The sequence below is a fragment of the Nocardia ninae NBRC 108245 genome (assembly GCF_007990755.1).
Lineage (GTDB): Bacteria > Actinomycetota > Actinomycetes > Mycobacteriales > Mycobacteriaceae > Nocardia > Nocardia ninae.
Map to the genome: position 1 here is coordinate 1 of NZ_BJXA01000076.1, position 43,876 is coordinate 43,876.

Sequence of the window (43,876 nt, forward strand, 5' to 3'; positions counted from 1 at the left end):
CTTCCGACGGCGCCGCGATCGAGATGCGCGACGGCGACGACGAGGATCTGGAGCGCGCCGCGGCGAACCTGGGCATCAACTTGTCCAGGAACGAAGCGGCCACCGTCGACGATCTGGCGAACTAGGCGGTCGGCCGGATGCCGTTCGCTGAGAACGGCATCCGGCCCCGCGTTCCACCAACTAGTGAACTTTTTGCTCGAATTCGACCCTTATAGGGGAAAGGAAGTTACGTGCTAGACGTCAACTTCTTCGATGAACTCCGGATCGGCCTGGCCACCGCGGACGACATCCGCCAGTGGTCTTTCGGCGAGGTGAAAAAGCCGGAGACCATCAACTACCGCACCCTCAAGCCGGAGAAGGACGGGCTCTTCTGCGAGAAGATCTTCGGTCCTACCCGGGACTGGGAGTGCTACTGCGGCAAGTACAAGCGTGTCCGCTTCAAGGGCATCATCTGTGAGCGCTGTGGCGTCGAGGTCACTCGCGCCAAGGTGCGTCGTGAGCGGATGGGCCACATCGAGCTGGCCGCACCGGTCACCCACATCTGGTACTTCAAGGGCGTGCCCTCGCGCCTCGGGTACCTGCTCGACCTGGCGCCGAAGGATCTGGAAAAGATCATCTACTTCGCCGCCTACGTCATCGTCGCGGTCGACGACGAGCTGCGCCACAACGAGCTCAGCACGCTCGAAGCCGAGATGGAGGTCGAGAAGAAGGCGGTCGCCGACCAGCGCGACGCCGACCTCGAGGCCCGTGCCCAGAAGCTCGAGGCCGACCTGGCCGAGCTCGAGGCCGAGGGTGCCAAGTCCGACGTCCGCCGCAAGGTCAAGGACGGCGGCGAGCGCGAGATGCGTCAGCTGCGCGACCGGTCCCAGCGTGAGCTGGATCGGCTCGACGAGATCTGGACCACCTTCACCAAGCTGGCGCCCAAGCAGCTCATCGTCGATGAGGTGCTCTACCGCGAGCTGATCGACCGCTACGGCGAATACTTCACCGGCGCCATGGGTGCGGAGTCCATCCAGAAGCTGATGGAGAACTTCGACATCGACGCCGAGGCGGAGAGCCTGCGGGAGACCATCCGCAGCGGTAAGGGCCAGAAGAAGCTGCGCGCGCTCAAGCGGCTCAAGGTCGTCGCGGCGTTCCAGACCAACGGCAACTCGCCGATGGGCATGGTGCTCGACGCCGTTCCGGTGATCCCGCCGGAGCTGCGCCCGATGGTTCAGCTCGACGGTGGCCGGTTCGCCACCTCCGACCTGAACGACCTGTACCGCCGCGTGATCAACCGCAACAACCGCCTCAAGCGACTGATCGACCTCGGCGCGCCCGAGATCATCGTCAACAACGAGAAGCGGATGCTGCAGGAGTCCGTGGACGCGCTGTTCGACAACGGCCGTCGCGGCCGCCCGGTCACCGGACCGGGTAACCGCCCGCTGAAGTCGCTGAGCGATCTGCTCAAGGGCAAGCAGGGTCGTTTCCGGCAGAACCTGCTGGGCAAGCGTGTCGACTACTCGGGCCGTTCGGTCATCGTGGTCGGCCCGCAGCTGAAGCTGCACCAGTGCGGTCTGCCCAAGCTGATGGCGCTCGAGCTGTTCAAGCCGTTCGTGATGAAGCGTCTGGTCGACCTGAACCACGCGCAGAACATCAAGTCCGCCAAGCGGATGGTCGAGCGTCAGCGTCCCCAGGTGTGGGATGTCCTCGAAGAGGTCATCGCCGAGCACCCGGTGTTGCTGAACCGCGCGCCCACCCTGCACCGTCTGGGCATCCAGGCGTTCGAGCCGCAGCTCGTCGAGGGTAAGGCGATCCAGCTGCACCCGCTCGTCTGTGAAGCGTTCAACGCCGACTTCGACGGTGACCAGATGGCCGTGCACCTTCCGCTGTCCGCGGAGGCGCAGGCCGAGGCCCGCATCCTGATGCTGTCCTCGAACAACATCCTGTCGCCTGCCTCCGGCCGACCGCTCGCCATGCCGCGTCTCGACATGGTGACCGGCCTGTACTACCTGACCCGCCTCGAAGAGGGCGCGAAGGGCGAGTACAAGGCCGCGGGCAAGGACAAGGCCGAGTTCGGCGTCTACTCCTCGCCTGCCGAGGCACAGATGGCGGTGGACCGCGGTGAGCTCACCGTGCGTTCGCTGATCAAGGTGCGCCTCATCCACCAGCGCCCGCCGAAGGACATCGAGGCGAAGCTGTTCCCGGAGGGCTGGAACCGCGGCGACGCGTGGATTGCCGAGACCACCCTTGGTCGCGTGCTGTTCAACGAGCTGCTGCCGGCGGACTACGCGTTCATCAACGAGCAGATGCCGAAGAAGCGTCAGGCGACGATCATCAACGATCTGGCCGAGCGCTACCCGATGATCGTGGTCGCGCAGACCGTCGACAAGCTGAAGGACGCGGGCTTCTACTGGGCCACCCGTTCCGGCGTGACGGTCTCGATGTCCGACGTGCTGGTGCCGCCGGAGAAGACCGAGATCATGGAGCGCTACGAGGCGCTTGCCGATCAGATCGAGAAGAAGTACCAGCGTGGTGCGCTCGATCACCAGGAGCGCAACAACGCCCTGGTCAAGATCTGGCAGGAAGCGACCGAAGAGGTCGGTACGGCACTGCGGGCGCACTACCCGCCGGACAACCCGATCATCACGATCGTCGAGTCGGGCGCCACGGGTAACTTCACCCAGACTCGTACCCTCGCCGGTATGAAGGGTCTGGTGACGAACCCGAAGGGTGAGTTCATCCCGCGCCCGATCAAGTCCTCGTTCCGTGAGGGCCTGACCGTGCTCGAGTACTTCATCAACACCCACGGTGCTCGTAAGGGTCTGGCCGATACCGCGCTGCGTACCGCCGACTCGGGTTACCTGACCCGTCGTCTGGTGGACGTCTCGCAGGACGTGATCGTGCGCGAGCACGATTGCGCCACCGAGCGCGGCATCATCGTGCACATCGCCGACAAGCAGGCGGATGGCTCGCTCATCCGCGACGCGCACGTGGAGACCTCCGCGTACGCTCGCACGCTCGCTTCGGACGCGGTGGACGCCAAGGGCAACCTGGTCATCGCGAAGGGCGCCGACCTCGGCGACCCGGCGATCGACGCGCTGCTCGGGGCAGGCATCACCGAGGTCCGGGTCCGCTCCGTGCTGACCTGCACCACCGGTACCGGTGTCTGTGCCACCTGCTACGGCCGCTCGATGGCCACCGGCAAGCTGGTCGACATCGGTGAGGCCGTCGGCATCGTCGCCGCGCAGTCCATCGGTGAGCCCGGCACCCAGCTGACCATGCGTACCTTCCACCAGGGTGGTGTCGCCGGCGATGACATCACCGGCGGTCTGCCCCGGGTGCAGGAGCTGTTCGAGGCCCGTGTGCCGAAGGGCAAGGCTCCGATCGCCGAGGTCAGTGGCCGGGTCCGGATGGAGGACGACGACCGCTTCTACAAGATCACCATCATCCCCGATGACGGTGGCGAAGAGGTTGTCTACGACAAGCTCTCGAAGCGGCAGCGTCTGCGTGTCTTCAAGCACGACGACGGCACCGAGCGTCTGCTCTCCGATGGTGACCACGTCGAGGTCGGCCAGCAGCTGCTGGAAGGCGCGGCGGATCCGCACGAGGTGCTGCGCATCATGGGTCCCCGTCAGGTGCAGATCCACCTGGTCCACGAGGTCCAGGAGGTCTACCGCTCGCAGGGTGTGTCGATCCACGACAAGCACATCGAGGTCATCGTGCGCCAGATGCTGCGTCGCGTGACGATCATCGACTCGGGTGCCACGGAGTTCCTGCCCGGTTCGCTCACCGAGCGTTCCGAGTTCGAGGCCTCCAACCGTCGCGTCGTCGCCGAGGGCAACGAGCCCGCGGCGGGTCGCCCGGTGCTGATGGGTATCACGAAGGCGTCGCTCGCGACGGATTCGTGGCTGTCGGCGGCGTCCTTCCAGGAGACCACTCGAGTGCTGACGGACGCGGCCATCAACTGCCGCTCCGACAAGCTCATCGGTCTCAAGGAGAACGTGATCATCGGCAAGCTGATCCCGGCCGGTACCGGTATCAACCGCTACCGCAACATCACGGTGCAGCCGACCGAAGAAGCCCGTGCCGCCGCGTACGCGGTGCCGTCCTACGACGACACCTACTACAGCCCGGACAGCTTCGGCCAGACCACCGGCGCCGCAGTCCCGCTCGACGACTACGGTTTCAGCGACTACCGCTAAACCCGGTACCGCAACACATCCGGCCCCCGCTCCCTTCCAGGAGCGGGGGCCGTTTGCGTTGGTAGGGAGTCTTCACGGTGTCGGAAGAGTGATGCGAAATTTACTTCGCGGGGAATATTTTCTGTAAGAATATTTTCAATTGAAGGGGTTTGGTCGGTGGATGGTGCGCTCGGGCGGCTGGGACCTGCTGAATCCTGTTCCGCCCGTTGCGAAAGCGAGTCGCTTCATGACCGACCACCAGATCTTCGATCTCGGTGATTTCACCACCCAGCACGGTGCCACGCTGCGTGGTGCCTTCCTGACGTACGCCACCTATGGTGAGCTCAACGTGGACAAGAGCAATGCCATCGTCTATCCGACGTGGTATTCGGGGCGACATTGGGACAACGAGTGGCTGATCGGTCCGGGGATGGCGCTGGATCCGGCGGAGTACTTCATCATCGTGCCGAACATGATCGGCAACGGCCTGTCCAGCTCGCCGAGCAACACGCTGCAACCCTATGACCGCGCCCGCTTCCCGGACATCACGGTGTACGACCAGGTGGCCGCGCAATACCGTTTGGTGACAGAGCGTTTCGGCATCGAGCGACTGGCCTTGGTGACCGGCTGGTCCATGGGCGCGGGCCAGACCTACCAGTGGGCGGTGAGCTATCCGGACATGGTGGAGCGGATCGCCCCGTTCTGCGGCTCCGCCCGGACCAGCGACCACAACAAGGTCTTCCTGGAGGGCGTCAAGGCGGCCCTGACCGCCGACTCGGCCTTCGCGGGCGGCTGGTACGGCGAACACTGGCCGACCACCGGATTGCGCGCCCTGGCAAGGGTTTACGCAGGCTGGGGTTTCTCGCAGGCCTTCTACTGGGAGAAGGAATACGAGAAGCTCGGCTACACCTCGCTCGAGGACTTCCTGATCGGCTTCTGGGAGGGCTTCTTCCTGGACGGCCGCGACCCGAACAACCTGCTCACCATGCTGTGGACCTGGCAGCACGGCGACGTCGGCCGCACGCCCGGCTTCGACGGCGACACCGAAGCCGCCCTCGCCTCGATCAAGGCCACCGCCCTGGTCATGCCTGCCGAGAAGGACCTCTACTTCCCGCCGGAGGACGAGGCCTGGGCCGTCGGTCACATGCGCAACGCCGAACTCCGGGTGATCCCGGGCATCTGGGGCCACTTCGCCGGCCACGGCAGCAACCCCGAAGACACCCGGTTCATCGACACCGCCCTAGCCGAGCTACTCGGAAAACCCGGTGGCCTGGCCTGATCCGGCCAGTGAACTATCCACTGGTGGTAGCGCTCGGCGTCCTGCTGCTGTTCGGCATCGTCGCGCTGGCGGTCTGGGACGACGTGCGAGACATGGATGAGGACGGTATCCGGCAGACCGACGAGGAGCGGATTGACATCAACTAACGTTTAGGTTGCACGCTGGTCACCGAAGCTCGAAGGAGTTCTGACCAGAGGAGTTGCTGTGCGCGCCGTAGTCCTGCATTCATTCGGCCCCCCGGAAAACCTGCGCTACGAGGAGGTTCCCGATCTGAAACCGGGTCCGGGCGAGGTGCGCATCGCCGTCCGGGCAGCCGGTGTGCACCTGATCGAGACGGCGATGCGGGCGGGCCTGGCGATCGGCCCACCGCTACCGGAGTTGCCCGCAATTTTCGGCGGCGAGGTCGCGGGTGTCGTCGACGCGATCGGGCCGGATGTGGACTTGTCCTGGCTCGACGCCGCAGTGGTGACGCCGCGCAGCACCTCCGGCGGTTACGCCGAGTGGGCGATCGCGGAGTTGGCTGCACTGCACCGGATTCCGGACGCTCTGGACCATTCGACCGCCGTCGCCATGATCGTCACCGGCACCACCACCGTCGAGGTCCTCGATATCGCCGCGCTGACGTCCGACGACCTGGTCCTGGTGAATTCGGCGGCAGGCGGGGTCGGCCGATTGATCGTCCAGCACGCCCGCAATATCGGCGCCAGGGTCATCGGCGCGGCCGGCGGAGCGGCCAAAGTCGCTGCGGTGGACGCACTGGGTGCCGACCTAGCTGTCGACTACAACGAGTCCGACTGGACCGACCAGATCCGGCAGGCGTTCTGCGACCGCGCGGTGACGGTAGTGCTCGACGGTGTGATGGGCGAGAAGGGCCGGGCGGCAGTGTCCTTGCTCGCCGAGGGCGGGCGGTACGTCACCTACGGAAACGCCTCCAGGGAGACCTTCGAACCGGACCCGGAGAAACTGCGGGAACAAGGCATTACGGTGATCGACGCGCTGTCGATCATGCTGAGCCAGCCCCGCGAGGTGCGCGGCGAGGAGTCCCGCGCGCTGGCCGCGGCCGCCGACGGCACCATGGTGCCGACCGTCCAGACCTTCCCGCTCGACCAAGCGGCGAAAGCACATGCCGCGTTGGAGAATCGGGCGACGACCGGCAAGGTGGTGCTGATTCCGTAATCCGCCCGGGATTCATGCGGACGTCACCGCCGCGTCGGCGAAGGCGGCCACAATGAGGTGTATGCGTCGAACATCTGTACTCGGAGTCGCGGCGATCCTGCTGGCCGGTCTGCTGAACGCGGGTGCGGCGTCGGCGGACGTGCCGCCGCGGCAATTCGATCTGCAGGCGCACCGCGGTGGCCTCGCCCTGGTGGTGGAGAACACCGTGGCCGCCTTCGCGAACGCGTTGGAACTCGGCGTGCGCACGCTGGAGCTGGACGTGCAGATCACCGAGGACGGCTACGCGGTGCTCACCCACGATCGGGACCCCAATCCGAACAAGTGCGTCGACACCGCCCCCGCCTTTCTCGGCGATCCCGAGTTCCCGTATGTGCCCGGCACCAGGTTCATTCGCGACCTGACGTTGGCGCAGGTGCGCACCATCGATTGCGGCTCACTGCGATTGGCGGCTTTCCCCGAACAGCGCACCGTGCCGGGCGCTCGAATGCCGTTGCTGTCGGAGGTTTTCGATCTCGTGCGTGCCTATCGCGCCGATGAGGTCATGCTGAACATCGAGACCAAGGTGGAGGCGGGCGCGCCGGAGCAAACCGCACCGCGGGAGCAGTTCGTGCAGGTGGTCGCGGCGGAAGTCCGGCGCGCGCACCTCGAAAACCAGGTCACCATCCAAAGTTTCGACTGGGGTGCCCTGATGCGGATGCGGGAGGTGGCGCCGGAACTGCCGATCGTCGCGTTGACCAACGGGCAGCAGTTCTTGCAGGCCGACCAACCCGGGGCGTCGCCATGGTTGGGCGGCCTCGACATCGATGACTTCCCCGGCTCGCTGCAGCGCAAGTTCGTCAGCGCCGCAGCGTCTTTCGGTGCCGATGCGGTCTCGCCGGTGCACGGCGACCCGCAGGACGGCAGCGTCGAGGACCCGGGCTATCGGCCGTTCACGACGCGTGAGCTGGTGCGGGCCGCGCACCGGCAGCAGATGCGAGTGGTGCCGTGGACGGTCGACGACCGCGCCACCATGATTGCGCTGATCGACCTCGACGTGGACGGCCTCATCACCAACCGCCCGGACCTGTTGCGCACCGTCCTCGCCGAACGCGGCTACCAGCTACCGAAGGCATATCCGCGCCCCTGACGGCACGGGAGTGAAACGTATCCAGGATCCCGTTGCACGCTTCGCGTGGACAACGCCCGCCCACCACGGTATGAAAATGGAACACGTTCCAGTTATGTAGTGGGAGATGCGATGGACAGCGCGGCCATGGGCGAGTTGGTAATGGCGGGGTTCCAGAAGCTGGGGTTCATCCAATTCACCGGGATCGAAGGAGTGGAGTTCGATGCCGGACGGAACGTGGTGCGGATGGCGCCGCGCGCCGAGCATCTCAACCACAACGGTGATCTGCACGCGGCGGTGCTGTTCGGCCTGGCCGAGACCGCGGCGATGGGCGCGTCGGTCTCGGGAATCGTGGACCTGATGGGCGAGACCTTCATCGTGGCCAGGGACGGGCGGATCGAATACCGGGCGCGCGCGAAAGGTGACGCCGGACCGTACCTCGCGACATCCGAGGTGTCCGGGGAGATTTTGCAGCAGGTGCGGGCGGACATCGCGGCCCGGACGCCGATCGAACTGGAAGTGCCGGTGAACATCACCGACAACACCGGAAAGTCGGTCGCCGCAGCGGCATTCACCGCCGTGATCCGGCCGCGGCGAAAATGATCCGGCCACGCCGGAAGTGATCCGGCGGGCGCGCCCCCGACTGCACGAGCGCGCCCGCCGCTCTCGGCTCAGCGCTCGCTGTCGAGCATCGCCATCTGCTCGGCGGCATACCGTGAACCGGCGATCTGCTCGGCGGGCACCGCGGCCTCGATGGTCGCCAACTCGTCCTCGGTCAGCGAAACATCCAGTGCGCCTACCGCTTCCGCCCAGCGCTCACGCCGCCGCGCACCGATGACCGGCACGATATCGTCGCCGCGGGTCAGCACCCACGCGATCGCCAGCTGGGCGACCGAAACATCCTTGGCCGCGGCGATTTCGGCGAGCGCATCGACCAGCTTCAGGTTCCGGCTGAGGTTCTCGCCCTGGAAGCGCGGGCTGTGCGCCCGGAAGTCGTTGGCGGCGAACGTGGTCCCCGCCTGTACCGAGCTGCTGAGCAGTCCGCGCGACAGCACACCGTAGGCGGTGACGCCGATGCCGAGCTCGCGGCACAGCGGCAGGATCTCGGCCTCGATACCGCGCGAGATCAGCGAGTACTCGATTTGCAGGTCCGCGATCGGATGCACGGCGGCGGCGCGCCGGATGGTGTCGGCGCCGACCTCGGACAGCCCGATGTGCCGGACATACCCCGCCGCGACGAGCTCGCCGATCGCACCGACCGTGTCCTCGATCGGAACGTTCGGATCGAGTCTGGCCGGACGGTAGACGTCGACATAGTCGACGCCGAGCCGCTGCAGGCTGTAGACGAGGAAGTTGCGCAAGGCCTCGGGCCGATTGTCCACACCACCCCAGGTACCGCCGGGACCGCGCAGCGCGCCGAACTTCACGCTCAGCACCACGTCCTCGCGCGGCCGCTCGGCGATGGCCTTGCCGATCAGTAGCTCGTTGTGTCCGGCACCGTAGAAATCGCCGGTATCGATGAGGTTCGCGCCCGCGTCGAGCGCGGCGTGGATGGTCGCGGTGGATTCGGCGTCGTCCGCGGCCCCGTACATGCCGGACATCCCCATCGCGCCGAGTCCGAGACGGCTGACGGAAGGCCCGGTCTTACCGAGCTGAACTGCGGGAATCTTCGATGTCGTCATGGGACCAGCCTGCGCTTCTTGCGGCGACCGCGGCAGAGATTGCTTATCGGGGGATCGCCGATCCCTGGCTGAGCGGCCCGACTCGAGGGACAGTGGAGCCATGGACCGCACCGAGCTCGCCGACTTCTTGCGCCGCCGTCGGGAGCAGCTGACACCCGCCGACGTGGGTTTGCCGCCCGGTGTCCGGCGTCGCACTCCCGGCCTGCGCCGGGACGAGGTAGCGCTGCTTGCGGGCATGTCCACGGACTACTACACCCGGTTGGAGCAGTCGCGTGGGCCGCGGCCGTCCATCCAGGTGCTCGCGTCGCTGGCACGCGCGCTGCGTTTCAGCAGCGACGAACGTGACTACCTCTACCACCTGTGCGACCAGTCGCCGCCGGGACGTGAGCTCACCGACAAGCACGTCGGCCCCGGGATGATGCACCTGCTCGCAAAGCTGGACGACACCGCCGCCACCGTGGTCACCGACCTCGGTGAGGTGCTCGTGCAGAACCGCATGCACACCCTGCTCATCGGCGATCACGGCACTCGTCGCGGGTGGGACCGCTTCTACGCCTACCGCTGGTTCACCGATATCGAGTCGCGCGCGACCTTCCCCGAGGAGGACTGGGATCGCTTGGGCCGCCAGCACGTCGCTGACCTGCGGGCCACGGCCGCGCGCAGGGCAGGCGATGCCGACGTCGCCGAGTTCATCGGCGTATTACGTTCCGCGAGCACCGAATTCGACCGTCTCTGGGACGAACACGAAGTAGCGGTGCGGCTTTCGGACACCAAGCGTATCCAGCACCCGCAGGTCGGCTTGATCGACACGATCTGCGAAACGCTGCTCACCCCGAACGCCGCTCAGCGCCTGCTGGTCTACCTACCCCGCCCCGGCACGGACGCCGCGGAGAAGCTGGATCTGCTGCGCGTCATCGGAACGCAGACCCTGGGCGGCATCGAGGATCCCGCGCAAAGCTGATCGGATCAGGGCGCCCCGGTGGCGTAGTCGAGCGCCGCGTCGATCGCGGGCTGACCGCCGCCCATGGCGAGGCCGGCCGCCGCGCCGATCGCGGCGCCGAGCACCGTGGTGATCGGCACCGTGATGAAGTCGAGCACGAAAAGTCCGAGCGGGAAGCCGAGCACGAAGCCGATCGCCGCGCCGATTCCTGCGCCCGCCAGCACAATCGGCATGGCCTTCTCGACCTCGGCGAAGAACCGTTCCTGGCTGCTGACATCGCGCAGCGGCGTCTGCGACATGTTGTCCGGAACGAGGGTGAGTCGGTGGCCCGACTCCTCGATGACCGGGTGCAGCGCCACTCGCTTGTCGCCGACGCGCAGCGCCATCGGGAGCGCGGCGACGACGTTGCCGTCGTGACCGGTCAGCGTGACGACCCGGCCGTCGTGGATCAGGTCGAAGCGACCGTCCTGAATGGTCGTCACCGCGGCGCGCCGATCCTCGGATGCCGCAACCTGATAGGCGATGTCGGCGAAGGATCCGCGCACATCGAGCGCGGTGTCGGGGGTGGTGGGATCCGCGTGCGTGGCGCTCGTGCCGATGACCGTGGCGACCAAGGCCAGCAGTGCCGTCGCGGCGATTCTGGAGACTCTCATCGTGCTCTTTCGGTAGCGCTGCCCCTGCGCAGTGTTTTCGTCGGCGACAGTATCAGGCGCGGCCGGGACGGCGGTTCGGACCGGCAGAACAGCTCGGTCGCAGCGCAACTCGGCTCAACGCTCGAGTTCGCCGCTCAACCTGCGCAGGTAGCCGGCGAACCGCTGCCGATCGAGATCGTCCCAGTCGGCGGTGAGTTCGGTGAAGACCTGGCGCTGCCAGTCGCGCGCGTCGGCGAGCAGGCGCTCACCGCTCGCGGTCAGCGCCAAGGACGTTCGGCGCCGATCGTGCTCGGACTCGGCGCGGGAGAGGTGGCCCGCCGCGGTGGCGTCGCGCACCATCCGGCTGGCGCCCGAATGATCAAGTCCGAGTTGATGTGCCACCGAGGTGATGGTGGCCTCGGCGCCCTGCTCGACGGTGGCGGCTACCGCCTCGACCACCTGGATGTGCTGAGCGTGCCGTAATTCCTCGGGTAAGTCCGCAGAGGTCCGGTTGATCCAGCGCCGGGACCAGAATCGAACCAGTCGAAACAACGCGGGTCCGCCGTCGGCGGCGGTCCCAGGCTTGGCGGTCGCCCGTCTGCTCATGGTGCCAGCCTAGCTGGCCCTCGCCAATAACATGCGTATCGCATGTATATTTGCATGCAGTTCGCATGTTTATCGGAGGTAGCCATGACCATCGTCTTGAATCACACGATCGTCCCCGCGAGGGACCGGCACGCCGCCGCAACGTTTTTCGCTGAGCTGTTCGGCTTGGCCGTCGGCCCGCCGAGCGGGCCTTTCGTGCCGGTCCAGGTCAACGCCGAACTCACCTTCGATTTCGACGACCGAGGGCGGGTCCAGCCGGGGCACTATGGATTCCTCGTCGACGACGAGACGTTCGACGCGGTGCTCGGGCGGCTGGCGCAGTGGCCCGCCGTCGATTACGGCTCAGCCCCGCAGCACGGGTGGAACCGGGCGATCAACCACCTCGGCGGCGGGCGGGGTGTCTACGTGCGCGCGCCCGATGGGCACAGCTACGAGCTGTTCACGGCGCTGCCATGAGCCGAATGTGAATCAGGTTCTGGCCGGGCCGATCCGGCGTTTGCGCGGCTTGAGATGCAGTCCTGGCAGCGGTGGCGCCGGAATGCGCTGCTCGGGCGGGTGGCCGGCGATATCCGCAAAGCGGCCGAGATCGCGGTTCTCCCAATCGTTTCGGGCCGCCACGATGTCCTCGTGGCTGCGGCCGACGAAGTTCCACCACATCACCAGTTCCTCGCCGAACGGCGCGCCGCCGATCAGCGCGAAATGCGCACCGGCCGTGCTGGTCAGCGAGATCTCCGCCCGGTCGGTGCCGAGGTACAGCAGCGGGCCCGCGGCCAGCGGGGTGCCGTCGACCGTCACCTCGCCCTCGATCACCATCAACGCGTGCTCGAACCCGCGCTCCAGTGGGAGCGTGGCCGCGCCCGGTGCCAGCCGCACATCCGCGCCGACGATCGGCGTGTAGGCGGTGGCGGGGGAGGTGACGCCGGCCAGCGTGCCGATCAGCACGATGGCTTGCAGCCCCGGCGCCTGATAAACGGGCAGGTCGCGATGCTGCTCGAAATGCGGGTCGATCCCGGTTTTGTTGCCGGGCAAGGCGATCCACAGCTGCAGGCCGTGCCCGGCGTGCGCGCCCGCGACACCGTATTCGGAGTGCGCGATGCCGCGCCCCGAGGTCATCAGGTTCAGCTGCCCCGGCTGGATCTGCACATCGGAGCCGACCGAGTCGCGGTGGCGGATCCGGCCGTCGAACGGCCAGGTCACCGTCTGCAGGCCGATGTGCGGATGCGGATCGATATCCGGCGACGCCCCGGTATCGGTGACCGTGGGCGAGCCGAAGTGATCCAGGAAGCACCACGCTCCGACGGTCGGCAGGTCCCGTTGCGGCAGTACCCGTTCCACGAAGACGCCGCGGACCCCGCCGAGCGGTACCTCGCGCGTCGGGTAGAGCTCGGCCACCGGGCCCGGACCGGGAGCGGGCTCGCACAGTGTCTCCGCCGGATGCGGATCGAGGTCGCTCACGATCGCGCCGTTCCGGGCGCTGTGCCGACGGTGCACACCCTCACCGGGTGATGCCCTTTCCGATCACCTGCGCGTCGTACTGCGGGTGCTTGTCCAGGTAAGCCTTGATGAACGGGCACAGCGGGCGGATCACCCGGCCGCGCTCGATCACGTCCTCGATGGCGTGCTTGGCCAGCGTGCTGCCCAGGCCCTTGCCGGAGAACGCGCCGTCAATCTCGGTGTGCGTGAACACCGTCTCGTCGTCGCGCTCCTCGTACTCGGCGAACCCGGCGAGCTCGCCGCCGTAGGTCACCTCGTATCGGTTCTTCTCGTCGTTGCGGACAACCTTGGATTCCGAGGCAGCTGCGGTCATGGTCGACTTCTCCTTCGATGCGCGTACCGGATGCTTGCTGAGGATCGACACGCGATTGAACGCGCCGATCGTGGTGGCCGCCCAGATGACGACGGACAGCTGATCGTCGGTCAGATGCTTGCGGGCGAAAGCGTAGTCACGCTCCATTGTCGCCTCGTCCGGCAGCGTGGCGGTGATCTCGGCCAGCGCGAGGGCGGCCTGTTCCTGTGGTGTGTACAGCTCGGTGCGCCGCCACGCGGGCAGTACGGCGAGTTCCTGTTCGGTGTTCCCCGCGGCGAGCGCGGCCCGCTGGTGTGTGTCCAGGCAGAAGGCGCAGCCGTTGAGCTGGGAAACACGCAGGTTGATCAGCTCGATGAGCTTGCGGTCCAGGCCGACTGCGGCGCCTGCGGCGCGTACTTCGCTCGCGACCTTGCTGAGGGCGCGGAACGCGGCGGGCGTCTGCTTGTCGATCCAGACGCGGTCGTGCGATACATCGGGCTTCACTCCATTGGATGGTAGTGACCCGAGTACCCGGTCGTACGGCGGGGGCCGGTTTAAACGGACCGGGGTCCGCGTTCATTTACACCGGCATACAGAACTCGTAGAGATCGTTCGGCACTGCTCGCGCGGGCCGGGGCGGGGGACAAACATGGAGGTCCGTAGAAGGAGAAGTGTCATGAGGTTCCGCAACCGCACCGCCCCCACCTTGGTCGCCGCCTGCCGTCGCAGCGCGCACCGCATCTGGGCCAGGCAGGATCTCACCCCGCAGGAGCGGGCGAATCTGATGGCCGGGTGGACGCCGCCCGCCATCATCAGCGCCTCGCTGGGCGGGCGAACGTTCCACTGAGACAGCACGGCCCGGCGATCCGTCTTCGGATCGCCGGGCCGGCGCTCAGTTCGCAGATCTCGTCTGTTGCTAGATCTCGGTGAATCGTCGCAGCTGGAACGGCTCGACCAGGATGTCGTCCAGGGCTGCCGCGCACTGCTTCAGATGCGGGGTCTCGAAATGCGCGGCCAAGGCGTCGGCGTCGACCCACTCCTCGAGCAGGACGACCCGGCTCGGATCGGTGGGGTGCAGGTACAGCTCGTAGCCGAGGCAGCCGTGCTCGGCGAGGGTCGGCTCGATCATTTCCTGCAACACCTCGCGCAGCTCGGCCTCGCGCCCCGGCTTGGCGGCGAAGCGGACATTGAGCGTCAGCGTGGACACGGTTGAACTCCTGATCTGTTGTGCTGCTTGTTATTCCCGGCCTGCGGACGTGAAAGACATGTCCGCGTAGCGGTTTCCGGCTACCTGGCCCGCGATCAGTGCGAGCGTCGCCAATTCGTCGGCGGTCAGCTCGATGGTCGCGGCCGCAACATTATCGGCAAGCCGAGTCCTACTGCGGGTACCGGGAATCGGAGCCACCGAGAGTGCGTGCACCCGGGCCTGTGCGTGCAGCCAGGCCAGCGCGACCTGCGCCATGGTGATCCCGCGGGTCTCGGCGATGGCGCGCAGCGGCGCGAGCAGTTCCGCGTTGCGGGCCGCGTTGTCCTCGGCGAAGCGCGGAAACACCCGCCGCACATCGTCTTTCCCGAGTTCCTGGACCGCACCGGTCAGGAAGCCGCGGCCCAGCGGCGAGTACGGCACGAAGGTCACGCCGAGCTCGATGGCGGCGGGCACCACCGTCCGCTCGACATCCCGGGAGAAGATCGACCATTCGGACTGCACGGCGGCGATCGGATGCACCGTCTGTGCCGCGCGCAGCTCCGGACCTGTCACCTCGGACAGGCCGACCGTGCGAATCTTGCCCTGCTGCACCAGATCTGCCAGCACACCGACTGTGTCCTCGATCGGCACCGACGGGTCGCGCCGGTGCATGTAGTACAGGTCGATCACGTCGATGCCGAGCCTGCGCAGGCTGGCCTCCACCGCGTTGCGGATGTACGCCGGCGAGTTGTCGATGCCGCGGTAGGCCGGATCGTCGGCCTTGCGAACGATGCCGAACTTGGTGGCCAGCACCACCCGATCGCGGTTGGCTCGCACGAAGTCGCTGAGGAACTCCTCGTTGTGCCCCAGGCCGTAGACGTCGGCGGTGTCGAACAGCGTGACGCCCAGTTCCAGCGCCCGGTCCAGCGTCGCCCGCGACTCGGCCAGGTCGCTGGTGCCGTAGAACTCGCTGATCCCCATGCAGCCCAGCCCCTGCACGCTGATCTCGATACCGCTGGTGCCCAGCGTGGTCGTCGGCAGCGTTCCGGTGGTGGTCATACCTTGATCCCTTCACTGTCTTGCACGGTGATCGTGGCCGGCCGGGCAAGCTGTGCCTTGCCCTCGTAGATATCGATCTTGTAATCCAGCACGGCCACGGTCTGACGAAGTTCATCGATCTTGGCGAGGACCTCGGCGCGCGTGTTGCGGAACATCTCCAGCCGCTCGGGGAACGTCGATTCCCCGGCCCGCACCAGCTCGGCGTAGCGAACCATGTCCGCCACCGACATCCCGGTGGTGCGCAGCCTGCCGATCAGCGCCAGCCACTCCAGGTCGCGATTGCTGAAGCGCCGCTTGCCGGCATGATCCCGGCCCACGTAATCCATCAGCCCGATCCGCTCGTACCAGCGCAGCGTGTCCCGGCTCAGCCCCGACCGTTCGGCGACCTCACCGATCGAATACCTCGGCTGTTCCCAGCCGCTACCTCGCTCGTCCCGTGCGCCTTCACTCACGATCCTCGCCCTTCCCGTTGAACATCGATGACGCTAGTCACTTGGAGTGCACTCCAAGCAAGTCCAATCTACGGAAAGCCGCGGTCGCGTTCCGGCCGCCCGAGTACCTTGCGTGGGACACTGGAGCCGACCAGGGGGCGAGCTGAGGAGCGAGCGTGACCGCACTTCCGGAGCCAGGACGGCTGTTGACCATCGCCGACTATGTGGCGCTCGGTGAGGACGATCGGTATCGCTTGGAGCTGGAGGAGGGGAAGCTGTTGATGGTGCCGTCGCCGGAACCGGAGCACAATCTCGTCGGCGTCGAACTCTGGTCCCAGCTACGCCCTCAACTGCCCCCGGAATTGGTCGCCGTGCCCGACATCGATATCGACCTGGAGTTGGCTCCTGCGGAGGGCCCTGCGACGGTACGCAGGCCGGACATGGTGATCGTGCGGCGAGCCGAGGTCGAACGACGCAAAGCCGAAGGCGGGATTCTGCGTTCGTCGGGCGTCGTGGTCGTCATCGAGATCGTCTCGCCCGGCTCCCGCCGCACCGACTACCGCACCAAGCGCGGTGACTACGAGGACGCTGGCATCCCCCAGTACTGGATCGTCGACCCGAACCCGCCGGTAAGCCTGCTCGCACTGCGACTCACCGACGAACTCGGCTACGTAGACAACGGCGAAGCAACCGAAACCTTCACAACCACCTCACCCTGCCCCCTGAAGATCGCGCTGGATCAGTTGGACTGAATCCAACCCGCAATACTGCGCCCCCGTTGCGCACCGACGGCGCTGGCCTGTGGCGGGACAAATTCCAACCTGTGTAAACAGAGGCCGGAGGTTCTGATCGAGCATGCACCGCGGCTGGGACTGGGGCGACCAGAAGCGAGACGAGCCGAGGAGCGAGGGTGACAGCATTTCCGGAACCGTGGCGACTGTTGACGATTGCCGATTACGTGGCGCTCGGAGAAGACGACGACGGGTGTCGTAGGGAGTCGCAAGAAGGGGTACTCAACAATTCGCCGTCGCCAACGCCGCGACACAACGTCGTGCGTGGCCAGCTCTATGGCCAAGTAGACGCGCAGCTTCCATCGGACCTGGTTGCCGTGCCCGCTGTTGACCTCGACCTGCAACTGGTTCCGGACGACGGTCCGGCCACGGTCCGGCGACCCGACCTTCTCGTCGTAGCAGAGGCCGAGTACGAGCGAGTTGGTGCAGAAAAGGGGATTCTTCGCGCGTCTGCCGCTCGCCTTGTCGTCGAAATCGTGTCGCCCGGCTCCCGGCGCACGGATTACGTCATGAAGCGCAGCGAGTATGCAGATGCAGGCATACCGCACTACTGGATCATCGACACGAGTCCGCCGCTCAGCCTGGTGGCGTTCCGGCTCACCGAGGAGCTCGGGTACGTCGATGACGGCGAGGTGACCGATGTTTTCACGACCACCTCGCCGTGCCCGCTGACGATCCGATTGGACCAGCTGGACTGACACGCGGGCGGGGCGCGCCGGCGTCAGCTTCGGGTTGCGTGCTCAACCGTTTGCCGCGCCGAAAAGCCCCCGCTCAGTTGTACTGCGGCAATTCCTGCACGGCCCACTGGTTTCCATCGGGGTCGGCGAAGTAGGTGAACTTCCCCCACGCCAGTTCTTCCACCGGTGACGCTTCCACCCCGGCCGCCACCAAGTGCTTGTACGCGTCCTCCGCGCTGGCGACCACGATCTGCATGCCGCGGACGCTGCCGGGGGCCGCGTCGGTGATGCCCTCACCGATACAGATCGAGCAGCCGGAGCCGGGCGGCGTGAGCTGTACGAAGCGCATGTTCTCGTCGACCCGGTGATCGTGGTCGGCGTTGAATCCGATCTTGGTGTAGAAGTCTTTGGCGCGATCCACGTCGGTCACCGGGATCGCGATGAGCTCGATTTTCCAATCCATCGACCGAGCATCCCACCGGTGACCGACAAAGTCCCGGCTTCCGGCCTACCCTGGGGACATGCCTGGTAAGGACGTCAACCGGATCAGGGCCCGCTCGGCTCTGGCAACGGTCAAGGAAAGCCCGGTGATCGCCGCTATCGCGGTGGCGCCGGTGGTGCTCGCGCTCGCCGTCGTGTGGTGGCTGCTCGGCGGATTCGCCGCGTTCGTGCTGCTGGTCGTGCTCGGCGCGGTCGTGGTGGTCGGCGGCAAGCTGCTGCGCTGACTGCCTGTTCAGCGGGGGATGTGGAAACGCACGAGTTCACCGGTCCCCGGGTCGATCTGCGTCCACGGCCGGTCGAATTCGAGCACGGCCAGCGCCGAGGTGGGGAATTTGCGGCTGAGCTCGATGGCGGGCGTCGAACTGCGGTTGCTCGCCAACTCCCATGCCGTCCACGGCATTCCGGGCGCGTGCCCGATCACCAGCAGCGTCGACACGTCGTCGTCGCTGAGCTGGACCAGCTCGATGAGGCTCTGCGGGGAGGCCTCGTAGATGCCCGCTTCGTAGACCACCGGCGCGGTGACGCCGGTGGCGGCGAGGGTTTCCCTGGTGCGGGTCGCGGTGGAGCACCGCACCGCGTCGATCGGCGGCTGCGTCTTACGCAACCATTCACCCGCCAAGCCTGCCTCGCGTTGTCCGCGCGGCGCCAACGGGCGCTCGTGGTCGCCGACACCGTCGGGATAGGCCGACTTGCCGTGCCGCATGAGGATCAGAGTCCGCACCATGGGGATACCGTAAGGCCTCCGGTCGCATGGCCTCGACCACACTCGAGGCAAACTGAAAGCGGCGTCACATCGCGGTGGTTCCGCGCCGTGCCGTTTCTGTCCACCTCTGCCCACCGGGTGGCCTACAGCCCACGTACATCTTCGAGGATCTGCACAATATGGCCTACGTAATCACGCAGCGTTGTTGCAACGACGCCAGCTGCGTTTCCGAGTGCCCTGTCGATTGCATCCGTCCGACCCCGGACCAACCGGAGTTCGCGACGACCGAGATGCTCTACATCGACCCCGACACCTGTATCGACTGCGGTGCGTGCGTCGATGCGTGCCCGGTCGAGGCGATCTTCTCCGAGGACGACCTGACCGCATCGCTGGCCAGATACCGCGAGATCAATGCGGCCTATTTCGAGCGCCATCCGCTGGAATCGAACTTCGACCCGATCGTGACGCCGCCGCGGCCGCCGAAGGAACTCGGCACGCTGCGGGTGGCGATCGTCGGCGCCGGCCCGGCGGCCTGCTACGCGGCCGACGAGCTACTGCGCAGGGCGGATGTGGAGATCGAGATGTTCGACCGGGTGCCGACCCCGTGGGGTCTGGTCCGGGCCGGCGTCGCCCCCGATCACCCGGGCACCAAGACGGTGTCGAGCCTGTTCGAGTCCGCGTTCCGGCGCGAAACCCTGCAGTACTACCTCAATGTCGAGGTCGGCACGCACATCTCGCACGAGGAGCTGCTGCGGCACCATCACGCCGTCATCTACGCGGTCGGCGCGTCGACCGACCGCAAGCTCGGCGTGCCCGGTGAGGATCTGCCGGGCAGCCACTCGGCCACCGAGTTCGTCGCCTGGTACAACGGCCACCCCGACTTCGCGGACCGGCAGTTCGACCTGTCCGGCGAGCGGGCGGTGATCGTCGGCAACGGCAATGTCGCACTCGACGTCGCCCGCGTGCTGACGGTCGACCCGGACGAGCTGGCCAAGACCGATATCGCCGACCACGCGCTGGACGCCCTGCGGCGCAGCAATATTCGCGAGGTCGTTGTGCTCGGCAGGCGCGGCCCGCTGCAGGCGGCGTACACGTCGTCGGAGTTCCTGGCGCTGGCCCATCTGCAGGGCATCGACGTGATCGTCGACGAATCCGACCTCGCGCTCGATCACGCCAGCCAGGCGCTGCTGGACGACCCACAGGTCGAGCCGTCGCTGAAACTCAAGTACACCCTCGCCGAGGAGTACGCGGGCGGGCGGCGCGACCCGTCCCACAAGCGGATCGTCTTCCGCTACCTGGCCTCGCCGACCGCGCTCGTCGGCACCGAGCACGTCGAGGCGATCGAGTTCGCGCACAACGAATTGTTCGAGGAGAACGGTCAATTGCTGGCGCGGCAGACCGAGCGCACCGAGCGGATGGACGCCTCGCTGGTGCTGCGTTCCATCGGCTACCGCGGCGCGGCCGTCGCCGACGTGCCGTTCGACGAGCGGCGCGGGGTGATGCCGAACGAGCACGGCCGGGTGCTCGGCACGGACGGCACGCCGCTGTCCGGGGTGTACGCGAGCGGCTGGATCAAGCGCGGCGCCCGCGGCGTCATCGGCTCGAACCGGATCGATGCCGAGGAGACGGTGGAGAACCTGATCTCCGACTTCACCAGCGGCAAACTCGCTGCGCCCGAGGCGGATCGGGCGGCGCTGAAGGCGTTGCTCGGCCAGCGGCAGAGCGACCTGGTCGACCGGGAAGGGTGGCGGGCGATCGATCAGGCCGAGCGGGCGGCGGGCAAGTCCGCCGGACGGCCTCGGGTCAAGTTCACCACCCGGGAGGACCTGCTCAAGGCCGCACGCGGCTGAGCTGAACGGGCCCGCCGACCGGATCGCGAGTTTCCGGTCGGCGCGTTCGGATCTCGAGGCGGCGGACGCGAGCTTCGGGTCGGCGTGCTCGAATGTTCGGGCGTCGTGTTCCTCAGCGCCGCGAGGTCGGTCTATTCCGGCGGCAGCGGCATGATGCGGACGACGGTCGTGGTCGTGCCACCGACCACGAACCACAGCCGCAGTACCGGCCGCCCGGTGCGATCACCCGGCTCGTAGCGGCTGCGGACGGTCACATGCTGGCGCGCCAGCACCGGCGCGACGTACTCGATGACCGCGCGATGCGGGCCGGCGAGCAGCTTCGGATACTCGACCATGAACTGCTCCACCGCCTGCCAGTAGCAGGCGTTGTTGACGTGGTTGTACTGGTCGATATCGGTCGCGCGCACCGGAAACGGCATATCGGTGTCGGATTCCGACGGGGTGGCGTCGGTCAGGTAGGGCCGCCAGCGCAGGCGGTGCTCCTGGGTCGTCCGCGAGAGATAGGCCAGGCCCTCGTCGCTGATCCGCGCGGGCATCCCGGTCGCCTCGCTGATATTGATCCAGAAGCCCTCGGTCTCGATCAGGCCACCGTTCGTGCTGGTCACCCGCACACGCATATTGGTCCAGCGGGTCGACAGCGCCGAGCACCAGCGCAACAGCTGCACCTCGTCCGGCCACAGGATCGGCCGGATCACATCGATCACCGTGCGGCGCACGATCCAATTCGGATCGGTGCGATGAAAGAACGTCTTGTGCAGATTTTCCCAGGCGATGTCTTGCAGGTAGCGGGCGACGGCGTCGAACCGCAGCCGGTCGTAGGGGTCCACATCGCCCGCCCGGATGGGCCACGCCGAAGCAAAGCCCATGCCCTCCTGGGGAAGCGGGGCGAGTGGCTGATCGAGTGACACTGGTGCTCCTCGCGCTGCACGGTGTGCCGCGTTCTTCGTGTGGTGCTGTTGTGAGACGACTTTACGGGGCGTACGTCACACCATCGCGTCGAGTGCGTCCGTTACCAACGGTATCCTCATCGGCAACGCTTCTACCAGGCATCATGGGGGACATGAGCGTTTCGGATCTCCCTGTGAAACTGGGCAAACCGGCCGAACGTGCCCTCGCCGCGGCCGGAATCCGCCGGCTCGACGACCTCACCGCGTGGACCGAGCGCGATCTCGCTGCTCTGCACGGTGTCGGCCCGACCGCGATCAGCAAGCTCCGCGCCGCTCTCGCCGCCGACGGCCGGACACTCGCCTGACCCCGCACCCGGCGACATCAGGACGTGACCGACCCGCGCCGGTACGATCCCGAACAGGCACTACAGGGGAGGAACACGGTGAAGCCGCTCGGGCGACACGATCCGCGCACGGCCGGCCGCCACCGGCTGATCGCGGTCATCGGCCAGGGCGCCATGGGTCGGGTGTTGCTCGGCCGGGCACCCGACGGCCGGCTGGTCGCGGTCAAGATGATCCACCGGCATCTCGCCAAGAATCCCGAGTTCCGTGCCCGCTTCCGGCTCGAAGTGCAAGCCTCCCAACGGGTCACCGGGGCGTACACCGCCGCGGTGATGGACGCGGACCCGGAAGCCGAAGCGCCGTGGCTGGCCTCGGTTTTCGTGCCCGGCCCTTCGCTGCGGGACGCCATCGATCAGCACGGCCCGATGTCTCTCGGCGGCCTACGCCTGCTGACCGCGGGCCTCGGCTCCGCCTTGCTGGAGATTCACCGGGCGGGCATGATCCATCGCGACCTCAAACCGTCGAATGTTCTTCTCGCGCAGGATGGTCCGCGCGTTATCGATTTCGGCATCGCCCGCGCCTTGGAAGCCGACCTTCAGCTCACCAGCACCGGCACCCTCGTCGGCTCGCCGGCTTTCATGTCGCCGGAACAGGCGTCGGGCAACGAACTCAGCACTGCCAGCGACGTTTTCTCGGTCGGCGCGATGCTGGTCATGGCGGCGACGGGGGAGAGCCCATTTCTCGGTGCCTCGGCGCCGCAGACCTTGTACAACGTGGTGCACCACCACCCCGACACCAGTCGCGTGCCTGCGCCTTTGCGCCCCATCGTGGCTGCTTGCCTGGACAAGAACCCCGCACATCGCCCGGCCCCGCGGCAACTGATCGACTCGGTAGCCGACATCACCGCCCGGTCCGGCTGGTCCGCCGGGGTGCGGCGGCAGATCACCCAGGACCGGGCGGAAGCCGAGCGTTGGGTAGCGACCGGTGGCGAGGTGCCGGAGCAGTCGCCGCGCCGGACCGCGAGATGGGTTGCCGCAGCGGCGGTACTGGTCCTGTTGGCTGCCGGGGCCGTCACGACCTTTCTCCTGACCCGCGGCACTACGCCCGCGCCCGTTGATCCGTTGGCGAATCGCACCCTGGAACTGACCGATGAGCAATTGCGGCTCACCGACACCTGCGCGCTGCTCGGCAACGACGTGGTCGGGCATCTGGGGCAGCCCGTCAAGCCGGAGCTGACGAATTCGTCGGTCTGTGGCACGAAATTCGTCGAGTCCGGCGGGCGTCGGACGCAGCTGACCGTCGGGGTCGGTACCGCTTTGTCGGGCGGGAAACCGGTGACCGAACAGATCGCGGGTCGCCCCATGCTGGACACGTCGGTGAGTGCGGATTCATGCGCGCGCGCCATCGCGGTACGCGACCAACCGCTACTCGGTGTCGAAGTGAAAATAACTGCGGCAGAAGGAGCGTCCTGTGTGTTGGCAGGGGACGCCTTGAAAGCCGTTGCAGGCCGGCTGGCGGCAAGTCCACCGAGCGTGCGTTCACCGAAACAGTCTGTCGTCCGGATGGTTCCGTGCGACTCGGTGGCGCAGGATGTGATCGCCGCACAAGCAGGTACCGGGGCGGCGCCGGTACCGGTCGACGCGCACACCTGCACCTGGGCGGGCAGTCGCTTCACGATCACCGTGCACACCGCCGAGGGAAAGCGCGTCGATGTGGACCCGAAGTACACCGGACTGCTGGTGAACGGCGGCACCCTCGGCGACTTCCCGTCGGCGCGCCGCATCGACCCCGACGGCACGTGCGCGACCTACCACCTGGTCCGGCCGACCATCGAAGACCGAGGAGAACTGATCGCCGTGACCGCGCAACCGACCGGGCCCGGCGCCGCCGAAACCGCCTGTGCCGCTACCGAGTCAGTGCTCGGTGGCGTCGTGGCCCGACTGAGGAGCTTGTGATGGTGACACCGCTCGAGCGCGATGAACCCCAGCAGATCGGCCGATACCGGCTGCTCGGCCAGCTCGGCTCCGGCGGCATGGGGCGGGTGCTGCTCGGCGTCGGCCCGGATGGCCGGCTGGTCGCGATCAAACAGGTGCACCAGCACCTGGTGACCGAGGAAGACTTCCTGCCGCGGTTCCGCCGCGAGGTGCAGACCTCGATGCAGGTCTCCGGCGCCTTCACCGCCGCGGTGATCGACTTCGACGTCGAGTCGGAAGAGCCTTGGCTTGCCTCGGTTTTCGTGCCGGGGGTGCCGTTGGACAAGGCCGTCCAGGACTACGGCCCGCTGACCCCGGAAGAAGTGCACAAGCTGGCGATCGGCCTCGCCTCGGCGCTGCAGGCCATCCATGGCGTCGGCCTGATTCATCGGGATCTGAAGCCCGCCAACGTGATTCTCGCCGAGGACGGCCCGAGGGTCATCGATTTCGGTATCGCCCGAGCGGTCGAGGGCCGATCCGAGCTCACCCACACCGGTTCGATCATCGGTTCGCCTGCGTTCATGTCCCCGGAGCAGGCGCAGTCGCTGCCGCTGACCCCGGCCAGCGACATCTTCTCCCTCGGCGCGGTGCTCGCGATGGCGGCGGGCGGCGCGAGTCCCTTCGCAGGCGCCTCGCTGCCGCACACGCTCTACAACATCGTGCACACCGACCCCGACCTGAGCGGATTGCCGCCCGAGGTCCGGGAATTGGTGGAACCGTGCCTGCGCAAGGACCCGCAGGAACGCCCGACACCCGCCCAGCTGCTCGACTTCCTCGGGCCGCTGCCACCGCAGCATCGTCCCTGGTCGACACAGGTGCACAAGGCGATCGGCGCGCAGGAGGCGGAGATGTCGGCGCTGCTGGCCGACCCGGAGGCCACTCAGTTCGTCGGTGCCGCGCCGGCGCCCGTCCCGGCGTCGCACAGCGCCGACTTCGAACAGCGCCTGCAAGCGCTCGTCGAGATCCAACGCGCCGGGGTGTTGCACCGGCGTCGGAAGCGGGTGCTGATCGCGGCCGCGGCCGTGGTGGTCTTGGTTGCCGGTGTCCTGGCCGGTACGGCCCTGTTCGGTGGTGAAGACGAGCGACCGGCCGGCCCGGTGGCGAATCCACTTGCCGCGCTGAATCTTACGAAGCTCCGGTCGCTGGATGTCTGCGCCGCGGTGCACGAGCCACTGGTCTCCGCGCTGGGTAATTGGACGACGGAGCCGAGCTCCACCCAATGGGGAACGTGCTCGGGCGAGGCGGACGGGTACCGGTTCGACGTCGACATCAAGCGCATCGAGGGCTATCGCGACAACGGCAAACGTGTTGCGGGAGTGCCGGTCCTGGAGGACGTGACCAGCGGCGCCGACAGTTGCGGGCGGGCACTGTTCCCCGCGACAACGGACCCGCAGTTCGGGATCGCGGTCCGGGTGCAGGGCGCGCAACCCGAGGAAAGGTGCGGCGTCGCCGACGACGCGGCCGCGGAGCTGGCCCGCCGGCTGACCGAACGCGCGCCACAGCTTCCGGGCTTGCGCAGCTCACTCGCCCCGCATGACCCGTGCGCCCTGGTGGATTCCAGCGTCGTCAAGCTGAATATCGGCGAGCAGGTCCGCGGAGCTCCGGATCAACTGCACACCTGCAAGTGGCTCTCGACCGGCACGGTCACCGTCGCGCTGGAACGCTCGAAGGTGCTGGTGCCGACCGAAAAGCCGATCCCGTTCGATCTCGGTGGCGGCAATATCGTCTTCACGGACGAGGCGGACCTGCGATCGCCCACGTGTGAACGGCGCGGTCAGTATCGCGGCATCAACAGCACCGACGCGGAGGTGGTGACCGTGCAGGTGGCGAACCCGACGCTCAATGAACGTCCCGAATTCCGATGTCTGACAGCGCAATTGGTGCTGCAGAATGTCCTCGACAACCTCCCCCGGGTGAACTGATGAACTGGAATCCACGCGCGGTCACGGCCATCCTCGCTGTTCTCGCCGCCGTAGTCGGGGCCGGGGGCTGCGCATCGACGGTGCGCGGCACCGGCGTTTCGGCCGAGATCGACGTGCGTTCGCTGGATACGGGCAAGTTCCCGACCACGCCGCCCAAGCTCTCGGCCCGCCTGGACGATGTCGGGTACGCCCGGCTGGAGGCCGCGCGCATGGCGGATGCGGTACTGAGTCCGCACGAGGTGGACCCGACATACTCCGCGGGCGCGTCGGCGCTCATGCATACCGATGTCCAGTCGGTGACGCGGTATCTCGCCGAGCCCACGATTCCGGTCTTGCTGAATCACGGCTTCGTCCTCGGTTTCTCGACTGGTTCGGCCGAGGACGTACTGCCGCTCACCACGGCGGCGGCCGGTAGTCGCCAGCGCGAGGGTCTCACCGTGACGGTGTTGCGTTTGCGGGATGCGGCGGCGGCGAAGGCCGCGGCAGCCGAACTCGATGCGGTGGATTTCGCCCTCAATCCGGAAAATGTCGCGGTCAGCCTGCCCAAGTACCCGGACTCGCGGGCCCATTGGCGTCCGTCGGTTCCGACGCTGGGTAGCACGACCGCACACGGGATCTACGTGATCAGTGTGCTCGCGGATTCGCGGACCGCGGATATCAATCGACTGGTCGAGGCGACCCAGAAGTATCTCGATGCCGAGGTGGCCGAACTCGACAAGTTCACGCCGACACCGGCCGGAAACTTCAGCACGCTGCACCAGGATCCGGACGGGTTGCTGGCCAGGGTTATCCACGACCAAGGCGTCGTCGCCGGGCCCGATGGGCAGGGCGAGGTGGTGTTGACGCTGCGCGGCTACCTGAACTACGTGCTGGACCAATCGGGCCGGCTGCCGGTGCTGCGCCGAGCGGGGGTCGATCGGGTTGCGGTGGCTCCCAGTGCTTTCGGCTTCCGAACCACCGACGACGCCGCCGCGGTGCGATTCGTCGCGGAGTCCGCCGAACTCGGCAACCCGGTGGACCGGCGGGCGGTGGATCCCCCGGCGGATGTGCCCGGTGCGTTGTGCGTGCAGGACTATGTCGCGCCGAAGGAAGCGCAGTTCCGCTGCTTTGTCGCGTACCGCAGATACGCGGCGCTGGTGCTCGGCGCCCGACTATGGGAAACGCAGCAACGGGCGGCCGCGCAATACGCGCTGCTCGCCAACGCCCAGCGATGAGCGGGACCGTCAGTAGCCGCGGTAGGCGCCACCCGATTCGACGGCCACCACGCCGGGCACATTCTTGACCGATCCGTACGTATCGATCGAGTAGCGGACGCCGGCGATGATGTTGTCCACCGGATTCCAGATATCGTCGTGCCCCGGTGCCTTGTAGGCGTTGAAGGTGCTGTCGATGGTCTGCATCAGCCCCTTCGACGGGTGCCCCGCCAGCCAGTTGCTGTCCCAACGGTTTTCCGCATAGGGGTTACCCGCTGATTCGTGCTGGATGATCATGGCGATGGCCCGCTCATCGATATCCTTGGGGTCGTAGCCCATTTCGATGAGTTTCTGTTTCGCCTCCGCGATCCATTTCGCCATATCGCCGCTCGGCAACGGCCCAGTCGGCGCGCTCGAGCTCCCCGAATAGCTTCCGGTGTACGGGCTGCCGGCGGACGACCCGGAATTGCTGTTGTTCCCCATCGCGTAACTCGGCTTGTTGGACGAAGGGCTACTGCTGACCGGAGTCGGCGCCGCGACGCTGGCGGGTGCGGTATTCACCGGTGGCGCCACATTCGTGGCGGGCTCGCCGAGTCCACCGAACGCCTGCTCCAATTTGCGTACCGCCGCATCGACCTGTGTCTTCGCCTGGTTGGCAACGGTTTCCGCGGTTTTCAGCGCATTGGTCAGTTCCCAGGTCCGAGTCGCCGCCTGCAGCGACTCCTGGAAAATGAGTCCCTCTACGTTCGCCTTGTCCGAATGCTCGCGCAGCGCCGCGATCCGGGTCGTCGCATTGACGGTGCCGTTCGGCTCCACATCGAATGGGGGTGCCTGATTGACGGCGTCATCGCGGAGTTGCAGCACCTTGGTTTTCGCTTCGACCAGGTTCTGCGTCTGAGAGGTGAAGGCTGTCTTCAATTCCAGCAGCGCGGCACTGACCGGTGAGGCCTTGGTCTTCTCGGTGTCCATGCGCGCGTTCGCGGCGGCCCCGGCCGTACCGGACCATTTCTTGCCGTCTTCCAGCGATTTCGTCTGACTGGCACCCTTGCCGACGGCGGCATCCAGGCCCTGCGAGACGGTCCCCGCGTGTTCGCCTGCGGCGGTGAGCTGTTCGGGTTTCCAGTTCTCCACGTCAGGGATGGTGAGGGTCATGGCAGTCCGATCGCGCGCAGCTTCGCGGTGAAGTCGTCCTCGGCCAGTTCGTATTTCCCTGCAGCATTGTGCATATTGTCGGCGATGGTGGTCAGTCGATTGCCGATCCGTTGCAGGCACCGGTTGACCACATCGTTCGCCTGCTGTGCCGCGGTACCGAATTCGGTACCGGGTAGCGCCGTGGCCGCGGCGGTGAACGCGCCCCCCGCGTTGAGCCCGGTCACCTCGCCCGCCTCGGTGCCGAGGGTTTGCGCGAAGGACCGCAGTGCGTCCGGATCGACCTGCACGCTCGTCGACGATGGTTGATTGCGCTCGACCATGAGTCCCCCTTCACGCCCGACCATAGGTCGCGGTCAGCATAGCAAAACGGGGTCTGCGGAACAGGGCGTCGAGCAGGTCGTGGCAGTCGCGCGCGGCGGCGCGACGCGGGCAGGGTGCGCACGGCGCGGCGACGCGGGTTACGTTGATCACGGCGGCGCCGGCGCGGACGAGGCCGGTGCCACGACAGAGAGGTCGGCAGATGCGCGCAGCCCAGGTCAGCAAGCTGGAGGGACCGGAGTCGGTCGAGATCGTGGACATCCCGGAGCCCAAGTCGTATCCGGGTGGCGTGGTGATCGACGTGCACGCCGCCGGTGTCGCGTTCCCGGACGTGCTGATGTCGCGCGGGCTGTACCAGATGAAGCCGGAGCTGCCGTTCGTCGTCGGTGGCGAGGTCGCGGGCATCGTGCGCGAAGCGCCGGCCGACGCGCACGTCAAGGCCGGCGACCGGGTGGTCGCGCTGACGTTGCTCGGCAATGCCATGGCCGAGACGGCCGTCGCGCCCGCGCAGATGGTGTTCCCGTTGCCAGACAACGTCTCCCTGGAGTCCGGGGCAGGCATCCTGTTCAACGATCTGACGGTGCACTTCTGCCTGCGCAACCGCGGCAGGCTCGCCGCGGGCGAGACGGTGCTCGTGCACGGCGCCGCGGGCGGCATCGGCACCTCGACGCTGCGGATGGCCACCGCGCTCGGCGCGGGCCGGGTGATCGCGGTGGTCAGCACCGAGGCGAAGGCGGAGGTGGCCCGCGCGAACGGCGCCACCGACGTGGTGCTGGCCGAGGGCTGGCTCGCGGCGGTCAAGGAACTGACCGGCGGTCGCGGCGTGGACATCGTGCTCGATCCGGTCGGCGGCGACCGCTTCACCGACAGCGTCCGCTCGCTCGCGTCGGCGGGCCGCCTGCTGGTGGTCGGCTTCACCGCGGGTGAGATCCCCACCGTGAAGGTGAACCGGCTGCTGCTGAAGAACGTCGAGGTGATCGGCGCGGCCTGGGGTGAATGGGTGATGACGCACCCGGGCTACCTGACCGAGCAGTGGGCCGAGGTGGCGCCGCTGCTGGCCGCGGGCAAGATCGCCGCACCCGAGCCGGTGCTCTACCCGCTGGACCGGGCGGCCGAGGCGATCGCCTCGCTGGAGAACCGGACGGCGACCGGCAAGGTCGTGGTCACGCTGCGCTGAGGCGAGCGAATCGTGATGCTCTCCGACCGGATACTGAACCGCACGCTGCTCGCCCGCCAGCATCTGCTGGAACGCTCGCAGCTCACCGTGCACGAGATGTGCGATCACCTCGTCGGTCTGCAAGCACAGGACTCGCCGCCGCCGTTCGTCGCATTGTGGAGTCGCATAGCGGATTTCGATCCCGCGACAATCTCGAACGCGCTGGAGGATCGGACGCTCGCCCGAATCACCTTGATGCGCGGCACTATTCACATGGTGACCCCGCCGGACGCGCTGCGGATCGCGCCGCTGATGCAGCCGGAGCTGGAAAAGATCCCCTTCCGAAAGGGTTTCAACTACGGCGCGCTGGTCGGACTCGACCCCGACGAGGTGCGCGCGCACGGCGAGCGGGTGCTCGGCGACGAACCGATGTCCGCCGCCGATCTGCGACTGCACGCCGCCGAGTGCTACCCGGACCGCAATCCCGGCATGGTCGTGCAGGCCTGGCTCATCCTGCTGCCGGTGCTGCAGACCCCGCCGCGCGGCAAGTGGAAGGAAAGCAGCAGGCCGGTCTGGTCCCGGGTCGAGCCGTGGCTCGGCGCACCGCTCGACCCGTCCTATCCGTTGGCGGAGTTACTGCTTCGGTACCTGCGCGCCTTCGGTCCGGCGTCCACCATGGACATGCAGACCTGGTCGAAGCTGCTCGGCATGAAGCAGGCGATCGCCCAGCTCGGCGACCGGGTGCGCACCTACACCGACGAGCGCGGCCGCACCCTCTACGACGCCGCCGACGGCGAGCTCGCCGATCCGGAACTCCCGGCACCGGTGCGCCTGCTCGGCTGGTACGACAATGCCCTGCTCTCGCACCAGGATCGGAGCAGGATCGTGCCGGACGGCGCGGCGCCACCGCTGCGCGCCTTCGCCGCCGCGGTCGCCCCGGTGCTGGTCGACGGCTACCTCGCCGGTCTCTACAAGATCTTCCCGGAGTCCGGCGCGGCGCGCCTGCGGATCAGCCCCACCCGAAAGTGGACCAAGGCCGAGCGCGCGGCGGTGGAAGCGGAATCGCATGCCCTGCTCGCCTTTCTGGAGGCGGACAAGGAACCGCGGGTCGAGATCCTGGAGGTGGGCGCCGACGTGCGGCCCTGAGCTCGGTTACCGTTCGTGCGCCGCGCGGTACGCCGGCGCCTTCGTGCCGCCCGCCGGATCGAGGGTGCGCAGGAGCGGCAGGGTGCGAAACGGCACCACGGTCGACAACACGATGACGCTGTGCGACCGCACCACCGACGAGGTCCGGTCGATGCTCAGCAGCACCGCTTGCAGCCCGGCGTGTGAGTCGGCGCCGATCCGGCACCACACATCGCCCGAGCCGGTGGTCGCGTAGGCCTCCAAAACCCCTGGGATCATGTCGAGTTCGGCGGCGACCGAGTCCAGCGCGCCCTGCGCGATCTCCAGCGTGACGAACGCCTGCACGTCGAAACCCGCTGCGGTAACGTCGATCTGCGGGTCGTAGGAGGCGATGACGCCGGATTCCTCCATCCGCCCGATCCTGGACTGCACCGTCGCCCTGGCCACCCGGGTCCGGCGGGACAGCTCGAGGATGCCCGCCTTCTGATATTCGTGCATCGCGGTCAGGATCGCGAGATCGAGTTCGTCCAGTTTCGCCGGCGTGCGTGACATTGGCGGCCTCCGTTCCGAGCACAGGCTGGGCTTCCAGCCTTGGATAGCACCAGCCAGCTGATGCTATTCAAATTGTCCAGCATTTCGGGGCACTTCCTAGCCGGATTCGCCAGAGTGTCTAACGAAAATCGCCGCTGTTGCCTAACCGGCGACCCTGACGATTACTTGGTGCATGACCATCGAGCAGATGCCGAATGCCCGGTCCAGCACGGCACAGAGCCAGTCCGGCACCGCCCCCACCGACGGTGAGCTGCGCAAGCTCGTCGGACTCGTGGACCACGACACCAGTGTCGACAACTTTCCCGTAATCGGCTGGGATGCCCTCGTCTGGGTCGTCGGTAACGCGACCCAGACCGCGCATTACCTGGAATCCGCCTTCGGTATGCGACTGGAGGCCTATTCGGGTCCCGAGACCGGTAACCGCGACCACAAGGCGTTCGTGCTGCGTAGCGGCGGCGCCCGCTTCGTGGTCAAGGGCGCGGTCGACCCGGACAGCCCGCTCGTCGCCCACCACGACAAGCACGGCGACGGTGTCGTCGACATCGCGCTCGAGGTGCCGGACGTGGACCGCTGCGTCGAGTGGGCGCGCAACCACGGCGCCACCGTCCTCGTCGAACCACACGACGAGACAGACGAATTCGGCACCGTCCGGTCCGCCGCCCTGGCCACCTACGGCGAAACCCGGCACACCCTGGTGGACCGTTCCGGCTACCACGGGCCGTACCTGCCCGGCTACGTCGCGCGCCGGGCTGGCTACCAGCCGCGTGAGGGCGCGCCGAACCGGTTGTTCCAGGCGATCGACCACGTCGTCGGAAACGTGGAGCTCGGCCAGATGGACGAGTGGGTCGAGTTCTACCGCCGCGTCATGGGTTTCACGAACATGGCCGAGTTCGTCGGTGACGACATCGCCACCGAGTACTCGGCGCTGATGAGCAAGGTCGTCGCCAACGGCAACCACCGGGTGAAGTTCCCGCTCAACGAGCCCGCGGTCAGCAAGAAGAAGTCGCAGATCGACGAGTACCTCGAGTTCTACCGCGGCCCCGGCGTCCAGCACATCGCGCTCGCCACCGGCGACATCCTGGCCTGTGTCGACGCACTGCGCCGCGAGGGTGTCGAGTTCCTCGACGCGCCCGACTCCTACTACGAGGACCCGGAACTGCGCGCCCGGATCGGTCGCGTCCGCGTCCCGGTCGAGGAACTGCAGCGCCGCGGCATCCTGGTCGACCGCGACGAGGACGGCTATCTGCTGCAAATCTTCACCAAGCCCATCACCGACCGCCCCACCGTGTTCTTCGAGCTGATCGAGCGGCACGGCTCGCTCGGCTTCGGCAAGGGCAACTTCAAGGCGCTCTTCCAGGCGATCGAACGTGAACAGGAGGCCCGCGGCAATCTGTGATCGGTTGTGGCCCTGAGCATCCGGCAGTACGCTCCGTTGACTCGCCGGATGCTTAAGGGGCCGCCGCAGTGCTCGACAGATCCGCCGCCGCCTTCTCGCTGGCCGTTGCCCTCACCCTCGGTACCGACGCCACCTCCCGCGCCGAACCCACTCTCACCTATTACCCCTCCCTCGATGCCTGCCTCGGCGCCATGTCGAAATACAAGACGGGCCCGGCGCAGTGCACCTACATCGATTCGATGGGTGCTTACGAACTCCGCGTCCCGCACGAGTAGGGCAGGTGCCGACTCGCCGACACCCGAGGTCATTCGGGCCGATCGGCCGAGCAGGTCGCCGACACCGTCGCGCCGGTAGAGTCTCAGGCATGCGGATCAAGTCGGCGATCGTCACGGGCACGGTCTTCGCGCTGTTGCTGTCCGCGTGCGGATCGCGCGGCGACTCGGACACCTCGAACACGCCGCTGCGGCCGCCGCCGAAGGTCGCCACGCTCGGCCCGTTCGTCGGCGAGTGCGGGCACGCCACCGACGACGAGGTGCGTGATCTCGCGGGGCTCGGCCAGATCTCCCAGGCGCTGAAGAATTCGGTCGGCTGCAATTGGCAGTCCGCCGGATTGGGTTCGCCCAGCGTAACTTTCGCGTCGTATCGGGGCAGCCCGATCGACCGCGAGAAGGCGTGGGTGACCACCCAGGGGCGGACCACCCAGGCGATCGAAGTCGGCGGCCGCACCGGCTGGCAGGCGCTCGAGCCGGACAGCAAGGTCTGCGACCTCGCCGTGCAGCTCGACGACGACTTCTTCGAATGGTCGATGTCCTACGGCATGTTCGCGCCCGACGGCAACCCGTGCGACCGGATGCACAAGCTGGCGGAGCTGACCGTGCGGCGGCTGAAGTGAGGGGGAGGACGGCAATGCAGCTTCGTCGCGCTCGCGCCATACTCACGGCGGCCGCTGTCTCGGCCCTCGCGGTGACCGTCGCGGGTTGCGGTCAGACGGTGAGCGGTTCGGCACATCCCGCCGGTTCGGGGACCGGGGAGTCGGTGAACACCAACTTCGACAAGCTGTTGCGCGAATGCGACATCGTCTCGCTGAACCAGGTCGGCGACGCGGTGAGCCAGGGCGCCATGGCGATGCAGTCCTTCTACGGCGCGGTGTGCATGTGGGACGTGCAGGGTTCGAGCAGCGCCATGGTCACCCTGAACTGGTACGAGATCGGCTCGCTGAACAACGAGAAGACCACCAACGACAAGTTGGGTTACCTGACCAACAACATCACCGTGCAGGGGCGGCGCGGGCTGGAGACGCGGCGGCCGAACGATCCGGACTCCTGTGGCGTCAGCGCGGGGGCCGCGGATCAAGGTGTGATCGGGTTCTGGATCAACTATCGGCCCGGCTCGGCGCACCCGGATCCGTGCGCGGGCGCCAAGAAACTCGTAGAGTTGACGCTGAACCTGGCCAGGTAGCGGGGTCTGCAGCCACCCCGCTTTGACCCTGTGTCGCGACCACGAGTATCGTGGATCGCTGTGCCCGGAAGCATACGGGCAAGTTCGTGCGTGACCGTAGGCCAGCGAAAGCGGCTGACACCTCCAGCGTGCCCGCATTTCGGGCCCTACACCGCGCGCGACACGCCCGACCTCGGGGCACGTGAAACGTGGCCGGACGTGCGAGTGAAAGCTCGATGACAAAGACATGAAGTTCCAGACACCGCGTAACTAATAAGGAAAGCCGGTCTATGCCAACCATCAACCAGCTGGTCCGCAAGGGTCGCCGCGACAAGGTCTCCAAGACGAAGACCGCGGCGCTCAAGGGCAGCCCGCAGCGTCGTGGCGTGTGCACTCGCGTGTACACCACGACCCCGAAGAAGCCGAACTCCGCGCTGCGTAAGGTCGCGCGCGTTCGCCTGACCAGCGCGGTCGAGGTCACGGCCTACATCCCGGGCGAGGGCCACAACCTGCAGGAGCACTCGATGGTGCTCGTTCGTGGCGGCCGTGTGAAGGACCTTCCCGGTGTGCGTTACAAGATCATCCGTGGCTCGCTCGACACCCAGGGTGTGAAGAACCGCAAGCAGGCCCGCAGCCGTTACGGCGCCAAGAAGGAGAAGAGCTGATATGCCACGCAAGGGCCCCGCACCCAAGCGTCCGCTGATCAACGACCCGGTCTACGGGTCCCCGCTGGTCACTCAGCTGGTCAACAAGATCCTGCTGGACGGCAAGAAGTCCACGGCCGAGCGCATCGTCTACGGCGCGCTGGAGCAGGCGCGCGAGAAGACCGGCACCGATCCGGTCGTCACCCTCAAGCGCGCGCTGGACAACGTCAAGCCTGCCCTCGAGGTCAAGCCCCGCCGCGTCGGTGGCGCCACCTACCAGGTGCCCGTCGAGGTCCGTCCGGGCCGTTCCAACACGCTGGCCCTGCGCTGGCTGGTCAACTACTCCCGCGCTCGCCGCGAGAAGACCATGGTCGAGCGTCTGGCCAATGAGCTCCTCGATGCCAGCAACGGCCTCGGTGCTTCGGTGAAGCGCCGTGAGGACACCCACAAGATGGCCGAGTCGAACCGGGCCTTCGCGCACTACCGCTGGTGACGTCTGCCCGGCCCATCGTCTGGGGTCGGGAGGCACACTGTCGGCGCGGCACCAACCTGCCGCTTCCGGCGTTGACATAGAGACGACCACAGGGTCGTCCCCGAAAATCCCATCTAGCTACGAGCGGGGAAGATTTCCGTGGCACAGGACGTGCTCACCGACCTGAACAAGGTCCGCAACATCGGCATCATGGCCCACATTGATGCGGGCAAGACGACCACAACCGAACGCATCCTCTTCTACACCGGCATCACCTACAAGATCGGTGAGGTTCATGATGGCGCGGCCACCATGGACTGGATGGAGCAGGAGCAGGAGCGTGGTATCACCATCACCTCCGCGGCTACCACGTGCTTCTGGAACGACAACCAGATCAACATCATCGACACCCCCGGGCACGTCGACTTCACCGTCGAGGTGGAGCGGTCGCTGCGCGTGCTCGACGGCGCCGTTGCGGTGTTCGACGGCAAGGAAGGTGTCGAGCCGCAGTCCGAGCAGGTGTGGCGTCAGGCCGACAAGTACGACGTGCCGCGAATCTGCTTCGTCAACAAGATGGACAAGCTCGGCGCGGACTTCTACTTCACCGTGCAGACCATCAAGGACCGCCTCGGTGCCAAGCCGTTGGTCATCCAGCTGCCGATCGGCGCTGAGGACACCTTCGAGGGCATCGTCGACCTGGTCGAGAACAACGCCAAGGTCTGGCGGGGCGAGACCAAGCTCGGCGAAGAGTACGAGGTCGTCGAGATCCCGGAGGATCTGAAAGAGCGGGCCGAGCAGTACCGTCAGGAACTGCTGGAGACCGTCGCGGAGTCCGACGAGGCGCTGCTGGAGAAGTTCTTCGGCGGCGAGGAGCTCTCGCTCGAGGAGATCAAGGGCGCGATCCGCAAGCTCACGGTCAACTCCGAGATCTACCCGGTGCTCTGTGGCTCGGCGTTCAAGAACAAGGGCGTTCAGCCCATGCTCGACGCGGTCATCGACTACCTGCCCTCGCCGCTGGACGTGGAGGCCACCACCGGCCACGTGCCCGGCAAGGAAGAGGAGCTGCTGACCCGCAAGCCGAGCGCCGACGAGCCGTTCGCGGCCCTGGCGTTCAAGATCGCGGTGCACCCCTTCTTCGGCAAGCTGACCTACGTCCGGGTGTACTCCGGCAAGGTCGACTCCGGCGCCCAGGTCATCAACTCGACCAAGGGCAAGAAGGAGCGTCTGGGCAAGCTGTTCCAGATGCACTCCAACAAGGAGAACCCGGTTCCGGCTGCCTCGGCAGGTCACATCTACGCGGTGATCGGCCTCAAGGACACCACCACCGGTGACACCCTGTGCGATCCGCAGAACCAGATCGTGCTCGAGTCCATGACCTTCCCGGACCCGGTCATCGAGGTCTCCATCGAGCCGAAGACCAAGTCCGACCAGGAGAAGCTGGGCACCGCGATCCAGCGTCTCTCGGAAGAGGACCCGACCTTCTCGGTCAAGCTCGACCAGGAGACCGGCCAGACCGTCATCGGCGGCATGGGCGAGCTCCACCTCGACATTCTCGTCGACCGCATGCGTCGCGAGTTCAAGGTCGAGGCGAACGTCGGTAAGCCGCAGGTGGCCTACCGCGAGACGATCACCAAGAAGGTCGAGAAGCTCGAGTTCACCCACAAGAAGCAGACCGGTGGCTCCGGCCAGTTCGCGAAGGTCATCATCGCCGTCGAGCCGTTCGTCGGCGAGGACGGCGCGACCTACGAGTTCGAGAACAAGGTCTCCGGTGGCCGCGTGCCGCGCGAGTACATCCCTTCGGTGGACGCCGGTGCGCAGGATGCCATGCAGTACGGTGTGCTCGCGGGCTACCCGCTGGTGAACCTGAAGGTCGTTCTGCTCGACGGCGCGTACCACGACGTCGACTCGTCGGAAATGGCCTTCAAGATCGCCGGCTCGCAGGCCCTGAAGGAAGCGGCCCGTAAGGCCGGTCCGGTGATCCTCGAGCCGCTCATGGCGGTCGAGGTCATCACGCCCGAGGAGTACATGGGCGATGTGATCGGCGACCTGAATTCCCGCCGTGGCCAGATCCAGGCCATGGAGGAACGCAGTGGTGCCCGTGTCGTCAAGGCGCTGGTTCCGCTCTCGGAGATGTTCGGTTACATCGGTGACCTGCGGTCGAAGACCCAGGGCCGAGCGAACTACTCCATGGTGTTCGACTCGTACGCGGAGGTTCCGGCCAACGTGTCGAAGGAGATCATCGCCAAGGCGACCGGCGAGTAATACCGGCGGAGCAAGTGCAAGACTGGCAGCAAGCCCAATAGGGACAAGCTGCATGCACTTGCCCCGCCAGCCGGGAGTCAGTACGACCCCAGTAATAACCGCACTGCTGCAACTGCACGCACCAACAAGTCCAGGAGGACACCACAGTGGCGAAGGCGAAGTTCGAGCGGACGAAGCCGCACGTCAACATCGGCACCATCGGTCACGTCGACCACGGCAAGACCACGCTGACCGCAGCGATCACCAAGGTGCTGGCTGACAAGTACCCGGATCTGAACGCCGCGTTCGCGTTCGATCAGATCGACAAGGCGCCGGAGGAGAAGGCTCGTGGTATCACGATCAACATCTCCCACGTCGAGTACCAGACGGAGAAGCGCCACTACGCGCACGTCGACGCTCCGGGTCACGCTGACTACATCAAGAACATGATCACCGGTGCGGCGCAGATGGACGGTGCCATCCTCGTGGTCGCCGCGACCGACGGCCCGATGCCGCAGACCCGCGAGCACGTGCTGCTCGCCCGTCAGGTCGGCGTGCCCTACATCCTGGTCGCGCTGAACAAGTCGGACATGGTCGACGACGAGGAAATCCTCGAGCTCGTCGAGATGGAGGTCCGCGAACTGCTGGCCGCCCAGGAGTTCGACGAGGACGCGCCGGTCGTGCGCGTCTCCGGTCTGAAGGCGCTCGAGGGCGACCCGAAGTGGACCGAGTCCATCGTCGAGCTGATGAACGCCGTCGACGAGTCGATCCCGGACCCGGTCCGCGACACCGAGAAGCCGTTCCTGATGCCGGTCGAGGACGTGTTCACGATCACCGGTCGTGGCACCGTCGTCACCGGTCGCGTCGAGCGCGGCATCGTCAACGTGAACGAGGAAGTCGAGATCGTCGGCATCAAGCCGACCTCGACCAAGACCACGGTCACCGGTATCGAGATGTTCCGCAAGCTGCTCGACCAGGGCCAGGCCGGCGACAACGTCGGTCTGCTGGTTCGTGGCATCAAGCGCGAAGATGTCGAGCGCGGCCAGGTCATCGTGAAGCCGGGCACCACCACCCCGCACACCGAGTTCGAGGGCCAGGCCTACATCCTGTCCAAGGACGAGGGCGGCCGGCACACGCCGTTCTTCAACAACTACCGTCCCCAGTTCTACTTCCGTACGACTGACGTGACGGGCGTTGTGACCCTCCCCGAGGGCACCGAGATGGTTATGCCGGGCGACAACACCGAAATGTCGGTCGTGCTGATCCAGCCGATCGCCATGGAAGAGGGCCTGCGTTTCGCGATCCGTGAAGGTGGCCGCACCGTCGGCGCCGGTCGCGTCACGAAGATCATCAAGTGATTTCCTGAATCACTGAAACTGAACGGCGCCGCTCCGAAAGGAGCGGCGCCGTTCGGCGTCTGAGGGACTAGTCCGCCGTGCGTTGGTATCGAAGGTGGCCACGCCGAGGGACTTCCAGGCTGCCAACAGTCGGCTGTCGCCGGAGGCAGCCGCAGTGCCGGCATCTTCCGTCTGCTCTGCGGAGGCGCAATCGACCGCATCGTATCCGCGCAGCGCTACGCCCTGCCTCGAAGTCCCAAATGCTGCCATAGTGTCCCGTTGGACAAGGACGGCATTCGCGAGTGGGACATGGTGGCGGGTCTACTCGATGGATGCCGCCGTGGTGTCCCGCTGGGCGTGGATGGTGGTTGTGGGTGGGACATGGTGGCGGTCTAGCTGGTCGGACAGTTCCGTCGCGCGCAATAGCGGCGCATTGTCGACCTTGGTCTGTGGTCAGAGTTGATCCAAGAGTCGTAGGCGTGCCGCATGTTCCTCGTTGTTGAGACGGGTCAGTCGATGCAGCCGATCATCGGCGTTGGTCATCAATCAGTTCGCTCACCGTGCCGTGGCCTTGGATCGGTTGGGGCGCAGGCTGCTTTCGAGTACGTGCGGGTTGAACCCGCCGTTCTTCCCGGGCCGACACCGGCCCGGGAAGTTGTCCAGTGGGGACGACTCGAGCGATTGGCTGATCGTGGTCAGTAACCGTCACGGTCCGTCCGGCTCGAACCTCCGCCAGATACCGGCTCAAGCTGTCCCGTAGTTCGAGTACTCCGACCTCCACCGCTGCCTCCTTGTGGCCATATTTCCATAGGTAGCTGTAGCCACAATCGGTTTGGTGGCGGGGCGGTCAGCAGGTGTAGGTTCGGCCGACTGAGGAGTCGGGGGGTGATTGGGCTTCGCGGAGGCAGCCGAAGGGGACTATGGCGTCGTCGCTCATGTGGACGCCGGTGCGGGTGGTGGGGTTGACGCAGGTGAGGCCGTCGGTGGCGATGCGACAGGTGTAGTCGCCGAAGGTGAGTTTGCTGTCGTAGGGGAGGGTTTGGCCGTCGCCGTGGATGAAAAGGCCTGGGTCGCCGCGGAATTGGCCTACGGTGAGGGTTTTCGCGGAGTAGTTGACGTAGCCGCCGTCCCAGTTTCCGAAACCCTCGTGCGGCTTGGGGACGGGGTTCTTCAGTTTCACTACACAGTTGAATCCGTCTAGCTGATAGGCGGTTCCGGTGATGCAGCTGATCTTTCCGGAGGGGCTGATGAAGGCGATGTCGCTCTTCAGGTCGGCGGCGGCGCCGGTGCCCGTGCTCGCGGAGTGGTAGCGGCTCGGGTCGACTTCGGTGCCCGCTTGGACCCAGGCGATCCGGTCCTTCAATCGGCTTTCCGGGCTGGCCGGTGTCGAGGGCGGCGCGGCCGTGGTCGAGGTCGCCGGTGGTGGGCCGGGGGCGGGCTGTGGTTGGCCCGAGGTGGATTGGGAACAGGCGCTCAGCGCCAAGATCAAGGCAGCGAGTGCCGCAATTCGCATGGCTCCCAGACTAGCCATTGTGGCGCAACATGTTCCGGCCACGGTCGGGCGGGGAGGTGATTCGATGACCTCGGAGGTTATCGCGGAACGGCGGTCGGGTCCGTTAGCGTCGAAATGCGAACAACACCGGATCATCGGAGGAACGTGATGAGCAAGAACCTCGCCGCTGAGCTCGACATCGCCGAGGGGGCGCTGCGGCACGGGCTGCCCTACCTGGCGCTGGGTGCCGGGCGACCGCTGGCGTTCCTGCGCTGGTTCACGCCGGACCACGCGAATCCGAGTGGCTGGATGCGGAATTCCGAGATCAAGATGCTGGCGCCGTTGGCGCGGCACTTCCGCGTCTACGCGGTGAATCGGGCGCCGGGGATGGCCGAGGGCACCACGATGGGCGAGATCGCAGCCCAGCACGCGGACGCGTTGCAGGCCGAGTTCGGCGAACCGGTGGATGTGCTCGGTGTCTCGTCCGGCGGATCGTTGGCGCTGCAGCTGGCGGCGGATCAGCCGGGCGCCGTCCGCCGCCTGGTCATCGCCTCGTCCGGCTACCGCTTGGATCCGCTCGCCAAACAGGCCCAGATCCGCTACGGCGAAGCGGCGTTCGCGGGTCGGCGCGCACTGCATCACCTGGCGCCGATCACCGCCTCGTCACGGTTGCTCGCCCGGCTGGCCGGTGCGGGCATGTGGCTGATCGATCCGCTGGGCCGCCCGAAGAACCCGGCGGACACCCTCGCCTTCGTCCGCGCCGAAGACGAGTTCGACCTGTCCGACCGCCTCGCCGAGATCACCGCGCCGACCCTGGTCCTCGGCGGTGAACGCGACGCGGCCTACAGCACCGCGAACTTCCGCCACACCGCCGACGGCATCCCCACCTCCCGCCTGGTCATCTACCCCGGTACCAGCCACATGGGTGTCGTCAAGCACGCTCGCTTCGCCCGCGACGTCACCGAATTCCTCACCTCCGCAACCCCGCTCGCGCCCTGACCGCATTGCCGACGGGCATGCGGCAACTCCCGCTTCCGGACTGACTGCCCGTCGGCGGGCGCTCGGCAAACACACATCAGCTCAACACCGCGGCGTCGGAATCCAATGCCCGGTGCGGTGAGCGCGCCCCGAGACCTCGGCGGCAGCGCGGATGCGTTCGGCCAGCTGCGCGGGGTCATCCAGATCACTCCAGCTCCAGCGGACCACCTCCCACCCGAGTGCGCGTAATCGGTCGTCCCGGTCCTGTGCCGCAACCGTCCACTGCGCGGGCAGGCGTGCACCGCTCAATTCATCGCGCTGGTCACTCTGTCCGTCGAACTCGCCGATCACACCCAATCCATCGAACAGAAAGTCGACCCGTCCGACGCACACCTCATCATCGGTGAAGACCCGCGCCTGCAATTCCGGCGCGGGCAACCCGGTTTCATGAAAAGCCACCCGGCTACGCGACTCACCGACGCTCTCGCTGCGTCCGTCCAGGAACTCGATGGCCCGAGCGGCCTGCCGAGCTCCGCGGCGGTGCGCTGCTCGCCGGAGATGTTCGCCCACTGCATCGGCGGTGGTGAGTCCTTGGCGCAGCGCGCTGTCGCCGCAGACGACCGCGTGTTCGAACCCCACCGAGCGCGCGATATCGAAGATCGTCCGCGGCGCGGTGGTCACCCGGACCCCGTTGATCAGGGTGATCTCGTCCGGCGCCAGTTGTGCCGAATGCAGGACCAGCTGTTTCCGGATCCGCCCACCGGCGATTCGGTCGCGCGTGACGTGCGCCCGCTCGAGCGGGATCGACCAGGTCGGCAAGCCGTGCAATATCAGCGCCGAACAATGGCTCGCCACAGCGTCATCGGACATCGCCTCGCACATCGCGAGTACAAGCATCAGATGGCGGCCCGCCAGGGTGAGCGCCGGCTGCGGCGCGTTCACATAGTGCCCGGCGCGGATCCGCTGCCATTTTCCGGAGCGGCAGAGGCGCTGCAATTGGCTGTCGGACATCCCGGAGGCCAAGGCCTGCGTGCGCGAGATCAGTTGCGGTGCGTCCATACCGCGATCCTGACCGACGCCGACGCTCCGCAATACCCACCATCCGCCGAATGTGGATAACACGCACCCTGTGGATAACTTCGGAGGTCAGCCGAGCTGGGTCATGCCCGCGGCGACCACTCTGGCGACATTCAGGACGTCTTCGGCGGAGGGAATCGGCACACCGTCCAGGGCGTGCAACCGGTCGGTGCTCGCGATGGCGAACATGGCCGAGACCCAGGCGGCGGCGCAGGCGCGCAACGTGCCGGGGCGGACCGGGGCCGGCGCGCTGGCCTGCAACACCCGCGCGGTGACATCCAGCAATTGGTCACGAAGATGGCGCAATTGGCGCCGGACATCGGGATGGGTGTCGGCCTCGCGCCACATGATCACCCGCAGCACCGAGGAATGGTGGTCGCGCAGGTTGAGTGCGGCATCGAGGGCGACCAGGCTGGCGGCCGGATCGCCGGGCGCGACCACGGTGTCGATGTCGTCGATCGGGTGCATCGGCACCCGTTCGTCCATCAGCGCCGACAAGATCGAGTCCTTGGTCGGAAAGTAGTAGAAGACAAGGCCTTTGGGCACCTCGGCGGCGCCCGCGATGGCAGCCGTCGCGGTGGCATCGAATCCCTGTGCCGCGAAAAGCTTTTCGGCGGCATCGAGAATGAGTTGCCGGGCGTCGCCGTCGACTTTCGCGCTGCGCCGCCGCCCGGCCTTCGGTTCCTTGCCCGGTCGCTGAGCCGCGGCTCGGCGACCGGGTTTCGGCATCTGCATCAGTGGTGGGTCGCCGCGCCGTGCAGCCGTCCCGACACCGTCGGCAGCGCCGCTACCGCGACCACCGCCGTCACTACCCCGACTACCCATGCGGTCCAGGATGCGCCGCGGTAATCCGTGAAGTCCATGGCCCAGGGGGAAATGAACAGCAACACGCCGAAAAGACCCATCGCGTAGTCGGCGTTGGTGCCGAGCGCGGGCCGGTACATCTGTGTGAGGCCGGTGAGCGCGATCAGCACGCCAAGCACGATCAGCGACCACATCGCTTTGTCGGTGGTCTCCAGCCACAGGGGTGAGAGCGCGGCGAAGATCCCCAGCACTACGGCGAGGAAGTCCTGTGCGCGGCTTTCGGTGAACATGGTGTGCCTCCTTGGGCTCAGGAATATGTCCTTCCTTCGGTATAGACCTGATTGACCGCCCGATCAATACCTGAATGGATACGATTGCACGCCATCGCCGAGTGATCGGGTTCACTCCGGCGCCGAACCAAGCAGACGTTAGGGTGAGCTGCGTGTCACCTTCCGCAACAGACGCCGCGCCGATCGTGATCGTCGGCGCCGGGCTCGCCGGCCTGCGCACCGCCGAGGAACTGCGCCGTGCCGGGTACGCGGGCGGGCTGATCCTGCTCGGCGACGAGTCCCGCCTGCCGTACGATCGGCCGCCGCTGTCCAAGCAGTTCGTCCGCGGCGAAACCGACGACACCACCCTGCGTCCCGGCGAGTTCTTCACCGAGAAGCAGATCGACCTGCGCCTGGACACCGCCGCGACCGGCGTCGACACCGACGCGCGCCAGGTACGGCTGGCCGACGGCTCGACCCTCGGCTACGCCCAGCTGATCATCGCCACCGGCCTCCGCCCGCGCCTGCTGCCGGGCCTGCCC

The 43,876-nt window shown here is 66.8% G+C and carries 47 protein-coding genes and 1 pseudogene; 29 read left to right on the forward strand and 19 right to left on the reverse strand.

Translation table 11 applies throughout. The features are described 5' to 3' along the window. Positions 1–230: 230 nt before the first annotated feature. The 6 genes from NN4_RS35850 to NN4_RS35870 all read left to right on the forward strand — a co-directional run bounded on the left by NN4_RS35850 (position 231) and on the right by NN4_RS35870 (position 8,326). A complete protein-coding gene (locus NN4_RS35850) occupies positions 231–4,184 on the forward strand; it encodes a DNA-directed RNA polymerase subunit beta' (RefSeq protein ID WP_147140529.1) in 3,954 nt (1,317 codons plus the stop codon). A gap of 226 nt (positions 4,185–4,410) precedes the next feature. Beyond that, positions 4,411–5,442, forward strand: a complete 1,032-nt coding sequence (locus tag NN4_RS35855) for an alpha/beta fold hydrolase (RefSeq protein ID WP_147140531.1) — start codon at positions 4,411–4,413, stop codon at positions 5,440–5,442. An 8-nt stretch (positions 5,443–5,450) separates the two neighbouring features. Then, positions 5,451–5,588 carry a hypothetical protein gene (locus NN4_RS45405; protein WP_186818790.1) on the forward strand — a complete coding sequence of 46 codons (138 nt, stop codon included), beginning with the start codon at positions 5,451–5,453 and terminating at the stop codon, positions 5,586–5,588. A gap of 58 nt (positions 5,589–5,646) precedes the next feature. Beyond that, positions 5,647–6,618 (forward strand): zinc-binding dehydrogenase, encoded by a 972-nt coding sequence (locus tag NN4_RS35860; protein ID WP_147140533.1) that lies wholly within the window; start codon positions 5,647–5,649, stop codon positions 6,616–6,618. Positions 6,619–6,679: 61 nt separating this feature from the next. Beyond that, the gene (locus tag NN4_RS35865; protein WP_147140535.1) at positions 6,680–7,744 is read left to right on the forward strand and encodes a glycerophosphodiester phosphodiesterase family protein; all 1,065 of its coding nucleotides are present in this window, start codon (positions 6,680–6,682) and stop codon (positions 7,742–7,744) included. Between the two features lie 111 nt (positions 7,745–7,855). Beyond that, positions 7,856–8,326 (forward strand): PaaI family thioesterase, encoded by a 471-nt coding sequence (locus NN4_RS35870; RefSeq protein WP_107659484.1) that lies wholly within the window; start codon positions 7,856–7,858, stop codon positions 8,324–8,326. Between the two features lie 68 nt (positions 8,327–8,394). On the opposite strand, the gene NN4_RS35875 is transcribed toward NN4_RS35870, so the two are convergent. Beyond that, positions 8,395–9,405: an aldo/keto reductase gene (locus NN4_RS35875; RefSeq protein ID WP_147140538.1), complete on the reverse strand. Its 1,011-nt coding sequence runs from the start codon at positions 9,403–9,405 to the stop codon at positions 8,395–8,397. A 100-nt stretch (positions 9,406–9,505) separates the two neighbouring features. Between NN4_RS35875 and NN4_RS35880 the strand changes: the two genes are divergently transcribed. After that, positions 9,506–10,366, forward strand: a complete 861-nt coding sequence (locus NN4_RS35880; protein WP_147140540.1) for a helix-turn-helix transcriptional regulator — start codon at positions 9,506–9,508, stop codon at positions 10,364–10,366. Positions 10,367–10,371: 5 nt separating this feature from the next. Here NN4_RS35880 and NN4_RS35885 read toward each other — a convergent pair whose 3' ends face one another. Together NN4_RS35885 and NN4_RS35890 are read right to left on the reverse strand one after the other, a co-directional pair. Further along, on the reverse strand, positions 10,372–10,998 hold the full coding sequence (locus NN4_RS35885; protein WP_147140541.1) for a DUF8020 domain-containing protein: 627 nt from the start codon (positions 10,996–10,998) through the stop codon (positions 10,372–10,374). A 114-nt stretch (positions 10,999–11,112) separates the two neighbouring features. Next, positions 11,113–11,583: a MarR family winged helix-turn-helix transcriptional regulator gene (locus tag NN4_RS35890; RefSeq protein WP_147140543.1), complete on the reverse strand. Its 471-nt coding sequence runs from the start codon at positions 11,581–11,583 to the stop codon at positions 11,113–11,115. Between the two features lie 84 nt (positions 11,584–11,667). Here NN4_RS35890 and NN4_RS35895 point away from each other — a divergent pair, with 84 nt between their 5' ends. Next, positions 11,668–12,039 (forward strand): VOC family protein, encoded by a 372-nt coding sequence (locus NN4_RS35895; RefSeq protein ID WP_147140546.1) that lies wholly within the window; start codon positions 11,668–11,670, stop codon positions 12,037–12,039. 12 nt (positions 12,040–12,051) lie between these two features. Here NN4_RS35895 and NN4_RS35900 read toward each other — a convergent pair whose 3' ends face one another. The 3 genes and pseudogenes from NN4_RS35900 to NN4_RS47045 form a co-directional block, all read right to left on the reverse strand. After that, complete coding sequence (locus NN4_RS35900) at positions 12,052–13,038, reverse strand: pirin family protein (protein WP_147140548.1); 987 nt, start codon at positions 13,036–13,038, stop codon at positions 12,052–12,054. A gap of 40 nt (positions 13,039–13,078) precedes the next feature. Next, positions 13,079–13,390: a GNAT family N-acetyltransferase gene (locus NN4_RS47040; protein ID WP_370465410.1), complete on the reverse strand. Its 312-nt coding sequence runs from the start codon at positions 13,388–13,390 to the stop codon at positions 13,079–13,081. 21 nt (positions 13,391–13,411) lie between these two features. After that, positions 13,412–13,873 (reverse strand): annotated as a pseudogene (locus NN4_RS47045) (carboxymuconolactone decarboxylase family protein); the annotation flags it as partial. A 172-nt stretch (positions 13,874–14,045) separates the two neighbouring features. On the opposite strand from NN4_RS47045, the gene NN4_RS45410 reads away from it, so the two are divergent. Then, the gene (locus NN4_RS45410; RefSeq protein ID WP_167837573.1) at positions 14,046–14,216 is read left to right on the forward strand and encodes a hypothetical protein; all 171 of its coding nucleotides are present in this window, start codon (positions 14,046–14,048) and stop codon (positions 14,214–14,216) included. 69 nt (positions 14,217–14,285) lie between these two features. On the opposite strand, the gene NN4_RS35910 is transcribed toward NN4_RS45410, so the two are convergent. From NN4_RS35910 to NN4_RS35920, 3 genes are read right to left on the reverse strand one after another with little or no spacing between them, the layout of a single operon-like run. After that, positions 14,286–14,576 (reverse strand): putative quinol monooxygenase, encoded by a 291-nt coding sequence (locus tag NN4_RS35910; protein ID WP_246181267.1) that lies wholly within the window; start codon positions 14,574–14,576, stop codon positions 14,286–14,288. Between the two features lie 30 nt (positions 14,577–14,606). After that, positions 14,607–15,614 carry an aldo/keto reductase gene (locus NN4_RS35915; protein ID WP_147140552.1) on the reverse strand — a complete coding sequence of 336 codons (1,008 nt, stop codon included), beginning with the start codon at positions 15,612–15,614 and terminating at the stop codon, positions 14,607–14,609. Beyond that, complete coding sequence (locus NN4_RS35920; RefSeq protein WP_147140554.1) at positions 15,611–16,066, reverse strand: MerR family transcriptional regulator; 456 nt, start codon at positions 16,064–16,066, stop codon at positions 15,611–15,613. Before NN4_RS35920 ends, NN4_RS35915 begins: the two co-directional genes overlap by 4 nt. A gap of 155 nt (positions 16,067–16,221) precedes the next feature. On the opposite strand from NN4_RS35920, the gene NN4_RS35925 reads away from it, so the two are divergent. Together NN4_RS35925 and NN4_RS35930 are read left to right on the forward strand one after the other, a co-directional pair. Further along, the gene (locus NN4_RS35925) at positions 16,222–16,797 is read left to right on the forward strand and encodes a Uma2 family endonuclease (RefSeq protein ID WP_147140557.1); all 576 of its coding nucleotides are present in this window, start codon (positions 16,222–16,224) and stop codon (positions 16,795–16,797) included. A gap of 188 nt (positions 16,798–16,985) precedes the next feature. Further along, positions 16,986–17,534 carry a Uma2 family endonuclease gene (locus tag NN4_RS35930; RefSeq protein ID WP_246181268.1) on the forward strand — a complete coding sequence of 183 codons (549 nt, stop codon included), beginning with the start codon at positions 16,986–16,988 and terminating at the stop codon, positions 17,532–17,534. A 73-nt stretch (positions 17,535–17,607) separates the two neighbouring features. Here the strand turns inward: NN4_RS35930 and NN4_RS35935 are convergent, their stop codons facing one another. Continuing rightward, the gene (locus NN4_RS35935; protein WP_147140561.1) at positions 17,608–17,976 is read right to left on the reverse strand and encodes a glyoxalase superfamily protein; all 369 of its coding nucleotides are present in this window, start codon (positions 17,974–17,976) and stop codon (positions 17,608–17,610) included. Positions 17,977–18,034: 58 nt separating this feature from the next. Here NN4_RS35935 and NN4_RS35940 point away from each other — a divergent pair, with 58 nt between their 5' ends. Further along, positions 18,035–18,238 carry a hypothetical protein gene (locus tag NN4_RS35940; protein WP_135233561.1) on the forward strand — a complete coding sequence of 68 codons (204 nt, stop codon included), beginning with the start codon at positions 18,035–18,037 and terminating at the stop codon, positions 18,236–18,238. Positions 18,239–18,246: 8 nt separating this feature from the next. Here the strand turns inward: NN4_RS35940 and NN4_RS35945 are convergent, their stop codons facing one another. After that, positions 18,247–18,738, reverse strand: coding sequence for a SixA phosphatase family protein (locus NN4_RS35945; RefSeq protein WP_135233560.1), 492 nt, complete (start codon positions 18,736–18,738; stop codon positions 18,247–18,249). Positions 18,739–18,896: 158 nt separating this feature from the next. Here NN4_RS35945 and NN4_RS35950 point away from each other — a divergent pair, with 158 nt between their 5' ends. Next, the gene (locus NN4_RS35950; RefSeq protein WP_147140563.1) at positions 18,897–20,567 is read left to right on the forward strand and encodes an FAD-dependent oxidoreductase; all 1,671 of its coding nucleotides are present in this window, start codon (positions 18,897–18,899) and stop codon (positions 20,565–20,567) included. A 131-nt stretch (positions 20,568–20,698) separates the two neighbouring features. Here the strand turns inward: NN4_RS35950 and NN4_RS35955 are convergent, their stop codons facing one another. Continuing rightward, a complete protein-coding gene (locus NN4_RS35955) occupies positions 20,699–21,475 on the reverse strand; it encodes an acyl-[acyl-carrier-protein] thioesterase (RefSeq protein WP_186818791.1) in 777 nt (258 codons plus the stop codon). Positions 21,476–21,627: 152 nt separating this feature from the next. On the opposite strand from NN4_RS35955, the gene NN4_RS35960 reads away from it, so the two are divergent. From NN4_RS35960 to NN4_RS35975, 4 genes are all read left to right on the forward strand, one after another. Beyond that, positions 21,628–21,819 (forward strand): helix-hairpin-helix domain-containing protein, encoded by a 192-nt coding sequence (locus NN4_RS35960; protein ID WP_186818792.1) that lies wholly within the window; start codon positions 21,628–21,630, stop codon positions 21,817–21,819. Between the two features lie 78 nt (positions 21,820–21,897). Next, positions 21,898–23,751 (forward strand): serine/threonine-protein kinase, encoded by a 1,854-nt coding sequence (locus tag NN4_RS35965; RefSeq protein ID WP_147140568.1) that lies wholly within the window; start codon positions 21,898–21,900, stop codon positions 23,749–23,751. Further along, complete coding sequence (locus tag NN4_RS35970) at positions 23,751–25,691, forward strand: serine/threonine-protein kinase (protein WP_186818793.1); 1,941 nt, start codon at positions 23,751–23,753, stop codon at positions 25,689–25,691. Before NN4_RS35965 ends, NN4_RS35970 begins: the two co-directional genes overlap by 1 nt. Continuing rightward, positions 25,691–26,905, forward strand: coding sequence for a DUF7373 family lipoprotein (locus NN4_RS35975; RefSeq protein WP_147140573.1), 1,215 nt, complete (start codon positions 25,691–25,693; stop codon positions 26,903–26,905). The genes NN4_RS35970 and NN4_RS35975 overlap by 1 nt, the downstream gene beginning before the upstream one ends. A gap of 9 nt (positions 26,906–26,914) precedes the next feature. On the opposite strand, the gene NN4_RS35980 is transcribed toward NN4_RS35975, so the two are convergent. After that, positions 26,915–28,036 (reverse strand): lytic transglycosylase domain-containing protein, encoded by a 1,122-nt coding sequence (locus NN4_RS35980; protein WP_147140575.1) that lies wholly within the window; start codon positions 28,034–28,036, stop codon positions 26,915–26,917. Next, positions 28,033–28,356, reverse strand: coding sequence for a type VII secretion target (locus tag NN4_RS35985; protein WP_107659465.1), 324 nt, complete (start codon positions 28,354–28,356; stop codon positions 28,033–28,035). The genes NN4_RS35980 and NN4_RS35985 overlap by 4 nt, the downstream gene beginning before the upstream one ends. Positions 28,357–28,556: 200 nt before the next feature. Here NN4_RS35985 and NN4_RS35990 point away from each other — a divergent pair, with 200 nt between their 5' ends. Both NN4_RS35990 and NN4_RS35995 read left to right on the forward strand, forming a co-directional pair. Then, positions 28,557–29,531 (forward strand): NADPH:quinone oxidoreductase family protein, encoded by a 975-nt coding sequence (locus NN4_RS35990; protein WP_147140577.1) that lies wholly within the window; start codon positions 28,557–28,559, stop codon positions 29,529–29,531. A gap of 15 nt (positions 29,532–29,546) precedes the next feature. After that, positions 29,547–30,656 (forward strand): winged helix DNA-binding domain-containing protein, encoded by a 1,110-nt coding sequence (locus NN4_RS35995; protein ID WP_147140598.1) that lies wholly within the window; start codon positions 29,547–29,549, stop codon positions 30,654–30,656. A 6-nt stretch (positions 30,657–30,662) separates the two neighbouring features. On the opposite strand, the gene NN4_RS36000 is transcribed toward NN4_RS35995, so the two are convergent. Further along, complete coding sequence (locus NN4_RS36000) at positions 30,663–31,187, reverse strand: Lrp/AsnC family transcriptional regulator (RefSeq protein WP_107659462.1); 525 nt, start codon at positions 31,185–31,187, stop codon at positions 30,663–30,665. Between the two features lie 187 nt (positions 31,188–31,374). On the opposite strand from NN4_RS36000, the gene hppD reads away from it, so the two are divergent. From hppD to tuf, 8 genes are all read left to right on the forward strand, one after another. Further along, on the forward strand, positions 31,375–32,583 hold the full coding sequence (gene hppD, locus NN4_RS36005; protein WP_147140600.1) for a 4-hydroxyphenylpyruvate dioxygenase: 1,209 nt from the start codon (positions 31,375–31,377) through the stop codon (positions 32,581–32,583). Positions 32,584–32,651: 68 nt separating this feature from the next. Continuing rightward, entirely contained in the window at positions 32,652–32,858 is a 207-nt protein-coding gene (locus NN4_RS36010; protein WP_147140580.1) for a hypothetical protein, read from the forward strand. A gap of 89 nt (positions 32,859–32,947) precedes the next feature. Further along, positions 32,948–33,475, forward strand: a complete 528-nt coding sequence (locus NN4_RS36015; protein WP_107659460.1) for a DUF3558 domain-containing protein — start codon at positions 32,948–32,950, stop codon at positions 33,473–33,475. 14 nt (positions 33,476–33,489) lie between these two features. Continuing rightward, positions 33,490–34,041, forward strand: coding sequence for a DUF3558 domain-containing protein (locus NN4_RS36020; RefSeq protein ID WP_107659459.1), 552 nt, complete (start codon positions 33,490–33,492; stop codon positions 34,039–34,041). 269 nt (positions 34,042–34,310) lie between these two features. After that, positions 34,311–34,685, forward strand: coding sequence for a 30S ribosomal protein S12 (gene rpsL, locus NN4_RS36025; RefSeq protein ID WP_019049359.1), 375 nt, complete (start codon positions 34,311–34,313; stop codon positions 34,683–34,685). 1 nt (position 34,686) lies between these two features. Next, positions 34,687–35,157, forward strand: coding sequence for a 30S ribosomal protein S7 (gene rpsG, locus NN4_RS36030; RefSeq protein ID WP_040739280.1), 471 nt, complete (start codon positions 34,687–34,689; stop codon positions 35,155–35,157). Between the two features lie 138 nt (positions 35,158–35,295). Next, positions 35,296–37,398: an elongation factor G gene (gene fusA / locus NN4_RS36035; protein WP_147140581.1), complete on the forward strand. Its 2,103-nt coding sequence runs from the start codon at positions 35,296–35,298 to the stop codon at positions 37,396–37,398. A 146-nt stretch (positions 37,399–37,544) separates the two neighbouring features. Continuing rightward, positions 37,545–38,735, forward strand: coding sequence for an elongation factor Tu (gene tuf, locus NN4_RS36040; protein WP_107659457.1), 1,191 nt, complete (start codon positions 37,545–37,547; stop codon positions 38,733–38,735). 826 nt (positions 38,736–39,561) lie between these two features. Here the strand turns inward: tuf and NN4_RS36055 are convergent. Further along, complete coding sequence (locus NN4_RS36055; protein WP_147140585.1) at positions 39,562–40,227, reverse strand: hypothetical protein; 666 nt, start codon at positions 40,225–40,227, stop codon at positions 39,562–39,564. Between the two features lie 147 nt (positions 40,228–40,374). Between NN4_RS36055 and NN4_RS36060 the strand changes: the two genes are divergently transcribed. Further along, on the forward strand, positions 40,375–41,205 hold the full coding sequence (locus NN4_RS36060; protein WP_147140587.1) for an alpha/beta fold hydrolase: 831 nt from the start codon (positions 40,375–40,377) through the stop codon (positions 41,203–41,205). A gap of 81 nt (positions 41,206–41,286) precedes the next feature. Here the strand turns inward: NN4_RS36060 and NN4_RS36065 are convergent, their stop codons facing one another. The 3 genes from NN4_RS36065 to NN4_RS36075 all read right to left on the reverse strand — a co-directional run bounded on the left by NN4_RS36065 (position 41,287) and on the right by NN4_RS36075 (position 43,355). Further along, positions 41,287–42,243, reverse strand: coding sequence for a type IV toxin-antitoxin system AbiEi family antitoxin (locus NN4_RS36065; protein ID WP_147140589.1), 957 nt, complete (start codon positions 42,241–42,243; stop codon positions 41,287–41,289). A gap of 87 nt (positions 42,244–42,330) precedes the next feature. After that, a complete protein-coding gene (locus NN4_RS36070) occupies positions 42,331–42,996 on the reverse strand; it encodes a TetR/AcrR family transcriptional regulator (RefSeq protein ID WP_147140591.1) in 666 nt (221 codons plus the stop codon). Continuing rightward, a complete protein-coding gene (locus NN4_RS36075) occupies positions 42,996–43,355 on the reverse strand; it encodes an SPW repeat domain-containing protein (protein WP_147140594.1) in 360 nt (119 codons plus the stop codon). The genes NN4_RS36070 and NN4_RS36075 overlap by 1 nt, the downstream gene beginning before the upstream one ends. A 152-nt stretch (positions 43,356–43,507) precedes the next feature. Between NN4_RS36075 and NN4_RS36080 the strand changes: the two genes are divergently transcribed. Then, a partial coding sequence (locus tag NN4_RS36080) for an FAD-dependent oxidoreductase (protein WP_246181269.1) occupies positions 43,508–43,876 on the forward strand: 369 nt, incomplete at its 3' end.

Excerpts from the sequence above, each read along its gene's own strand:
- NN4_RS35855 (WP_147140531.1), top strand. The coding sequence starts at position 4,411 with ATGACCGACCACCAGATCTTCGATCTCGGTGATTTCACCACCCAGCAC.
- NN4_RS35865 (WP_147140535.1), top strand. The coding sequence starts at position 6,680 with ATGCGTCGAACATCTGTACTCGGAGTCGCGGCGATCCTGCTGGCCGGT.
- NN4_RS35870 (WP_107659484.1), top strand. The coding sequence starts at position 7,856 with ATGGACAGCGCGGCCATGGGCGAGTTGGTAATGGCGGGGTTCCAGAAG.
- NN4_RS35875 (WP_147140538.1), bottom strand. The coding sequence starts at position 9,405 with ATGACGACATCGAAGATTCCCGCAGTTCAGCTCGGTAAGACCGGGCCT.
- NN4_RS35880 (WP_147140540.1), top strand. The coding sequence starts at position 9,506 with ATGGACCGCACCGAGCTCGCCGACTTCTTGCGCCGCCGTCGGGAGCAG.
- NN4_RS35885 (WP_147140541.1), bottom strand. The coding sequence starts at position 10,998 with ATGAGAGTCTCCAGAATCGCCGCGACGGCACTGCTGGCCTTGGTCGCC.
- NN4_RS35890 (WP_147140543.1), bottom strand. The coding sequence starts at position 11,583 with ATGAGCAGACGGGCGACCGCCAAGCCTGGGACCGCCGCCGACGGCGGA.
- NN4_RS35895 (WP_147140546.1), top strand. The coding sequence starts at position 11,668 with ATGACCATCGTCTTGAATCACACGATCGTCCCCGCGAGGGACCGGCAC.
- NN4_RS47040 (WP_370465410.1), bottom strand. The coding sequence starts at position 13,390 with ATGACCGCAGCTGCCTCGGAATCCAAGGTTGTCCGCAACGACGAGAAG.
- NN4_RS45410 (WP_167837573.1), top strand. The coding sequence starts at position 14,046 with ATGAGGTTCCGCAACCGCACCGCCCCCACCTTGGTCGCCGCCTGCCGT.
- NN4_RS35915 (WP_147140552.1), bottom strand. The coding sequence starts at position 15,614 with ATGACCACCACCGGAACGCTGCCGACGACCACGCTGGGCACCAGCGGT.
- NN4_RS35935 (WP_147140561.1), bottom strand. The coding sequence starts at position 17,976 with ATGGATTGGAAAATCGAGCTCATCGCGATCCCGGTGACCGACGTGGAT.
- NN4_RS35940 (WP_135233561.1), top strand. The coding sequence starts at position 18,035 with ATGCCTGGTAAGGACGTCAACCGGATCAGGGCCCGCTCGGCTCTGGCA.
- NN4_RS35945 (WP_135233560.1), bottom strand. The coding sequence starts at position 18,738 with ATGGTGCGGACTCTGATCCTCATGCGGCACGGCAAGTCGGCCTATCCC.
- NN4_RS35950 (WP_147140563.1), top strand. The coding sequence starts at position 18,897 with ATGGCCTACGTAATCACGCAGCGTTGTTGCAACGACGCCAGCTGCGTT.
- NN4_RS35960 (WP_186818792.1), top strand. The coding sequence starts at position 21,628 with ATGAGCGTTTCGGATCTCCCTGTGAAACTGGGCAAACCGGCCGAACGT.
- NN4_RS35970 (WP_186818793.1), top strand. The coding sequence starts at position 23,751 with ATGGTGACACCGCTCGAGCGCGATGAACCCCAGCAGATCGGCCGATAC.
- NN4_RS35975 (WP_147140573.1), top strand. The coding sequence starts at position 25,691 with ATGAACTGGAATCCACGCGCGGTCACGGCCATCCTCGCTGTTCTCGCC.
- NN4_RS35980 (WP_147140575.1), bottom strand. The coding sequence starts at position 28,036 with ATGACCCTCACCATCCCTGACGTGGAGAACTGGAAACCCGAACAGCTC.
- NN4_RS35985 (WP_107659465.1), bottom strand. The coding sequence starts at position 28,356 with ATGGTCGAGCGCAATCAACCATCGTCGACGAGCGTGCAGGTCGATCCG.
- NN4_RS35990 (WP_147140577.1), top strand. The coding sequence starts at position 28,557 with ATGCGCGCAGCCCAGGTCAGCAAGCTGGAGGGACCGGAGTCGGTCGAG.
- NN4_RS35995 (WP_147140598.1), top strand. The coding sequence starts at position 29,547 with ATGCTCTCCGACCGGATACTGAACCGCACGCTGCTCGCCCGCCAGCAT.
- NN4_RS36000 (WP_107659462.1), bottom strand. The coding sequence starts at position 31,187 with ATGTCACGCACGCCGGCGAAACTGGACGAACTCGATCTCGCGATCCTG.
- hppD (WP_147140600.1), top strand. The coding sequence starts at position 31,375 with ATGCCGAATGCCCGGTCCAGCACGGCACAGAGCCAGTCCGGCACCGCC.
- NN4_RS36015 (WP_107659460.1), top strand. The coding sequence starts at position 32,948 with ATGCGGATCAAGTCGGCGATCGTCACGGGCACGGTCTTCGCGCTGTTG.
- NN4_RS36020 (WP_107659459.1), top strand. The coding sequence starts at position 33,490 with ATGCAGCTTCGTCGCGCTCGCGCCATACTCACGGCGGCCGCTGTCTCG.
- rpsL (WP_019049359.1), top strand. The coding sequence starts at position 34,311 with ATGCCAACCATCAACCAGCTGGTCCGCAAGGGTCGCCGCGACAAGGTC.
- rpsG (WP_040739280.1), top strand. The coding sequence starts at position 34,687 with ATGCCACGCAAGGGCCCCGCACCCAAGCGTCCGCTGATCAACGACCCG.
- NN4_RS36055 (WP_147140585.1), bottom strand. The coding sequence starts at position 40,227 with ATGCGAATTGCGGCACTCGCTGCCTTGATCTTGGCGCTGAGCGCCTGT.
- NN4_RS36060 (WP_147140587.1), top strand. The coding sequence starts at position 40,375 with ATGAGCAAGAACCTCGCCGCTGAGCTCGACATCGCCGAGGGGGCGCTG.
- NN4_RS36065 (WP_147140589.1), bottom strand. The coding sequence starts at position 42,243 with ATGGACGCACCGCAACTGATCTCGCGCACGCAGGCCTTGGCCTCCGGG.
- NN4_RS36070 (WP_147140591.1), bottom strand. The coding sequence starts at position 42,996 with ATGCAGATGCCGAAACCCGGTCGCCGAGCCGCGGCTCAGCGACCGGGC.
- NN4_RS36075 (WP_147140594.1), bottom strand. The coding sequence starts at position 43,355 with ATGTTCACCGAAAGCCGCGCACAGGACTTCCTCGCCGTAGTGCTGGGG.